A 57,671-nucleotide genomic window follows, 5' to 3' on the forward strand; every position below is an offset into this window, starting at 1 on the left:
ACGCTACCCGTCCCGCGCTACGATGACCACAACACCCACCCCAGCACCACAGACCCCCCGCTAAGTAAGCGGCATTGATCCGGGTGCCGGTGGCGCGCACCGAGGAGCAGGTGGCGGCCGTCGCGGCGATGGTCGAGCACGACACCCGGGTACGCGAACGGATGGCCGAGCGGCTGCGCGACCAGCGGACCCTGTCGGTCCGCGAGGCCAAGCGGATCCTCACCGTCTGGCAGTTCTACCTGCGGGTCCTCGTCCGGTTCGACGACCGGCGGGCCGTCGTCGAGCAGGCCTGCCACCTCGTCGTCCTGGCCGAGATCATCGCGCGGTGGCCGGCCGCCCAGCGCGGGCTGCTCGGCCGGGTGCCGGCCGGCCACGGGCTGGAGGTCCTGGCCGGCGCGGCCGAGGACGACTGGGGATGGGCGCGGGCCGTGCGGGAGCTCGGCCTGCACGCCGCCGAGCACCGGGGGTGCGTGGGCGGCGTGCGGGAGCTGTTGCGGCGCTACGACGGCGACGGCATCGCCGCGCTGGCCGCGCGGCTGACGTGACTACTGCAGGCCGGCGCGCACCGACGTGATCCGCTGGGTGTTGAACCCCAGCCAGTGCATGCGGCCGACGTAGCGGGCGTGTTCGACCTTGATGCAGCGGTCCATCACCACCGGCACTCCCCCGTCCTCGGCGGCACGGGCGGCGTCCAGGTTGATCACGCCGAACTGGGCCCACAGCGACCCGGCGCCGATCCGCACCGCCTCCTCGGCGATGCCGGGCAACGCGTCGGGGGCGCGGAAGACGTTGACGATGTCGACCTTCTCCGGCACGTCGAGCAGGCTCGGGTAACTGGTCTCGCCGAGGATCTCCTTCGCGCGTGGGTTCACCGGGATCACCCGGTACCCGTGCCGGCGCAGGTAGTAGCCGACGAAGTAGCTCGCCCGCAGCTCGTTGTTGGACAGGCCGACCACCGCGATGGTCCTCGCGGTGTTGAGCACCCGCTGGATCCGCAGCGGGTCCTGGTAGCGCGTCAGATCGGTCATGCCGGCGCGGACTCCTTCTCCAGGGTGGCGGCCACGTTCGCGAAACCCCGCTCCAGGTCCCACAGCAGGTCGTCGACCGACTCGGTACCCACCGACAGCCGCACCGTGCCGGGGCCGACACCGGCCGCCGCCAGCTCCTCGTCGCCGAGCTGGCGGTGGGTGGTGCTGGCCGGGTGGATGATCAGGCTCTTGGCGTCGCCCACGTTCGCCAGGTGCGACCAGAGGTTCACGCCCCGGATGAGGGCCTGCCCCCCGGCGCGGCCACCGGCGACGTCGAAGGAGAACACCGCGCCCGGGCCGCCGGGCAGGTACTTGTCGACCAGCGGCCGGTAGCGGCTCGACGGCAACCCCGGGTAGCTGACCTTCGACGCCAGCTCGTGGCCCTGGAGGAACTCGGCGACCCGGCGCGCGTTGGTGACGTGCCGCTCCATGCGCAGCGACAACGTCTCCATCCCCTGCAGGAACAGGAAGGCGTTGAACGGCGACAGCGCGCCGCCGAGATCGCGCAGGGTCTCGGCGCGCAGCTTCATCAGGTAGCCGTACATGCCGAACGTCTCGTGGAACTGAAGGCCGTGGTAGGCCGGCGACGGGTCGGCCACCACCGGGAACCGGCCGTTGGACCAGTCGAACGTGCCGGCCTCGGCGACCACACCGCCGATGCTCGTACCGTGCCCGCCGAGGAACTTCGTCGCCGAGTGGATGACGATGTCGGCGCCCCACTCGATCGGCCGGCACAGGTAGGGCGTGGCGAAGGTGTTGTCCACCAGCAGCGGAACGCCGTGCTCGTGCGCGATCGCGGCCACCGGTTCGATGTCCAGCACGTTGCCGGCCGGGTTGCCGATGGTCTCGGCGAAGAAGGCCTTCGTCTCCGGCCGCACCGCGCCGCGCCACGCGTCGAGGTCGTCCGGGTCGACCCAGGTCAGTTCGACGTTCATCTTGCGCAGCAGGTGTTTGAGCTGGTTGACCGTGCCGCCGTAGAGCGCCGAGGAGGACACCACGTGGTCACCGGGCTCCAGCAGGGTGAACAGCGCGGCCGCCTGCGCGGCGATGCCGCTGGCGAAGGCCACCGCGCCGGCCGCGCCCTCCAGGTTCGCCACCCGCTCCTCGAACACCGCGACCGTCGGGTTCATGATCCGGGAGTAGGTGTTGCCGTACTCCTGGAGGTTGAAGTACGCGGCGGCGGACTCGGGATCCTCGAACACGTAGCTGGTGGTCTGGAAGATCGGCACCGCGCGGGCGCCGGTGTTCGGGTCCGGTCGCTGCCCGGCGTGCAGCTGCCGGGTCTCGAAGCCGAACTCGTGCTCCGGTTCGGCCCGGGGGGAGTCGTTGGTCACCTGTTCCTCTTCCTCGGACACCTCAGCCGCCGGCCAGGAAGCGGCGGACGATCGGCGTCTGTCGTTCTTCTTCCAGCAGGAAGCAGTCGTGCCCGTAGGGCGCGTCGATCACGTGCAGCTCGGTCGGTTTCCCGAGGACGCGCAGCGCCGCGTCGATCTCCTCGGAGGCCACCGGCGGGTAGAGCCAGTCGGAGGTGAACGTGACCAGCAGGGTGCGCGCGGTGACCGGCTCCAGCGCGCGGGCCAGCGACCCGTCGCCGTACTGGCGCGCCAGGTCGAAGTAGGTCAGCGCGCGCGACATCGTCAGGTAGGTGTTGGCGTCGAACCGCCGCACGAACGAGTCCGCCTGGTGGCGCAGGTAGCTCTCCACCTCGAACTCGGGTTCGCTGATGGTGTAACGGATGTCGTCGGCGAACTGCAGCCGGCGGCCGAACTTGTCGTGCAGCGCCGGGCCGGACAGGTAGGTGACGTGCCCGACCATCCGCGCGACGCCCATGCCGGCGTCAGGAGTACGGCCGGTGCCGTAGTAGTCGCCGCCGGCCCAGGCCGGGTCGCGCAGGATCGACTCGCGCGCGATCGCGTTCCACGCCATGCCCTGCGGGTGCAGCGCGTGCGTGCTGGCGATCACCACGATCGAGTCGACCTGGTCGGGGTGGCTGACCGCCCATTCCAGGGCCTGCATGCCGCCCAGCGAGCCGCCGGCGACCGCCGCGAGCCGCTCGATGCCCAGCTCGTCGAGGAACGCGCGCTGGGTGCGGACCAGGTCGGCGACCGTGAGCACCGGGAAGTCCGAGCCGTAGGGCCGGCCGGTGGCGGGGTCGGTCGACGACGGGCCGGTGGTGCCCCGGCAGCCGCCGAGCAGGTTGGTGGACACGACGAAGAACCGGTCGGTGTCGAACGCCTTGCCGGGGCCGATCATCCCGTCCCACCAGCCAAGTCCGGCGCCGGCGGCACCGTCGCGGTCCTCGGCGCCGAACCCGTCGCGGGTGCTCGCCCCGGCCGCCTCGGCGGCGAACCCGGCGGCGTGCGCGTCGCCGCTGAGGGCGTGACAGACGAGGATCACGTTGTCACGCGCGGGTGACAACGTGCCGTAGGTCTCGTAGGCGACGCGGACCGGGGACAGGTCACGCCCGCAGTCCAGCGGCACCGGCGCCGGCAGGTCCAGGTACCGCGTCACCACCGTGCCGACCGAGCCGGGCGTGATCGTCGACGGGGTCACCATGGCCGCATCATAGCCGTCCCGGCGGGCCGTTTCGGAATATGAGACGCAGGTCAGAGGGGGTGTAGGGTCGCCTTACCCGCAGGTCAACCACCAGCTCAGCAGCCGCGAAAGGACCGTCCCATGACGACGATCGGCAGCGTCGACAACGGGGTGAACGTGCAGGCACTGCTCGACGCCCGCGAGGCCCTCAAAGGCTCCCCGGAGGCGGCGCAGTTCACCTGGCGCGCCACCACCCGGTGGGAGAACGGCGTGCACACCACGACGACGGTCAAGGACTTCTTCGGCCTGGGCGCTGAGCAGACCCACAAGGCGCGGTCGACGTTCACCGCCGACCACCCGGACGTGTTCGCCGCGGAGGACAACGGCATCACCCCGATCGAGTACCTGCTCGTCGGCCTGACCAGCTGCCTGACCGCCGGGGTGGCGTCGGTGGCGCAGAACCGGGGCATCCAGCTGCGGTCGGTCGAGGCGACGGTCGAGGGCGCGCACGACATCCGGGGCATCCTGGGGGCCGACAGCGACGTGCGCAACGGCTACAACGGGATCACCGTGTCGTTCAGCATCGACGCCGACGCGTCCACTGAGGACATCGAGGCGCTGGTGGCCCAGTCGCAGAAGCGTTCGGCGGTGTTCGACGCGCTGACCAACCCGACCGACGTCACCGTCAAGGTCGTCTGAGGGCGAGAGTTTCCGAGGGCAGAGCCATCGAGCGCACCACCACCGTCGTCGTCGGCGCCGGCCACGCCGGGCTGGCCGCCAGCCACTTCCTCGCCGCGCGGTCGATCGACCACGTCGTCCTGGAACGCGGCACCGTCGCGAACTCCTGGCGCACCGAGCGCTGGGACTCGCTGCGGCTGCTCACACCCAACTGGCAGAGCCGGCTGCCCGGCCAGCACTACGACGGCCCGGACCCCGACGGGTACATGACGGCCGGCGAGGTCGCCGAGTTCATCGACCGCTTCGCCGAGTCCTCGCGCGCCCCGGTGCGCCCCCACACCACGGTGACGTCCCTGCGCCGCACCGACGACGGCTACCAGGTGGACACCGACCAGGGCGGGCTCCGGTGCGACACCGTGGTCATCGCCAGCGGCGCGTGCAACCTGCCCGTCGTCCCGGCGTGGAGCGGGGCCGTGCCGGACTCCGTCACCCAGCTCACCCCGTTCGACTACCGGGGTCCCGCCCAGCTGGCCGACGGACCGGTGCTGGTGGTCGGCGCGTCGGCGACCGGGGTGCAGCTGGCGGCCGAGATCCAGCGTTCGGGGCGGCAGGTCACGCTCGCCACCGGCGAGCACGTGCGGATGCCGCGCACCTACCGGGGCCGGGACGTGCTGTGGTGGATGGACGCCAGCGGCGTGTGGGACCAGCGCCACGACGAGGTGCCCGACCTGACCCGCGCCCGCCGGCTGGGCTCACCGCAGCTGGTGGGGACCGACGAGCGGACGACCCTGGACCTCAACGCGCTCACCGACCTCGGTGTGGAGCTGGTCGGCCGGGCGTCGACCGTGCGCGACCACGAGCTGCTGTTCTCCGGCGGGCTGCGCAACGTCGTGGCGCTGGCCGACCTCAAGCAGGACCGGCTGCTCACCGGCTTCGACGAGTGGGCGACCAGGACCGGTGTGGACGGTGACGTCAAACCGGTGGAGCGGTTCGAGACCACGCGGGTGGCGGCCTCGCCCCGGCTGCGGCTGGACCTGCGCGGAATCCGGACGGTGTTGTGGGCGACCGGTTTCCGGGCCGACTACTCGTGGCTGGACACGCCGGTCGCGGGTCAGGTCGTGGACGGGAAGGGCCAGCTGCGCCACGACGGCGGCGTGGTCGACTCCCCCGGCCTGTACGCGCTCGGGCTGCCGGTGCTGCGCCGACGCCGCTCGACCTACATCCACGGAATCGAGGACGACGCCCGCGAGGTCGTCGGTCACCTCGCGGGCCACCTCGGAACGGGTCAGTAGTGCCACAGCAGGCGCCGTTCGGCGAGGCCGATGAGCGCGTCGGTGAGCTTGCCGAGCAGTGCCAGTAGGACGATCGCCAGCAGGATCCGGTCCACCCGGCCGTTCTGCTGGGAGTCGTTGAGCAGGAAGCCAAGGCCCATCGACGAGGCGATCAGCTCGGCGGCGACCAGGAACAGCCACGCCTGGGCCAGCGCCAGCCGCAGCCCGGCGACCACCGCCGGCAACGCCACCGGCAGTTGCACCGTGCCGAGCAGCCGCACGCCGCTGCGGCCGAAGGCCCGGCCGGCCTCCACCAGCTGCGGGTCGACGTGTCGCAGCGCGGCCGACACCGTGGTGTAGACGGGGAAGAACGCGCCGATGGCGATCAGCGTGACCTTGGAGTCCTCGCCGATCTTGAGCCACAGGATCAGCAGCGGCACCCAGGCCAGCGACGGCACGGCGCGGATCGCGCCCAGTGTCGGGGCCAGCAGCTGCTCGCTGAGCCGGGACAGGCCGACGGCCGCGCCGACGGCGAGCCCGACCGCCGCGCCCAGGACGAAGCCGACCAGCACGCGCTGGGTGGAGATCGCCAGGTGGACGCCGAGTTCGCCCCGGGTGAGCAGGTCGGTCGCCGCGCGCCACACCGCGTCCGGCGCCGGCAGCTGGTAGGCGGGTACCGCGCCGGAGGCGGTGACCGCGTACCAGACCGCCAGCAGCGCCACCGGGACCAGCAGGCCGAGCGCGACCCGCCGGACGGTTCCGGTCCTCTCAGCCATCGGTCGCCTTCGTCGCCAGACCCGGCTCGATCAGCTCGTCGAGCGCGAGGTCCACGTCGGACTGGGAGGCCACGTCGCCGGACTCGACGAAGATCGGGCCGACGACCGCGAGGACCTTGCGCTGCGCCTCGCCGGGGACCGGGTCGAGGTCAAGGACGGTACGTTCGTCCAGGACGGTCGCGGCGACCTCGGGGGAGATCCCGCCGACGTCGGCGAGCAGGGTGACCAGTTCCTCGGGGTGTTCCAGTGCCCACGCGCGGGCCCGCTCGTAGGCGTCGACGACGGCCTGGGCGAGGTCGGGGTGGTCGGTGAGGAACTCCTCGCGGGCGTTGAGGAACCCGTAGGTGTTGAAGTCGATGTTGCGGTAGATCAGCTTCGCGCCGGACTCGGCCTGGGCGGCGGCCATGATCGGGTCCAGGCCCGACCAGGCGTCGACCGAGCCGTTGTCCATGGCGGTGCGGCCGTCGGCGTGCTGGAGGTTCTGCACCTCGACCTCGTTGAGCGGCACACCGGCCTCGGCGAGGGTCTGCAACAGGAAGAAGTACGGGTCGGTGCCCTTGGTCGCGGCGATCGAGCGGCCCTTCAGGTCGGCGACCTCGTCGATGTCGGAGTCCCCTGGCACCACGATGGCCGACCATTCCGGCTGGCTGTAGATGTCGATGACCTTGATCGGTGTGCCGTTGGCCCTGGCCAGCAGGGCGGCCGAGCCGGCGGTGGAGCCGACGTCCAGCGCGGCCGAGCGCAGGCCCTCGTTGGCCTTGTTGGAGCCGGCGGACTGGGTCCAGGTGACCGTGACGCCGGTCAGCTCCTCCTCCAGCCAGCCCTGCTCCCTGATCACCAGGCTCAGCGGGTTGTAGGTGGCGAAGTCGATGTTGAGGGTGTCCCCGCTCCACTCGCCGGTGCCCGCGTCGTCGCCGCCCGCGTCCTCCCCGGCGACGCAGCTGGTCAGGGCGAGCGCCAGTAACGCCGTCGCGGCGGTGATGCGCAGGTGTCGCATGGGTGTCCTTCTCTCAGGCCGGCTGGGCCGGGGTGTGGTGGGCGGCAACACCGAGGCCCTCGAGCAGTTCGGCGCGCAGCTCGGTCAGCTCGTGGTCGGCGCGGTCGCGCGGCCGGTCACCGGGAACCTCGACGATCCTGGCGATGCTGGTGTCCTCGGGCGTGGAGTCACGCAGGTCACGCAGCAGCACGACCCGGTCGGCGAGGTAGAGCGCCTCCTCGACGTCGTGGGTGACCAACAGCACGGTCGTCGGGCGGGCGGCGTGCACGTTGAGCAGCAGGTCCTGCATCCGCAGGCGGGTCAGCGCGTCGAGCGCGCCGAACGGTTCGTCGAGCAGCAGGACGCCGGGGGCGCGGGCCAGCGCGCGGGCCAGCGAGGTTCGCTGCGCCATGCCGCCGGACACCTGGCGGGGGCGCAGGGTGGCGGAGTCCGCGAGGCCGACCAGCTCCAGCAGCTCGGCGACCCTGGCGGCGCCGAGCTGCTTGGGCGTGCCGCGCGGGAGTCCGAACGCGACGTTCGCGGTGAGCGTGCGCCAGGGCAGCAGCCGGGGCTCCTGGAAGGCGACCGCGGTCCGCAGGTCTCCCGGCCCGACCGGCACCCCGTCGACGACGACCGAGCCGGTCGTCGGGGCGTCCAGGGCGCTGATCTGGCGCAGCAGCGTGGACTTCCCGCACCCGGACGGCCCGACGAGCGCGATGACCTCGCCGGCGCGCACGTCCAGGTCGACCTCGCGCAGGACCTCGCGGGTGCCGCCGCCGGGTGTGGGGAACGTCCGGCCGACACCGGAGAGGGCAACGGACAGGGCCGGCTGTTGCCGCCCGCCGGTCGTCGAGCCGAGATCCACGTTCACGGGGCGTGAAGCTACAAAGCCGGACCATACTGTGGCAATCCCTTCCACAGTATGGGAACTTCCGGCGTCCACACGGGATCGTCGGTCAGCGCCGAAGGATCGTCCTGGCCAACCGGTTGCCGGCGAACTGGGCGACCTGGACGATCACCACGATGGCGATCACCGCCACCCAGGTGACGACCGGGTTGAACTGCCGGTAGCCGTAGACGATGGCGAAGTTGCCGAGCCCGCCGCCGCCGATCACACCGGCGATGGCCGACATGTCGACCAGCGCCACGAACACGAAGGTGTACCCGAGGACCAGGGGGCCGAGCGCCTCGGGGATGAGCACGGTCAGGATGATCCTCGGCCGGCCGGCGCCCATCGCCCTGGCCGCCTCGACGACCCCGGGATCGACGCCGACCAGGTTCTGCTCGACGATGCGGCTGATGCCGAACGCGGCCGCCAGCGACAGCGCGAAGATGATCGCCCTGTTGCCGATGCCGACACCGACCACCCACCGCGCCAGCGGCTGCACCGCACCGATGAAGATCACGAACGGGATGGGCCGGAAGAAGTTCACCACCAGGTTCAGCACGATCGACACCGGCGCGTTGGCCAGCAGCCCGTTCTTGCGGGTGACGTAGAGCGTCACCCCGATGACCAGGCCACCGACCCCACCGATCCCCAGCGTGACGGCGACGATGTAGAGGGTCTCGACCACCGACTCCCAGAACAGGCCCTCCAGTTCGAGCAGCCGGTCCATCACGCCACCTCGGTGACCGCCGCACGGTCGCGCAGGCGACCGATGGCGTGGTCGACGGCGGCGTCCGGACCGGACAGTGCCAGGGTCAGCGTGCCGAACGACCGGCCCCGCACGTCCGCCAGACCGCCGTGGACCAGCTCGAACCCGACCCCCGCCGAGATCAACTCGGCGAACACCTCCGACCCCGGTCGCGAGCCGTCGCGGTAGGACAGTGACACGATCCGCCCGGAATGGTTGGCCCGCAACGACTCCAGGGTCGCACCGGTCGGCACGTCATCCACCACCGTGCGCACGAACCGCTGGGTGGTCGGGTGGGCAGGTTGGGAGAACACGTCGAACGCTGGACCGTCCTCGACGACCCGGCCCCGCTCCATCACCACCACCCGGTCGGCGATGGACCGCACCACCGCCATCTCGTGGGTGATCACCACGATGGTGACCCCCAACTCCACGTTGACCTTCCTGAGCAGGGCCAACACGTCCCGGGTCGTCTCCGGGTCGAGCGCGCTGGTGGCCTCGTCGGCGAGCAGCACCTTCGGTGAGGTCGCCAGCGCCCGCGCGATGCCGACCCGCTGCTTCTGGCCGCCGGAGAGCTGGTCGGGGTAGCTGTGCGCCCGGTCGGCCAGGCCGACGAAGTGCAGCAGTTCGGAGATCCGCTCGCGGTGTCGCGCCGTCGGGACCTTCGCGACCCGCAGCGGGTAGGCGACGTTGCCCCACACCGTGCGCGAGGAGAACAGGTTGAACTGCTGGAAGATCATGCCGATGCCGAGCCGGACCGCACGCAGCCGCCGCTCCGGCAGGCCGGTGATCGTCGTGCCGTCGACGGTGACGGTCCCCGAACTCGGTTTCTCCAGCCCGTTCACCAGTCGGACCACGGTGGACTTCCCGGCGCCGGAGTGCCCGATGATGCCCGCGATCTGACCCGCCTCGACGCGCAGGGGCACGCCGTCCACGGCGGTCACCGGGCGCTCGCCCCGGCGGGTCGGCCCGAACACCTTGGACACGTCGCTGAGTTCGATGACGGCCATCGGATCACTTCCGCTCGGAGGTGATCTTCTCGACCTCGGCCAGCGACGCGCGCAGGTCGGCGACCGGGGTCCTGGCGAACACCGCCGTGCCGCCGGAGACCTCCTGCACGCCGTCGAGCACCGCCTGGGTGTTCTGGTAGATCTCGACCAGTCTGGTGTAGGTGGGGTTGTCCCGGTCCTGCTCGCGGGAGGCGAAGATGTTCACGTACGGCAGGGCCTTCTGGTCGCCGGGGTCGTCGGCGGCGATCGCCTCGTCGAAGGACAGCCCCGCCCGCTCGACGAAGTCGTTGTTGATGATCGCCGCCGCCAGGTCGTCCAGCGAGTCGGACATGGTCGCTGTCTCCTCCGCTGCCGAACGTGCGACGGCAACCGTAGGAGCACCGGCGGGACGGGCGCACCCCGTCCTGCGATCCGAGATTTCCCCACCGGAGAGGCGATCCGTGGTACCGGGGTCAGTCCGCGGGACTCTCCGCAGGCGGCGGGAACAGTGGCGGCAGCAGCGTCACCATCAGCGTGGACCAGACCAGGTGGGTGACCATCGACGCCCGCACCCCGCCGGTGACCTGACGTTGCAGTCCGAAAAGGACACCCATCACCACAGAGGCGGCGACCAGGGCCGGGTTGCGGGTGGCCGTGGTCGCGGCGGCGTAGACACCGGTCGAGGTGGCGAGCCGGTGCCGCCCGCCGAACACGACGTACACCGTGTCGCGGAAGAAGAGTTCCTCGGCGACGCCGTTGAGCAGGGTGGTGGCCAGCACGGCACGGGTACTCCCCCGGTGCGCGTAGGCCAGCACGGAGGTCAGCACCCGGCGCAGCGGCCGGATCCGCCGGCACACCAGCGCGGCCAGGTAGAACGGGACGAAGGCCGCGACACCGAGCGCCGCCGGCACGGCCAGTGTCGTGTGCCCCCACCGGATCCGGCCGGCGAGCGCGGCACCCCCGGCCCAGGTCGCGGCGGTGGCGGCCGTCAGCACGTAGAACCGGGCCGATCCCGGCCGCGCCGCCAGCGACGCGCCGAGCAGACCGGTCCCGGTGACCGCCGTCGCGGCGACCAGCCGGCGCCGGGTCGTCCGCCTCATCGGGAGCTGGTTTCCCTGGCGCGGTCGGCCAGTGCGGCGAGGACGGCGTCGTCGAAGGACAGCGGGGTGTGCGGCACGACGTCGTCGATGGCGTGGTCGGTGACGACCACCTCGGTGTCCATCGAGTCGATCAGGGCGCGGCTGGTGTGCGCGTCCACCCCGGCGAACAACGCGATCCACCGGGCCGACAGCCAGGTCACCGGCTCCACCATCGGCACCATCGCCGGCAGGATCGGCACCACCCGGCCCTCGATCACCGCCAGCCGGCGCATCATCTCCAGGTAGGAGAACACGTCCGGGCCGCCGATCTCGAACACCCGGCCGGCCGCGGCCGGCAGGTCCAGCACCGCCACCAGGTAGTGCACGACGTCGGCGATCGCGATCGGCTGGCAGCGGGTGTTCACCCACCGGGGCACCACCATCGCCGGCAGGCGTTCCACCAGCTTGCGGGTCATCTCCCAGGAGATGCCGCCGTGGCCGATGACGATCCCGGCGCGCAGCGTCGTGACCGGCACGCCACCGGTCCCCAGCAGCGACTCCACCTCCCGGCGGCTGCCCAGGTGCTCGGAGAGCTGGGCGTCGTCGGCGCCCAGGCCACTGAGGTACACGATCCGGTGTACGCCGGCCGCCGCGGCGGCCTCGCCGAACGCGGTCGCCGCGCTCGCGTCCCGTTCGGCGAAACGCCGGTCGTCCAGCGAGTGCACCAGGTAGTAGGCGACGTCGCGGCCGGCGAGCGCGCCGGTCAGCGTCGGTGGCTCGTGGACGTCGCCGTACACCGGGTCACCGGCGCCGTGGTACGCGCCGACCCGGCGGGTCATCGCCCGGACGTCGTGCCCCTCGTCCTCCAGGGCGGCGGCCAGCCGCCCGCCGACGAACCCGGACGCCCCGGTGACCAGTACCCGCATGGGCGTCAAGTCTCATCGATCAGGCCCGGGTTCGCCCGTTCAGCCACACCCCGGCCGCCGTCAGCAGCGCCTCCACCGCGCGGCGCAACGCCGGCTCGACGTCGTTGGGCACGAACTGGGACGAGTGGTTGCCCGGCGCCGCGCCGGCGGCCACCGCCAGCTGCGGCTGGGCGGGGTCGGCGTAGAGCTGGCCGTCGAAGGCGCCGAAGTTCCAGAACACCGACGGGACGCCGGCCGCCGAGCCGAACCCGCCGAAGTCCTCACTGGCCGGTTTGGTGCCCGACCGGTGGACCTGGTCCTGGCCGAACGCCGTGGTGAACGCCGCGATGATCCGCTCCGCCGCCACCTCGTCGTTGACCAGCAGCGGGAACTCGTTGAGCGGGGTGATCTCCGGTTCCCGGGGCGCGCCGGCCGCCGCGGCCTCCGCGCGCACGATCCGGTCCACCGCGGCCAGCACCCGCAGCCGCACGTCCGGGTCGAAGGTGCGGATGTTGAGCTTGAGCTCGGCCTCGGCGGGGATCACGTTCTCCTTCGACCCGGCGCGCAGCGAGCCGACGGTCACCACGGCGACGTCGGTGGCGGCGATCTCGCGGGACACGATGGTCTGCAACCGCAGCACGATCGCCGAGGCGATGACGATCGGGTCGACGGTCGTCTGCGGCGCCGAGCCGTGCCCGCCCCGGCCGAACACCGTGACCCGCAGGCTGTCGGCGGCGGCCATGAACACGCCGGGGCACACGTACAGGTGCCCGCCCGGCGCGGAGATGACGTGCTGGCCCAAGGCCACGTCGTAGCGCGGGAACCGGTCGAGGAACCCGTCGTCGAGCATGGCCCGCGCGCCGGCACCGATCTCCTCGGCCGGCTGGAACACCGCCAGCACCGTGCCCGACCAGTCCGCGCGGCGGGCGGCGAGCTGCTCGGCCGCGCCGATCAGCGCGGTGACGTGGGTGTCGTGCCCGCAGGCGTGCATCACCGGGACCACGTCGCCGTCGGGGCCGACGCCGGTGGCCCGGCTGCGGTAGGGCACCTGCTCGATCTCGCGCACCGGCAGGGCGTCCATGTCCGCCCGCAGCAGCACCGACGCGCCCTCGCCGTTGCGCAGCACACCGACGACACCCGTCCCGCCGACCCCGGTGGTCACCTCGAAGCCCGCCTCGGTCAGCCGCTTCGCCACGATCGTGGCGGTGCGCTTCTCCTGGAAGGACAGCTCGGGGTGTTCGTGCAGATCCTGGTACAGGGCGGCCAGGTCGGCGATCCGGTCGGCGACTCCGGTGGTCAGCGCGCTCATGTGCTCCTCTTCCTAGATCGGGGTGCCCGGGGGCAGGGTCGGCAGGTCGGCCGGGTGCTCGAACGCCGTCTTCTCCACCGCCGCCCAGCGGGCCCGCACCGACGGCCGCGACGAGTCCGCGAGCCGCCCGGCGACCGCCTCGACGGCCGCCATCCGCGTGTGCTGGTGCAGTACGTGGTCGGTCAGGGTGTGCTGGAAGCGGCGCAGCAGCGTCCACCCGACGGTCTCGGTGACCAGGTCCCGCGCGGTGGCGGTCAGCAGGTCCGAGGCGAGTCCGACCGTGCGCTCCAGCACCTCGTCCAGGCCGACGCCGGCGCCCTCGGCGAGGCGGTTGAGCCGGGCCGGGGCCAGCAGCGCACCGGCGACCAGGTCGGCGCCGGCGGCGACCGCGGCGGCGGTGTCGAACGCCCCACCGGTGCGGTGGTCGAACTGGCCCTGCCGGCGCGACCGCCCGCCGGCCGGCGGGACCAGCAGCGGCCGGACGTGCTCGGGGACGGCCAGGAACGCCGGGTCCAGCAGCGCGGCGAGCTGGTCGAGGGCCGCCCGCTGGCGGGTTGGCGGGACCGGCGTGGCCGCCCCGGTGAACGCGGTGCCGCCGGTGACCGCGTAGCGGCGGATGCTGCCGCCGACCAGCTTGGCCACGGCCAGCGCCTGGTGGCGGTGCAGCAGGTGCAGCAGCAGGAAGCGGCGCTCGATCTCGTTGGCGTCGCTGCCCGGCGGCACGACCGCCGGGCCGAACCGGCGCAGCGCGGCGGCCCGCACGGCCAGCAACCCGGCCAGCACCTCGATCGGGTCGCCGGGCGCGATCCAGGTGGCGCCGCACCCGTCGGCGGCGTCGTCGGCGCGCGCGTCGGCGTCGGTGACGTAGTCCAGGTCGGGGGCGGTCCCCGCCTGGCCGTAGAGCGCGGTGACCTGGTGGTGGTCCCACGGCCCGAGCCCGGTGGCGTAGGGCTCGGGGGCGGCCGGGCGGTCGCCGTCCAGGGCGAACACCGGGCCCGGGTAGTCCATCACCGACGGCACCGGGTGGTGGTGGGAGGCGAAGTTGTGCGCGAACCCGAGGCCGTGGCCGATCTCGTGGGCGGCGAGCTGACGCAGCCGCGCGGCCACCACCTCGGCCACCGCCGCCGGACCGGCCGCGTCGTCATAGGGTGCCAGGACGCTCTCGGTGATCGCGCGCAGCTGCTCGACCCGCTGGGAACCCAGGCGCACCACGGCACGCAGGATCTCGCCGGTGCGCGGATCGACCTGGGTCATGCCCATCGACCAGCCCCGGTCGGCCCGGTGCACCCACAGCACGACGTTGCGCCGCGGGTCGGTCAGGTCGGCGCCCTCGGGCAGCGGCTCGACCCGGTAGCCACCCGGCAGGCCGGCCGACGCGAACGCCTCCTGCCACCAGTTGCCCCCGGCGAGCACCGCGTCGCGCACGGCCGGCGGCATCGCCGGGTCGAGGTGGAACACGATCGGCTCGGTGGTGCGGAAGCGGGTGGCCAGCGGGGTCAGCGCGTCCCGGGTGTGGATCTCGTCGAACCGGTGCACGGCCAGGTTCGGCGTCGCCCCGGCGGTCGGGTCCAGGTCGACCGGCTCGTAGCCGGGCGGCGGCAGCGGGCGCAGCGCGACCTGCTGGCGCAGGCTGACGGTGTCGCCGGGCGCCGGGTAGCCGGCCGGCGGGGCCGAGAGCCTCGGCGGGTCGCCGGGCGCCACCGGGGTCCGGGGCACCGGTTGGGCCGCGCGGAAGGTGAGCACCGACTCGACGGCGAGCACGTCGCCGTACCAGGCGGCGCCGGTGACCCGGCTCAGCGCCGGGTCGAGCGCGTAGGGCGTCTGCGCCGCGTCGGTCAGGCTCCGCGCGGCGCCCACCAGGTCGACCAGGCCAAGCGGGGTCGGGTCGAACGAGCCGGGCGAGGTGACCGGGCAGCGGGCGATGGCCGACTCGGCGAAGGAGTGCTCGGCCGCGTCCCGCTCGGCGTCGGTGGCGCCGGAGTGGCCGAAGTGGGTGTTGCGGGCGGTGACGACCACGCCGTCGCCGTCCGGGTCGGCCCGGCACAGCAGCGACGGCCCGACCTCGCCCCGGTCCAGGCCGGTCGTCGACAGGCCGAGGCCGCCGGTGAGCATCGCGTGCAGCAGGAACTCGCGCTGCGCGAGGTGCGCCGGGGTCACCGCGCCGCCCCCTGGCCGGGGATGGCGGCCAGCAGGTCACGGGTGTAGTCGTCGGTCGGGCGGGAGAACACCTCGCCGACCGGGCCGGTCTCCACCACGTCGCCGTGGCGCAGCACCACGACCTCGTCGCTGACCTGGCTCACCACGGCCAGGTTGTGCGAGATGAACAGCATCGTCAGGGTCAGCTCGTGGCGCAGCCGGTCGAGCAGTGCCAGCACCTCGGCCTGTACCGACACGTCCAGCGCGGAGGTGATCTCGTCGGCGATCACCACCTCCGGGCGGGTGATCAGCGCGCGGGCGATGGCGACGCGCTGCCGCTGCCCGCCGGAGAACTCGTGCGGGTAGCGGTCGGCGGTGTCGGCCGGCAGCGCGACCTCGGCCAGCACCGCGTCGATGGCCTCGCGGTGCTGGCGGACCCGCGCGTGCACCGGGTCGAGCGCCTCGGCCAGGGTCTGGCCGACGGTGCGGCGCGGGTTGAGCGAGGAGTACGGGTCCTGCGGGATGAGCTGGACCCGGCGCAGGAACGCGCGCCGCTGCTGGCGGCCGAGGCCGCGCACGTCGGTCCCGTCCAGCAGCACCCGGCCGCCGGCGACCGGCACGATGCCCAGGATCGCCTTGGCCAGGGTCGACTTGCCGGAGCCGGACTCGCCGACCAGGCCGACGGTCCGCCCGGACGGCACGGCCACGCTCACCGCGTTCAGCGCGGTCACCGACCGGGCGCCCCGGCCGAACCGCACGGTCAGGTCCTCGACGGCGAGGGTGTTCACGAGGTCACCGCCAGCGTCGGCACGGCGTCCAGCAGCATCCTGGTGTACGGCTCGCTGACCTGTCCGGCGCGCAGCGCCTCACCGGTGAGCTCCTCCACGATCACTCCGTCCTTCATCACCAGCACGCGGTCGCACAGCTCGGTCACGACCCCGAGGTCGTGGGAGATGAACAGCATGGCGGTGTCGGTCTCGTCGCGGATCCTGGCCAGTTCGGTCAGGATCCCCGCTGCCACCGTGACATCAAGTGCGGTCGTCGGCTCGTCGGCGACCAGCAGCGCCGGCTCGGCGGCCAGCGCGGCGGCGATCATCGCCCGCTGCCGCATGCCGCCGGACAGCTCGTAGGGGTGCGAGCGCAGCAGCCGCGGCGGGTCGGTGATGTGCACGCCGGCGAGCAGCCCGGCGATGATCTCCCGGGCCTGCTTGGCGGACTTGCCCCGGTGGACCCGCAGCACCTCGGTGAGCTGGGTGCCCATCCGCAGCGCGGGGTTGAAGGTGGTGCCGGGGTCCTGGTAGATCATCGCGACCGCGTCCGCCAGCTCAGCCCTGGCGGGCCGGTCGAGCAGGTCGACGCTGCCGGCGCGCAGGGCGGTGGCCGACGCGGTGAGACCGTCGGGCAGCAGCCTGGCCAGCGACAGCGCGGTCAGCGACTTCCCGCTGCCGGACTCGCCGACCAGGCCGAGGATCTCGCCGCGGCCGATCTCGAAGGAGATCCCGTGCACCAGGTCGGTGCCGTCCGCGCGGGACACCACCAGGTCGCGGACCACGACCGGCGCCGCCGACCCGACGTCCTTGGACCGGGTCGGGACCGGGCGTGTGCTGGCCGGCCGGCGGGTGACCCGGGGGTCGGCCGCGGCGGCGAGGCCGTCGCCGACCAGCATGGCGCCGATCGACATGAGCAGGATCATCATCGTCGGGCCGACGACCTCGACCGGGCGGGAGTAGATCGCCGGCAGCGCGTCGGCCAGCAGCCGGCCGAGGTCGATGTCGGGGGTCTGCACGCCGAGGCCGACGAACGACAGCGCCGACATCGCCACCAGGCCGGTGGAGAAGCTCGCCGCGAGCTGGATGAGCAGCGGCTCGGCCATGTTGGGCATCAGGTGGCGGCTGATCAGGGCCCGGCGCGGCACGCCGACCAGCCGGGCGGTGGTCACGTAGTCCCGCTGGAAGATGGCGCCGCTGAGGTTGGCGGTGAGCCGGGCGGTCACCGGGATGTTGGCGACCGACACCGCCACCACGACCTGCCACGGCCCGGAACCCAGGATCGCCGCGAGCACCACCGCGACCAGCAGCTCCGGGTAGGACACGGAGATCTCCACGATCCGCAGGGCGAACTCGCGCAGCCGCCGGGGCGCGGTCCACACGGCGGCGCCGATCAGCACACCGAGGAACATCGAGATCCCGGTCGCGATCAGCGCCATGAACAGGCTGGCCCGCGCGCCGACCAGCGACCGCGCCAGCAGGTCCCGGCCGAGGTCGTCGGTGCCCAGCCAGTGCTCGCCCGACGGGCCCTGGCCGGCCTGCGCGCTCAGCGCGTGCGCGTCCTCGCCCAGCACGAACGACGCGACCAGCACGACCAGTGCCGTCGCCGACAGCAGGACGGTGCCGGCGACCAGCGCCGGGTTCCAGCGCAACCGCCGTGTCCTGGTCACGGTCCTAGCCACTGTTGTTCCCTCCGCGAACCCGGGGGTCGACGATGCCCAGCACGATGTCCACCGCCATGGTCATCAGCGCGGAGAGCACGGCGAGCACCAGCACGAGACCCTGCACGAGCGGGTAGTCCTTGGTGGTGACGGCGTTGACCACGCCCAGCCCCAGACCCGGCCAGCCGAACACCGTCTCGACGCTGATCGCGCCGCCGAGCATGCCGACCAGGATGATCCCGCTGAGGGTCAGTGTGCTGGTCAGCAGGTTGGGCAGGGCGTAGCGCAGGGCCGTGCGCATCGCGCCAAGGCGCCAGCCGCGCGCGGTGCGCAGGTAGTCCTGTTCGAGCACGACGGCCGTCTCGCGCCGCACCACCCGGGAGATCAGGCAGATCGACGGGATGCTCAGCGCCAGCGCGGGCAGCACGACCGACAGCCCCGGCGAGGACTTGGTGTACGCGGGCGGCAGCACGCCGAGGGTCACCGCGAACAGCAGCACCAGCAGGGTGGCCATCACGTACGGCGGGATGGCCGCGACGAACGCCGTGACGTAGCCGAAGGCCGAGTCGAGCCGGGGCCGCCGCCCACCCCGGGTGAGCGCGCCGACGGTCATCCCGAGCGGCACCGCCACCAGCAGCACCACCAGCAGCGCCAGGAACGACAGGCCGGCGGTGAACGGCAGCCAGCGGAACACCGCGTCGGCGACCGGGGCGTTGAGCGAGAACGAGTGTCCGAGGTCGCCCTGGAACAGGCCGCCGACGTAGTCGACGAACCGTTCGAGGATCGGCCGGTCGAGCCCGAGCTGGGCGCGGACCTGCTCGATCTGGGCGCGGGTGGCGTCCGGGCCGGCCGCGCTCACCGCCGGATCACCGGGGATGAGCGGGACGATGAAGAACGTCACCACGACCGCGGTCACCACCGTGCCGGCCAGGCCCCCGGCCCGGCGCAGCGCGAAGGACGTCCAGGACGACCCTCCCCGCTGGCGCCGGGGCCGGGCACCGACCGTCAGGTGAACATCGGTCACGAGGCACCGAACCGCAGCGTGGCCCAGTCCGCGTAGTCGTCGTAGACCGACATCGTCAGGTCCGCGCTGGTGACGTAGGTCAGCGGCCCGCCGACGAGCGGGACCACGTCGGTGCGCTCCAGCAGGCTCCGCTGGGCGCGTTCGAACGCCGCGCAGCGGGCGTCCTCGTCGGTCGCGGCCAGGCCCTCGGCGAACGCGGCCTCGCCCTCCGGGTTGACCGACGCGCTGTAGTTGCGGCCGCCGTCCTCGACGCTGGCGCCCATCACCCGGTCCAGCGACGCGCTGATCGAGCCGACGGAGTTCAGGTCGCCGAGGAAGACGATGTCCCAGTCCGAGCCGCCCTCGGCGATCGTGCTCCAGAACGTGGCGTTGTCCAGCTTCTGGATCTCCGCCTCGACACCGGCGTCGGTGAGCACCTGGTAGATGTAGTCGGCCCCGCCGCTGTACTGGCGGTTGGCGGTGTTGCCGAGGATCTTGACGCCGCCGGTGCCCTGTAGTGCCTTCTTCGCCGCCTCCGGGTCGTGGCCCGGCAGCAGCGAGCGGTCGTCGCTGACGCACGGGAAGCTGGCCGGCGCGATCGAGTTCAGCACCTCCGAGGTGCCCTTGCTGAAGACGGCGTTGAACGCCTCCTGGTCGATCGCCTGGGCCACGCCCTTGCGCAGTTCCGGTTTGTCGGCGAACGCCCTGCCTGGTCGTTGGTTGAACACAACGTAGGTACTGGCCTGGGTGATCGGGTACTGGTTCAGGTCGGGCTGGGCGTCGAAGCGCGCGACGACGTCCGGGTCGGCGAACTGGCCCAGCTCGACGTCACCCGCGAGGATCTGGTTGGCCACGGTCGACTGGTCGGTGGAGATGCTCAGCTCGATGGTGCTCGGCGGCTCTCCGGTCAGCGGGGTGGCGTAGTCGGGCCAGGAGTCGTAGCCCTCGCGGAAGGCGAAGGTGTAGCTCAGGCCCTGGCGGGCCTCCTTGACCACGTAGGGCCCGGAGTAGGCGCCGTCGACCGTGCCGGCGGCCAGGCCCTTGGGGTCCTTGACCCCGGCGGGGCAGACGATGCCGGCCTGGGCGATGGCCAGGCCTTGCGGCAGGGTGGTGAACGGCTCGGACAGCGTGACCCGCACGGTCGCGCCCTCGGCGGTCACCTCGACGTCGCCGGGGCCGAAGACCAGGTTGCGCCAGGTGGAGTTGGTGGCCGGGTCGGCGAGGCGGCGCAGCGAGTCACCGACGACCTCGGCGGTGATCGGGGTGTCGTCCGAGCAGGTCGCGTCGTCGCGGATGGTGAAGGTGTACTCGGTGGCCGACACGGCCTCCCAGTCGGTGGCCAGGCCGCCGACCAGCGAGGCGTTGGCGTCGCGGCGCAGGACGGTGTCGTAGAGCAGGTTCGCCACCTGGAAACTCTGCTGTCCCTGGGTGAGGGCGGGGTCGAAGCTGGAGGTGTCGCTGGGCAGCACGGTGCGCACCGTGCCGTCGGTCCGGGCGGGGCCTAGTTCCTCTGTGGAGCAGCCCGCGGTGGCCGTCAGGCAGACGACCGCGGTCAGGGTTGCGAGCTTCCGGTACCTCACCGGGAGTCCTCCTTCTGCGGGGTGGGGGCGTGTGGGGGCAGGGCGTGTGAGCCGGCGGTGGCACCGCCGTCGATCCGCAGCACCGAGCCGGTGACGAACGCGTTGTCGGCCGAGGCCAGCCAGACGACGGCGGCGGCGATCTCCTCGGGCGCGGCGGCGCGGCCGACGAGGTTCGCCGACACGGCGCGGGCGTACTCGGGGGTGACGGGGTTGACCGGGCTGGCGACCTCGACGTAGCCGGGGGCGACCGCGTTGACCCGGATTCCCTGCGTGGCCAACTCGACCGCGCAGGCCTTGGTGAGCATCTCCACGGCCGCCTTGGACGTGCAGTAGTGGGCGGCGCCCGGCCGGGCTCTGGTCGCCGCCGAGGAACTGATGTTGACCACCGCGCCGGGCCGGCCGGCCTCGGCGACCGCGCGGGTGAGCAGCATCGGGGCACGCACGTTCACGTTCTGCACGAGGTCCCAGGCGGCGGCGTCCATCGCGCTGAACGCGGTCGCCGGGTACAGGCCGGCCGCGTTGACCAGGACGTCCACCGGGCCGGAGGCGGCGACCGCGCGGCCGACGACCTCCGCGCACCCTGGCTCGGCGAGGTCGGCGACCAGTGCCCGGCCGCCGAGTGGGGTCATCGCGTCGGTCAGTTCGGCCTCGCGGGCGTCGACGCCGGTGACCTGGTCGCCGAGGGCGGCGAAGGCCCTGGCGGTGGCCAGGCCGATGCCGCCGGCCGCACCGGTGACCAGCACGTGCCTACTCACTGCTCACTCCTCACTGCGTTGGCGGCCCGCGCGACGGCCGCGTGGGTGGCGAACCAGACCCCTGGGTGTTCGCGGAGGTGGGTCAGCAGCTCGCGCAGCACCCCCAGGCGTGACCGGTGGCCGATCAGGTGCGGGTGCAGGGTGAGCTGGAACAGGCCGCCGTTGGCGGCCGCCGCGTCGAACTCGTCGCGCCAGATCTCCAGCAACGCGCGCGGCGGGGTGTAGGGCCGCTGCGCCGCGGCCCGGTTCATGGTCAGGTAGGGGGCGTCGTCGCGGATCCACTCGACGGGGATCTCCACGATCCCGGTCGGGCGGCCGTCGGCGAGCAGTTCGTACGGCTCGTCGTCGGCCATGAGCGACGAGTCGTACCGTAGTCCCAGTTGCGCAATAATGTCCACAGTGGACTGTGAGAAATCCCAACTGGGAGTACGGATCCCGACCGGGCGGGTGCCGGCGAGACGTTCGAGGGTGTCGCACGCGCGGCCGGTGAGGTCCAGTTCGGCCGCCGGCGTCAGTTCGGTGTTCAGCTCGTGGATCCAGCCGTGGACGGCGACCTCGTGCCCCCCGGCGACGTAGGCCTCGATCTCGGCCGGGTGCAGCAGCGCGGACACCGCCGGCACGAAGAAGCTCGCCGGAACGTCGAACTCGGCCAGCAGCGCGAGGATGCGCGGCACCGCGACCCGCGCGCCGTACTCGCCCTGGGCGAGCCGGCCGGGGCTGGTGTCGCCGTCGCGCAACGGGATGGTCTCGTGGTCGGCGTCGAAGGACAGCGCGACCGCGACCTGCCCGCCGCCCGGCCAGGCCGGCGGCACGAGCCGCCTGCCCGCCCGGACCCGGTCGACGTGCCCCCGCCAGGTCGGCTCGTCCCACTGCCAGGCCGGGATGCTCATGGCTCGCTCCGCCCGTCCCCGGCGATCCGGACCCAGGCGCGCTTGAGGGTGCGGGCCTGGAGGGTCATGTCGGCGGCGTGCACACCGGGCAGGCTGCCGACGACCTTGGTCAGGTAGTCGTAGAGCTCGCCGTAGCCGGGCAGCACGCCGTGCAGGCAGAGGTTGAACCGGCCGGTGGTGGCGCTGACGTAGCGGGTGGAGGGCTCCCTGGCCAGCATCGAGCCGACGTTCTCCAGCTCGGCCGGCGCGACCGACAGCCACTGCATGAAGTTGACGTCCAGCCCCAGGACCGGGGTCTCGAACAGCGTGCGGAACCGCAGGCAGCCCCGGCTGACCAGCGAGTCCACCCGCCGGGCCGCGGTGGACTCGCTGATACCGACGGTGGCGGCGATATGGGCGTAGGTGGCCCGGCCGTCGGTGGCCAGCACCCCGGCGATCGCGAACTCCTGCTCGCTGAGCTGTTCGGTGGCGTGCCAGGCGCGGTGGTCGGTGACCGGCGCCTCCGGGCGCAGCGCGGCGCTGGCGTCGGCGTCGAGCAGGCCGGTGTCCCACTCCTCGAAGGCCATGAACTTGCGCACGACCACCATCGACTCGGTCTCGACGATGTCGTCGGGCTGCGGGAGGTCCTCGACCAGCACCTGGGCGGCGTCCTGGTGGTGGCGTACGACGATCTCGGCGGCGACGTCGGCGCTGCCGGAGACCACGGTGACGAACCGGGCCGCCGGCAGCCGCGCCAACGCCTCGGCCACGGTGTTGGCCCGGCCGGGGCGGCAGCGCATCCGGGCGATCAGCGAGATGCCCAGGCCGCACCGGAGGTGGTCGAGCACCCCGGTCACGCCGACGACCCGGGACTCGATCAGCTGCTGGCCACGCCGCGCGACGGTCGACTCCCTGGCGTCGACCGCGGCGGCGACCTTCTTCCAGGAGGCACGGCCGTTGAGCTGGAGTGCCGCGACAATCCGCCGGTCCAGCTCATCAAGTCTGAGGACTTCACCCACCGGGACACCCTCTGGTGGGGAAATCCCTCAAGTCAAGAGCATGATCTGCGGGATACGGCGAATTAACCGCGTCGAGACCGTTCCGTTACCTCTCTCTCAGGTGAACGAGGGGTCGTCGATGACCCAGCGCCAGGTCCCGTCCGCCTGCCGCCGGGCGACCTCGGCGGTCGTCCCGGCCCCCTCCCCGCCGCCAGCCAGCCGCGCCCGCCAGGTCGCCGAAGTGATCGCGATGTCCCCGGCCACGATCACCTTGCGGGTCTCGCCGTCGATGTGCTCGATCGTCGCGAGCATGTCCTCGACCATCGCCCGCAGCTCCGCCTCGCCGCTGCGGCACGAACCGTCCAGGTGCACCGCCAGCCCCGACGGCTCGTAGAGGGCCACCAGGCCCTCGGCGTCGCGGCCGTTGATCGCCTCGGTGAACAGGGTGTGCAGCTGGGCGGGTTCCGTGGCTGTCATCGGCTCTCCTTCTCGTCGTTGGACGCCGACGATCCTCGCGGCGGCGCCCGGTGGCCCGCCATCCCGCGTTCGCGGGGGTTCCACCCGGGACCGCCGGCCGGCGATACTGGCCCGCGATGGGTACCCACGACACGGCCAGGACGGCGATCGAGCGCGCGTGCGGCACCGCCCGGTCACTGCCCGAGCTGTTCGCCGGGGTCGCCGAGGGCCTGGCCCGCGCGGTGCCCGCCGACGCCTTCTGCCTCAACAGCCTCGACCCGGCGACCCTGCGGGAGACCTTCGCCCACCACGATCTGCGACCGGACCCGGCGGTCATCTCCCGCTTCTTCGAGATCGAGGCCGGCGGCCAGGACGTCAACCCCGCGCGGGCGCTGGCCGCCGACCCGCTCGGCGCCGCCACCCTCTACCAGGCCACCGGCGGGAACCCCACCAGCAGCGCCCGGTACCGCGACGTGCTCCGGCCGCTCGGCCTCGACCACGAGCTACGGGTACTCGCCCGCGACCGGCGCGTCCCGTGGGGCATGCTGAACCTGTTCCGCGCCACCGGATCGCCGGACTTCTCGACCGGGGACATCGCCTTCGTCGCGTCGCTGGGCCGCACCGTCGCCGACGGCATCCGCCGCACCCTCGTCCTCGGCGCCGCCGACGCCCGCCCCGACGACGTCGGACCCGGGCTCCTGATCGCCGACGTGTCCGGGCGGATCCGTCACCGGTCTCCGACGGCCGGCCACTGGCTGGCCGACCTCGACGACGTCGACTGGCACGTGGCCCGGGTCGTGAGTCAGGCCGTCGAGGGCGCGGCGATGATCCATGTGTGTGGCCGGAACGGTCGCTGGGTCAGCCTGCACGCCGAACCGTACGGGGACTCGCTGGTGTCGGTGGTCGTCGAACCGGCCAGACCGGCGCGGGTCGCGGCGATGATCGTTGAGGCCTACGGGTTGTCGGTCAGGGAGCGGGAGGTCGTTCGGTTGCTGGCCGGTGGGTACACGAACACCGAGATGTCGCGGGTGCTGGGGTTGTCCCGTCACACGGTCGGCGACCACGTCAAGAGCGTGTTCGGCAAGCTCGCTGTTCACAGTCGTACGGAGTTGACGGCGCGGTTGTTCGCCACGGTCGATCGTTGAGCCTCGTCGGGGTCCTCCCGTGGAGCGGGGGGCGGGTCAGCAGTGTTCGGTCGGGGAGGGGCCGCCGGTGGACCAACCGGGTGGGATCGTTTCGGCCCGGCGGTCCGCGGTGATGTTCAGTACTGGCAGGGTGACGCCGATCGGGTTGCCGTGGTGGGCCGGGTCGGCGCTGAACTGGATGATGCCGCTCGCTCCCGGGAACACCGTTTGGCAGCGGGTCTGTTGCAGCGCACCGATCTGGGACATCGGGTTGCTGACGGCGCTCGGGCCGATCCGGCGGGCGGCGACCACCGCCAGGCCGGCGGCGTCGTGGGTCAGGATGGCCTGGCCGTTGTCCAGGTCCTCCAGTGGGTAGCTGAGCCGGGGGGTGCCGTCGGCGGCCGTGGTGTCGACGCCGCACGCCGGTTGGCCGGTGAACGCCGACTGGAACGCGTTGTAGTTCGCGCGCTCGCCATCCGTGTCCGGGTCTCCCCCACAACCGCCCCATTTGTCGGGGCTGGCGAGGCCGGTGTACTGGACTCGCACGAGGTTTCGGGGGTCGGACAGGGCCGCGGCGACGTCGTCGTCGCGGATCGCCTGGATGCCGTCGTCGCCGGTGAGGATGGTCACCGGGCCCGGGCCGCAGTCGGTGCCCGATTCGACGAGGGTTCGGGCGAACGTCCCCAGATCGGCGCCTCGGCCGGCGAAGTAGACCACTTCGGGTTCGGCGGCGCACAGGTTCACGGTGAGGTAGCCGAACTGACCGCGCAGCGAGTCCGCCCTTGCCTCGACGTCGTCGTCGATCTTCGGGGAGGTGAACGGGAAGCGGTGGGTGGTCGGGAGGCTCTCGTGCGCCGCGGCCACCAGGGTGGAGACGTAGTCGTCCGAGGTGACGGTGTCCTCAACGATCGCCACCCGGTCCATCGGCACGCCAAGGCCCTCGGTGATGTAGCGGGCCGCCGCGACCACCGAGTCGGAGTTCGTCGGGGCCACCCGGAAGAACCCGTCGAGCATCGAGCCGTCCTCGATGTCGAGGTTCATCGTGTCGGCGGTCACCGTCGCGCCGATCACCGGGATTCCGTGTTCGCGCACCAGTGTCCTCGCCGCCCGGCGGGTGTTGTCGGTGCTCTGCCCCAGACCGACGGCCATCGTGATGTGGTGGGCCGCCGCGTTGGCGTCGATCTGGTCGACCGCCTGTTCCCAGTCGGCGTTCTCACTGCCCATGTTGGCCAGGAACAGCTTGACCTTCGGCTCCCGCTCCTGACCGATGCTCCCGCTGAACGCCGTGGTGTGGTTCGCCCGCCACACCGCCGCGATCGCGCCCTCGACACTGCGGTACACACCGTCGTAGGCCGTCGTGTCGACGTTCTTCACCGGGGACAGGTTCAGCAACAACGCCAACGAGATGTAGTTGTCACCGGTGACCGCGGCGTTGTTCCGCTCGATGTCGGCCACCAACTCCGTCAGCCGGGCCGGCTGGTCGCGGCTGATCGGGCCGCCGGCCAGGTTCACCCCCACGCACGCCGTCTCCGCCGGGTTGACGGCCGTGCCCTCGCCGCACGCCAGCGCCGGGGCGCTCACCCACCGCACCACCGCCACCACGCCGACCACCAGGACGGCGACAACGCAGAAGGCCACCACCGACGCCCACGCCCGATGCCTTCTCGCCCACTTCGCCGGCTCGACGCCCACGTGTCCTCAGCTCCCCCCAGTGACAGTGATCAGGTCAGGGTCTCGAACTGGCTGGCGGCCTCCTCCAACGCGCTGACCTCCGAACGGGCCGAGACGTGCGCCAGCTTCTCGAAGCCGAGCCGAACCTGCTTGTGCCACGGCACCTTCGCCACGTCCCCGTGCAACGGGCCGGGCACCGACAACGGATCCCGGTACAGCCACAGCAACGCCGTGACGCTGGTGACCGCGGACTCGAGGGCCGTACGGCCCGGCACGTGGTCGGGCGCCAACCGCCGGTAGGACACCGCGAACGGCTCCGTGTGCGGCAGCCGGCACGGCGCGCTGGTCGCGTCGTCGAGCGCCCGTACCCAGGCGCGGTGGTCGACCGTGTCGAACAGGCCGGCCAGTTCCTTGACGACGTCACCGAACCGGCCCTGCGCCAGGTCGCGGAACAGCGTGCGGCTCGGATCCGGCTCGATCTCGTACACCCCGGCGAACAGGTCCACCCACGCGTCGGCGCCCTCGGCCGCCAGACCGGCGAGCAGGCTGCGGGACAGCCACGGATGCAGCGTGGCCGGGTGCTCCTCGTCGCCACGGCCGATCGGCCACAGCGGCGACGGTCGCGCCGCGAACGTGCTGACCCACAAGGCGCCCCGCAGTTCCCGCAGGGTCTGCACCGCGTCCGGGAAGCGGTGCGCCGGCAGGTCGTCGCCCGCGCGGCCCGGTTCGCTCAGCCGGGCGGCGACCACCACCGGGGGCGGCACGGTCGGCCACGGCCCGCCGTCGGGCAGCAGACCGGGAACGGCCCTGCGCCACAACGGGATCCCGGCGTCGTCCCGGGCGTCCAGCACGGTCGGGGCGGGCTGGTCGTCACCGGCGGCCGTGCGGGAGGCGTCGGTCTGGGTCAGGATGTCGCCGGCGGCGCCGGGGTGGCCCGAAGCCAGCCGGGACACCACGACACCGAGTTCGGTGCCGGCGTCGGAGCCGAGCAGCCGGTCGACCGGAACGGAGTCGAGCCACACCGGGTACCACGCCCGGGCCGGATTCGTCCGTGGCGCGACGGGCTGCCGCGCGTGCCGAAGCCACTGGGCGCGTTCGGCCGACGAGAACAGCGGGATCGGCTCCCGGTCGCCGGCCCCGGTGCGCCACGGCTCACGCCACCACTGTCCCCACGCCGGCCGCCACCGGCCGGCCGCCGCGACCACCAGCAGCGGGTCCGGCGCCGGGCCGTCCTCCTCGCCCGCCCGCCGCTGCCTGGCGGTGGCCAGCGCCTGGAGGACCTGGTCGCCCACCGCCGACTCGACGTGGTCGAGCATCAGCAGCCAGACGTGGTCGTGGTGGCCGGTGGCCGCGCCGGGCGGGATCAGGCAGTCGCAGCCAGAGCGCGCCGGCGGGTGGTTGCGGGTGAAGTCCTCGATGTCAGCCAGCAGTGCCCTGGTCACGTAGCTCAGCGCGTCGCCCCGGTGGACGGTGCTCAACGCGATCAGCGAGTCGACCGTGCTGGCGTCCTCGGCCTCGGGAAGCGCGTGGTGCCACCGCAACGCGCCGCGCAGCCGCCAGCGTTCGGCCCGCCGCACCAGCGCGGCGATCACCGGCTTGGCCCGGTCCCGCACGGCCGCGTTGGGCAGGGTGATGTTGGTGAAGGCGGAGGCGATCTCGGCGGCGGTGAACAGCGGCTCGACGACCCGGTCCCCCGCCCGGACCATCGGCTGACCGTCGACGTACTGGCCGATCAGGTCACGGATCTGGGCCTGGGCGGCGGCGCGGTCCCGTTCCAGTTGCTCGTTGAGCGCCAGCAGCGCCAGGCCGAGCCGGTGGAAGGTGGGCCGGCGGCGCAGATTGCGCCAGTCGCGCATCAGCAGAAAGGCGATGAACGCCACCGCGGAAACGGCGTCCAGTTCCTCGTGTTCGGCGAAGTCGAGACGGGCGTGGACGATGGTGCCGCCGCATTCGGTGGACAATGCGCGCAATGTGGTGCTTTTTCCCGATCCGGACGGCCCCAACAAGGCGACGACGGGTTCGGGATCGGTCGAGCCGGCCGGACGCCACTGCAGCCGGCGTAAGAACTGTCGCACAGGCACCATGAGCCAGGTTTCCCCCAGAGAATCGACTACCCACAGTGTAACCGCGATCACCACGTCACCAGGGTGGAATTTTCCTCCGGGTAGACTCCGCCCCGACGATGATCACCAACTTCCTGCTGGACAACTCCGCGCTGGTGCCGCTGGCGTTGGTGCTGGTCGCCGTCGTCTGTGTCACGGTCGGGTACCTGTTGGCACGCTCGCGATTCGGGCGGCGGGCGCTGGTGGCGATGATCGTGGCGTCGGCGGTCCCGGTAGTCGTGCTGACGCTCGTCCCGACGTCCACGCCCCGGTCGGAAATTCTCTGTGTCGTGCAGTTCGCCCTTCCCACGTTCGGCACCGTGGAACTGCTCGCCAACGTCGCGCTGCTGTTTCCGCTCACGTTCTTCGCCGCGCTCGCCACCCGCCGTCCGGTGGTGGTGTTCGCCGCCGGGGCCGGAATTTCCGCGGCGATCGAGGCGGTTCAGGCGCTCGTTCCCGGAATCGGCCGGGCCTGCGACACGAACGACTGGCTGATGAACACCATCGGCGCCGCCGCCGCCGTCGCGCTGGCCCGCGCGACCATCGCGCTCGTCGACCGGGTGCCGGCCCGCGCCCGCGACTGACCCACCGCTCCAACGGCGGTATGACCGGTGCCGCCGCGTTCCTAGTCTCAACGCTCGTGACCAGCACCGAACACAGCCGCCGCAAGTACGACCTGCTGGCCGACCGCTACGAGGACCTGTTCTTCTACGTCGCCGACCTCGGCCGGCGGCTGGTCGACCTGGCCGCGCCGGCCGCCGGCGACCGGGTGCTCGACGTGGGCGCCGGCCGGGGCGCGGTCGCCAGGGCGGCGCTGGCCGCCGGCTGCGCGGTGACCGCCGTCGACTCCTCCCCCGGCATGTGCCGGCGGCTGGCCGCCGACCACCCGACGCTGACCGTGCGCCAGTGCGACGCCGGCGCGCTGGACGTCCCCGACGGCTCGTTCGACCTGGTGACCGCCGGGTTCGTGGTGCAGGTCCTCGACGACCCGGCACGCGCGCTCGCCGAGTTCCACCGCGTGCTGGCACCCGGCGGCCGGGTCGCGGTGTCGCTGGAGCGCCAGACCGTCGGCCGTCTCGGCTGGCTTCACGAGCTGAACCGGCGCTACTTCGGCGGCGGGACCGGCGCCGAACCGATGACCGCCGACCAGCTCGACGGGCTGCTGACCGCCGCCGGGTTCACCGCCCCGGCCAGGACCGGGGCGCACGCGCCCAAGACGCTCGACGGACCGGACCGGCTGTGGACGTGGCTGGGTGACCAGGGCCTGGCCGACGCGGTCGCCGCGCTGCCGCCGGCCACCGCGCAACGGTTCCGCGCGGAGTTCCACGACGGCGCCCGGCGGATGCACGCCGAGGGCGGCATCGTGCTGGAGTTCGGCGCGACCCTGCACCTGGCGGCCACCCCCGGCTGACGGGTCAGCAGGCCTGGCACTCGGCGATGCGCCCGGCGAGGAACTCGCGCTCGGCCCGGTTGCCGGTGCGTCCGGCCGCCACGCGGTACGCCGCGACCGCCTCGGGGTAGCGGCCGAGGCGGCGCAGGAAGTCGGCCTTCACCGAGGGCAGGTAGTGCGAGCGGGCCAGGTTCGGGTCCCGCTCCAGCGCGGTCAGCGCGACCAGCGCGGCGGCAACGCCGTCGACCATGGCCACCACGACCGTGCGGTTGAGCGCCACCACCGGCGAGGGCCACACCACCAGCAGCTGGTCGTAGCGGTCGAGCAGCTGCTCCCAGTCGGTGTCGGCGTAGGTCGGCGCGGTGGCGTGCAGCGCGGCGATCGCGGCCTGCAACGCGAACCGCCCCGGCGGTCCGGCCCGCAGCGCGTGCACCACCAGCCGGTACCCCTGCGCGATCGTCGCCCGGTCCCAGCGCGACCGGTCCTGTTCGTCGAGCAGCAGCAGCCGCCCGTCGGCGTCGGTGCGGGTGGCCCGGCGGGCGTGGGTGAGCAGCAGCAGCGCCAGCAGGCCGCCGACCTCACGTTCGTCGGGCATCAGCGCATGCAGTGCGCGGGCCAGCCCGACCGCCTGGCCGGCGAGGTCCTCGCGGGTCAGGGTGTCCGACGATGGCGCGGTGTGCCCGGCGGTGAACAGCAGGTGGAGCACGGTGAGCACCGCGTCGACCCGGTCCGGCAGGGCGCTGGCCGGCGGCATCTCGAACGGGAGCCCGGTCGAGGCCTGCCGGGCCAGGGCGATCCGGGTGGCCATGGTGGTCTCCGGGACGAGGAACAGGGCCGCGATGTCGGCCGTGCGCATCCCGCAGACCATCCGTAACGTCAACGCGATCTGGCCGTCGCGGGGCAGCGCGGGGTGGCAGCACAGGAAGATCAGCCGGAGCCGGTCGTCGTCGACGACCGGGTCGGCCGGGAGGTACGCCTCGGACACGTCAGACCTCCGCGTTCAGGTGGCTTCACCTCTACGACGGACGAGAAACCCCGGAATCGACATCCCGTGCCGAAAATGTCCCGGCGACCGGTGTCAGGGCAGGGCCGCGCGCCCCTTTCGCACCGGCGTGCCCCGAACCTCGCACCTCGTGCCCGGTTCGGGGCATCCACCGGAAGCGGAAAGGGAACTCGCGACCCTGACGCCGATCGTGGAATGCCGGCCAGGCATTCTGATCAGGAATTCAGTGGACAGTCAGCGAACGGCGGCCGTGACGACGTCCGCCATTCCGGCCATTCCCCGGGCGTTCGGGTGCAGCGGCGCGGCGACGTTGCCGGGAATGAACGGCTCGGTCCAGCGCACCGACGACGACGCGCACACGTCCTTGCCGATGCCGGGGGTGCGGATGTCGACGTAGGTCGCGCCGTGGGCGGCGGCCGCGTCGGCCAGGACCTGGTTCAGCTGGTCGATCTTGGCCTGGATGTAGTTGGCGTCCCGCGCCCAGACCTGGACCTTCGGGTAGCAGCCGTCGGGCCGCAGGTAGGTGGTGTAGCCGACGACGAACACCCGCGCGGCCGGCGCCCGCTGGTGGATGCCGTCGAGCACGGCGGCGACCTTCGGGCCGACGGCGGCGACCCGCTCGCCGTAGACGTCCCCGCCGCCGGCGGTGTTGGTCTCCTCGCAGGAGGTGCCGATCGGGTCGGGCAGCAGGTTCAGGCACGACTCCGCCAGGCCGACCAGTCCGGCGTCGTTGCCACCGATGTGCAGGGTCACCAGGGTCGTGTCGGCGGACAGGGCGTCGAACTGCGGTGGCACGTCACCGAAGTCGGTGCCCTGGGAGTTGGTCATGTCGCGGGTGTCCGCGCCGGAGCAGGTCACGTCGGTGATCGGCGCGCCGATGTCCTCGGCCACCAGCTTCGGGTAGTTGATGTTCGACCGGTAGCAGCCGGGTTCGGACAGGTCGGGCGGCAGGATCAGCGGACCGGACGCCGCCGAGTCGCCGAGGGCGACGTAGGACGGGGCGGCGGCTGTGGCGGTGCCGGCCGGCAGTACGGCGGCGAGCAGGCCGACGAGCAGGGGTAGGACCAACCGGCGCACCGGTCGTGTGGTCTTCATCGACACACCTCCAGGAGCAGGGAACGTGAACGAGTGTCATATTCATCTGCCGGTGTGTCCATCACCCACAAGGAGGCTTCGCCGCGCTACATGGTGTTGACGATCAACCCGATGTGCGTGAAGTAGTTCATCGCGCCGAACAACAGGAACGCCAGACCCGCCAGGCCCCAGACGATCCGCAGCGCGCTCAGCACACCGCCGCCGGTGGGCCGCAGCGCGAACGGGAACAGCACGGCGCCGACGCCCACCAGCGCGTAGAGCCCGGAGATGAAGATCGCCTCGACCAGTGGGTAGTCGGCGAACGCCCCGGAGATCGGCTCCTGCGGCGGCGCGGCGAACAGCTCGTAGCCCACCCCGGCCGCCGCGATGCCGAACGACGCCAGCCCCAGACCGACCACGAACACCGACATCGGCGCCGCCAGCTGGGCCAGCGCCGCGCCGGGATCGGTCGACTCCAGCAGCTCGGCTCCGCGCTTCCACAGGTACAACGCCGCCGCGAGCATCAGCACGCCGAAGGCCAGGCTCGGCTCACCGAAGATGATGTTGTCGAACGGGAAGCCGCCGGCGGCCAGCGGCCAGGTCAGCGTCATGTGCAGGCCGGTGGTCGTGAGGATGAACCCCGGCACGGCGAACGCCAGCGCCCAGCCCTCCGGACGCCACGGCCGGCCGGCGATGATCAGGCCGGCGAGGCGCACGACCAGCAGCAGACCGGTACCGGCGGCCACCGACATGATCGTGTTGTAGGTGGGCATCGACGCCCAGTCGATCTTCAGATCCTGGGCGGCCAACAGGTTCGCACGCATGGTTCCGGAACGTAGCCACCGACATGCCGTGCGTCACCGTGAACACGACCGATCCGGCCCATGATGACCGGAACGGGTGGTTATGGCGCACCTGCGCCCTGGCTCAGGTGCGCCTCGCCGGTCCGACGAAAGTAGCTGGTCCGCCAGCCACGAACCCTGTCACCATCGCGTGGAGTAATCACGATACTCCGGAGCGTCGGAACCGATGGTCCGGAGCGTCGGGAGGAGGCACCATGTCCAGGACCAGACCCCTTGCCGCGGCGGCGATCGCCGTCGCGCTGGTCGTCCCGCCGCTCGTCCTCGCGCCGGTCAGCGTGGCCGAACCCAGACCGGCACCGGTGGCGCCGAGCGCCAAGCCGGCCACCGTCACGCCGGCCGGTGAACACGTCCTGCAAGTCGACTACCAGGTCCAGGAGACCGGCTACTGGTGCGGCCCGGCCGCCACCCGGATCGCGCTGTCCGCGCGCGGGGTCTACCGCAGCCAGGCGTCGCTGGCCGCCGAACTCGGCACGCACACCGGTGGCACCGACTGGATCGGCCAGGTCACCCGCGTCCTGGGTGGCTACGTCGGCTGGTACGAGACCAAGGAGATGCCCAACGACCCGCCGACGCAGGCGCAGAAGGACCTGCTGTGGCGCGACATCGTGCTGGACATCGACAACGGGTACCCGATCGTGGCCAACATCGTCGCGCCGCCGGGGAACCAGCCGCCCGGCTACCCGCCCGGCCAGACGATCTACCACTACTTCACCGTGATCGGCTACAACGACGTCAACCGCACCGTGCTGATCGCCGACCCGGCGTCGTTCAGCGGCAACCAGATCTACTGGTTGACCTTCGACCAGCTGGCTTCCCTGATCCCGCCCAAGGGCTACAGCGCCTGACCCGCCCGCAGGGACGCGAGGGTGTGCGTCCACCGGGCGGGGTCGATCGGGTCGGTGCTGGTGAGACCGACCCGATCGGCGATGTCGCCGTAGCGGGTGGTCAGCTGGTCGGCCACCTCGTCGGGCGTGCCGACCACGGCGAAGGTGTGCAGCACCTCGTCGTCGATCAGCGCGGTCATCTCGTCCCACCGGCCCAGCACCGACAGCTCGTAGAGGGTCTCGTGCAGGTCCGCCCAGCCGTGCAGGCGGAAGACCGGGCGGTAGGTCGCGGTCGACCCGAAGAACGCGACCCGCTGGCGGGCCGAGGTGATCGCGGCGTCGAGCTCGGCCGGGCTCGAGCCGACGGCCGACACCAGCGCGCAGCTGATCCCGAAGCCGGCCATCGTCGCGCCCGCCCTGGCGCGGCCGCGTTCCAGCGCCGGCATGGTGACCTCGCGCAGGTAGCGCTCGGTGGTGGCCGGGCTGGTCACCAGGCCCTCGGCGACCTCACCGGCGACCTCGGTCATCGTCGGGCCGACGGCGGCGAGGTAGATCTTCGGGTTGCCGTACGGGTTCGGGCCGGGGGCGAACATCGGCGTCATCAGGTTGTGCGTGTAGTGCTCGCCGGCGAAGTCGAGCCGCTCGCCGGTCTCCCAGGACCGCCAGATCGCCCGCACGGCCAGCACGAACTCCCGCAGCCGCGAGGCCGGGTCGGCCCACGGCATGCCGAACCGGCGGGTGATGTGCGCCTCGACCTGGGTGCCCAGGCCGAGCACGAACCGCCCGCCGCACAACTCGTGCAGGTCGTTGGCCTGCATGGCGACGGTCATCGGGTTGCGGGCGAAGGCGATGGCCACCGAGGTCATCAGCTCGACCCGGGAGGTCCGGCCGGCCGCGGCGGTCAGCAGCAGGAACGGGTCGAACCGGGTCTCGGCCACCAGCGCGCCGTCGAACCCCGCGCGTTCGGTCTCGACGATGGCCTCCACGGCCCGGTCGATGGTCTCGGCGTGCTCACCGAAGTCGATCCTCATGCCGCCACCTCGTTCCTTCCCTGGGCGGCGACCGTGATCGCCTCGCCCACCGGATCGTCCGCGATCGCCGTCACCAGCCCGTGCCGGACCGCCTCGGCCGCCCGGACCACGGGTTCGCCCGGCGCGCCGAACAGGGCGGTCGGGCCGGCGATCCGGTGGTCACAGGCGAGGGCGAGTTCCCGTCCCGCGCCCAGCGCCGGGCCGGTGACCGCGGCGACGGTCACCGCCCCGAGCCGGCGCAGCGCGGCGAGGGCCGGCGCCAGCAGCCCGGCCGGTTCACCGATGTCGGCGCCGACGCTGAAGCCCTGACCGGCGCCGGTCAGCACGACCGCCGACACGGTGTCGTCTGCGGCGAGCGCGGTGAGGGTCCCGGTCAGCTCGGCGGCCAGGGCGCGGTCGATCCCGTTGAGGGTGCCGGCGCGGTCCAGGGTCACCAGCGCGACCCCGGCGGCCGGGCGGTCGACCCGCACGAGCGGCGGCCGGCGCAACGCGGCGGCGATCTGTTCGCCGACCCGCCGCAGGTGCGGTTCGGTCATCATCGTGAAGTGGTCGCCGGGGACCTCGACGGTCCGGACCCGGCCGGTGGACAGTCGCGTCGCGGACGGCCGCAGCGCGCCGGCCAGGATCTCCGGCAGCGGCCCGGCGGCGTTGACCACGGCGACGTCGACCGGCACCGGACGTGGTTGGTACCCGGAACCGGCCGCCAGGGCGGCGGAGAACACACCGAACAGCCGGCGCACCAGGTTCAGCGACGCGCCGGCCGGCAGCACACCGGCCGCGACCGCCTGGTCCAGGACGAACCGCAGTCGACCCTCCTCGGTGTCCACATCGGACGGAATGGCGACCGGTGTGGCGTCCCACCGGTGCAGCAGCTCCCGGAGGAACCAGGTGTGCGCCAGGTCGGCCGTGGACTCCGAGGCCCGCACGTGCAGCGGGTCGACGAACACCAGCCGCTCGACCCGCTGGCCGGCGGCCACCAGCAGGTGGGTCATCTCGGCGGCGATCGTCGCACCGAGCGACCAGCCGCCGAGGTGGTAGGGCCCGTCGGGCTGGACCCGCCGGATCGCGTCGACGTAGTCGCGCGCCATGTCGGCGAACGACGTGCGCGGGCGGGTGCCGGGGTCGATCCCGGCGGCCTGCAACCCGTACAGCGGCCGGTCCGGCAGGTACCGGGCGAGCCCGACGTAGGGCAGCACGCTGCCGCCGATCGGGTGCACCAGGAACAACGGCGGCCCGGTGCCCTCGGTGCGCAGCGGCACCAGCGGGTCGGGTGCCGCGCGGACCTCGCCGAGCTGGGCGGCCAGGCCGGCGACGGTCGGCGCGGCGGTCAGCCCGGCGATCGACAGCTCGACACCGAACCGCTTCTCCACGGTCACCACCAGCCGCATGGCGCTCAGCGACGTTCCACCGACGGCGAAGAAGTCGTCGTGCACGCCGACCCGGTCGACGCCCAGGACCTCCGAGACGATGTCGGCGATCGCCCGCTCGGCCGGGTCGCGCGGCGCGACGTAGGGCGGCCGTCCGGTGTCGGCCGGCCGGCGGGCGGCCAGAACGGCGTCGGCCCGCTTGCCGCTGGGGGTCAGCGGCAGGGCGTCGAGCCACTCCAGGTACTTGGGGTTGAGGTGCTCGGGCAGCCGGGCACGCAGCGCGTCGCGCAACGCGGCCAGGTCGACGGCGTCGCGGTCGCCGACCAGGTACGCGGTCAGGTAGCCGTCGCCGTCGGCCGCGGTGGCGCCGCCGGCCGCCCGCACGACGACCGCCGCCTCACGGACCGCCGGGGCCAGATCGAGGATCGCCAGTTCCACCTCGGCCGGCTCCACCCGGAACCCGCGCACCTTGACCTGCCGGTCGATCCGGCCGTCACACACGACCGCGCCGCCGGGCAGGCGCCGACCGAGGTCACCGGTGCGGACCAGGCGGGCGCCGGGCGGGCCGTACGGGTCGCGGACGAACCGTTCGGCGGTGAGGTCGGGGCGACCCTCGTAGCCATCGGCCAGGCTGTTGCCGCCGAGGAAGATCTCGCCGGGGACGCCGTCGGGCACCGGCCGCAGCCGCTCGTCGAGCACCCGCACGACCGCGCCGTCGACCGGGTGGCCGATCGGTGGCAGCTCCGGGTAGCCGTCCGGGTCACCATCCATCGTGTACGCGGTGACCAGGTGGGTCTCGGTCAGGCCGTACTGGTTCTCCAGGATCGGGTCGGTCATTCCCTTGCACAGCGCGCGGATCTCGTCGGTCACCCGCAGCTGCTCACCGGCCGGGGCGATGATCCGCAGCGCGCGCGGGCGCAGCGACAGGCGTTGCGCGGTGACCGCGAGCTGTTGCAGTGCCACGTAGGGCAGGAACATCCGCTCCACCCCGGCCCGGTCGAGCATCCCGAGCAGCCGCACCGGGTCCCGACGGTCCTGTTCGGACACCAGGTGCAGCGTGCCGCCGCCGCAGAGGGTGGCGTAGACCTCCTGGAAGAACACGTCGAACGACGGCGGGGCGTACTGCACGGTGTGCGGCGCGCGGCCCTCGATCCGGCCGCTGGAGGCCGCCAGCTGCCAGGTCACCATGTTCGCCAGCGCGCGGTGGGGCAGCGCGACGCCCTTGGGCCGGCCGGTGGACCCGGAGGTGAACAGGACGTAGGCGGTGTCGGCCAGCGCGGGTGGTTCGGTGTCGGACGGCGCCGGGCCGGTCAGGGCGTCGGTGACCGGGAGGACGGTCGCCGGGTCGGTCACCAGGTGCGCGTGCCGCGGGGCGACGACCACGCGGAAGGGCCGGGCCTGGTCCTGCAGGTCGGCCAGCCGGCTCGCCGGGTAGGTGAGGTCCAGCGGGACGCAGGCCGCGCCGGCCAGCGCGATCCCGATGACCGTGGCGACCGCCTCCGGTGACCGTTCGAGCGCGACGCCGATCCGGCAACCCCGTGGGGCGCCCAGGGATCGCAGGGTGTGCGCGACCCGGCCGGCGGCCTCGTGCAGCGTGCGGTAGTCCCACCGGCGGTCGCCGTCGACCACGGCGACCGCGTCCGGGGTGCGGCCGGCCTGCCGGGCGAACAGGGTGACCACGTGCGGCGGGTCGGCCAGCGGTTCGGCGGCCGGCGGGGTCGCCAGTACGCCGAGGTCGACCTGGTCGTCCGGCTTGCGCACCACCAGCCCCAGGATGTCCACATAGGACTCGGCGATGAGGTCGGCCTGGCCGGGGGTGATCACCGCCGGGTCGCCGTCCACGCGCAGCGCCAACCCACCGGTACGCGGGTCGACGGCGGCGGTGACGGCCAGCAGGAAGTTGGTCTCCTCGTGGGCCTCGACACCCAGCAGCTCGATCCCGGCGGCCCGCAGCTGGTGGAAGTCGACGTAGTTGAACGAGGTCTCCAGCACCGGATCGCCGCCCAGATCGTCCTGGATCGCGCTCAACGGGTACTGGTGGTGCCGGGCCGAGGCGCGTTCCTGGGCGGCGACCCGCTCGGCGAGCCCGCCCCAGGTCACCGACTCCGTGCCGACCCGCAGCGGCATCGTGTTCAGGTACAGGCCCACCGCGCGGTCCGCACCCGCCCGGGCGGGGCGGGCGTGGCTCACCAGGCCGGTGGTCAGGTCGGTCTCGCCGGAGAACAGGCGCAGCGTGAGACAGTGCGCGGCCAGCAGCACCGACTTCACCGGCAGGCCGCGCCCGGCGGCGAACGCCGTCAGGTCGGCGTGCAGGGCGGGCGGCAGGTCCCGCCACACCGAGGTGCGGCCGGCGGCCGCGCGGGGCTCGTGGCGGCGGAACCCGGGCAGGGTGGTCGCCCGCGAACCGGCCAGCAGCTCCCGCCAGTACTCCCGGCTGGGTTCCGAGGCCAGCGCGGCCCGTTCGGCGGCGACGAACTCGGCGTAGCCGGGCGGCTCGACGGCCGGTTCGGCGGGGACGTCGTGGCCGAGGCGGCGGCGGTAGTCGGTGAGCAGGTCCGCGAGCAGCGTCGCCAGGCTCCAGCCGTCGAACAGGGCGTGGTGGAAGGCGATCACCAGGTCGACGGTGTCCCCGTGCGGCCGGACCCGCACGTGGAACAGCGGGGCGCGGTCGAGCCGGTAGTCCCGGCGCCGCCAGCGTTCGACGTGCGCGTCGACGGTGTCCGCGCCGTCGATCTCCAGCGGCGGCGCGACGTCGTGGTGCACGAGCTGCAACGGTTCGGTCAGGTCACCGAGCCGGAACGAGGTCCGCAGCGCGGGATGCCGGGCGACGAGCGCGGCGAACGCGGCGCGGAAGGTGTCCTCGTGCCAGTCCAGCCGCAGCCGGTAGCGGAACACGTCGCGGTAGCGGGTCGAGCCGTCGTGCTCGCGGCTGTGGAACAACATGCCCAGCTGGAGGCGGGTCACCGGGTAGGCGTCGGCCGCGTGCGCGACCTTGGGCCGGTCGACCCCGGCGACCAGCGCGAACGGGGCCAGGCCGGGCGCCGGGGACACCGGGGCGGACCGGCCGGCGAGGACCTCGGCGAGACCGTCGACCGTGGGGTGCTCGGCGACGTCGTGCGGTCGCAGGTCCAGCCCGTGGCGCTCGGCCAGCGCGCACACCCGCAGCACCAGGATCGAGTCGCCGCCCAGGGCGTAGTAGTTGTCGTGGAGCCCGACCTGGTCGACCTCCAGGACCTCGGCGAGGATCCCGGCCAGCGTCGCCCGCGTGCCGGTGGCCGGCGCCGGGGTCCGCCCCGGAGCCGCCGGCAGCGCCGCCCGGTCGACCTTTCCGTTGGGGGACAGCGGGATACGGTCGATCCGGTGGAACCGCGCGGGGATCATGTAGCCGGGCAACCGCTGCGCCAGGTGCGCCCGCAGGTCCTCGACCGGCAGGTCGTGGCCGGCGACGTAGTGCGCGACCAGGTGGGTGCCCCGCTCCGGTGAGCTGACGTCGACGACCACCACGTCGCGCAGGTCCGGCAGCGCCGCCAGGGCGTGCTCGACCTCGCCCAGCTCGACCCGGTTCCCTCGGATCTTGACCTGCCGGTCGAGACGCCCGAGGTACTCCAGCTCACCCGAGGCCAGCCAGCGCGCCAGGTCCCCGGTGCGGTACATCCGACCGGGGTGGAACGGATCGTCGACGAACCTCCGCGCCGTCAGCTCCGGCCGGTCGAGGTAGCCCCGCGCCACGCCCACGCCCGCCACGCACAGCTCCCCCGCGACGCCGACGGGCTGCGGCAGACCACCGGGATCCAGGACGTAGACCCGGGTGTTGTCGATCGGGCGGCCGATCGGCACGCGTTCACCGCCGGGCGCGCACTCGTGGTAGGTGACGTCGACGGTCGTCTCGGTCGGCCCGTACAGGTTCACCAGTCTCGGGCGGTGGCCCGCGGTGACCCGGTCGAACCGCTCGACCAGCCGCGCCGGCAACGCCTCGCCACTGCAGAACACCGCGCGCAGGGTGCGGATCCGGGCGAGGAGGTCGGGCCGGCGCTCCAGCAGGTCGAGCACCGGCTCCAGCATGGCCGGCACGAAGTGCACGACCGTCACGCCGTGCGCGGCGATCCGGTCCAGGATCGCCAGCGGGTCGTTCTCCGCGCCGGGCGGCAGCAACGCGACACCCGCACCCTCGACCGCCCACCAGAACAGCTCCCACACCGACACGTCGAACGAACTGGGGGTCTTGTGCAGGACCACGTCGTCCGGGCCCAGCGGGGTGAACCGCTGCATCCACGCCAGCCGGTTGACCACCGAGCGGTGCTCGACCAGCACGCCCTTGGGCCGGCCGGTGGAGCCGGAGGTGTAGATGACGTAGGCCAGGTCGCGCGCGGTCGCCGTCGGCTCCGGCGCGGTCGCCGGCTCGTCCCGGGGCGCGTCGACGTCGATCACGGTGGTGCCCGGCGGGACGGCGGCCGGCGGGTCGCCCCGGACCAGCAGCACGCCGGCCCGGCTGTCGGCCAGCAGGAACTCGATCCGCTCGGCCGGGTGACCGGGGTCGACGGGCACGTAGGCACCGCCGGCCGTCAGCGTCGCGAGCAGGGCCACCAGCAGCTCCGGACCGCGTTCGATCGCCACCGCGACCCGCTCCCCCGGCCGGATCCCGGTGGCGCGCAGGGCGTGCGCCAGCTGGTTGGCCCGCCGGCCCAGCTCGGCGTAGGTCAGGGCCCCGCCCTGCCAGGCCACGGCCACGCGCTCGGGATGGGCGGCGACCCGCTGGGCGAACAGGCCGTGCACGGTCTCGGTGTCCCGGTAGGCGACGGTGGTCCGGTTGCGCTCCACGACCAGGTCGTGGTGTTCGGCGGGGGTCAGCATCGGCAGCCGGGACAGCGGCTCGTCCGGGCGGTCGAGCCCGGCGAGCAGCAGCGCCATCAGGTGCCGGCCGACGGACTCGATCGGCAGGTCGTCGTCGAACACGGCCGGGTCGTGGTCCAGCTCGACGACGACGTCGTCGGCGCGGCCGTACTCCCGCACGGCGATCGCCAGCGGGTAGGGGGTGTGGCCGTGCGGCCAGCCCTGCCACTGGTCGACGGCGTCGAGCAGGCCGTCGAGCAGGCCGTCGAGCAGGCCGTCGGGCATCCGGGTGAACGTGACGGTGACGTCGAACAGCTGGCGGGTGCGCAGTGCACGCAGCAGGTCGCCCAGCGCGACCCGCTCGTGTTCCTTGGCGGCCAGGACCTGGTGCTGGGCCTGCCCCACGAGCTCGGCCATCGACGCGGCGGCCGAGGGCGCCAGCCGGACCGGCACGGTGTTGGCGAGGTTCCCGACGACCCGCGCGTCCCGGGGATCGGCGCGGTTGTCGAACGGAATGCCGACGACGACCTCCCCGGCGGAGTGCACCCGGCCGAGGTAGGTCGCGACCGCCGCGACCAGGTGGGCGTAGAACGTGTGCTCCCCGGCGGCGAACCGGTCCAACGTCGCCCGGTCGATGGTGAACGTGTGCCGCCCGGGCGGTTCTCCGTTCGCCCGCCGGGTGAACAGCGCCGGCACCACACCGTCCATCGCGGACTTCAGGGCCTCGGCCGAGCCGGCCCACTCCGGCGAGTTCCGCGACTCCCGCTCCCGCCCGACGTGATCGAGGAAGGACCCGTCCGGATCGGCCCCCGACAACAGCTCCGCGAGGGCGACGAACAGGGCCGTGCCGTCAACCTGAAGGTGGTGGGCCCGGAGGAACAGGTAGGTCACCGCCGCGTCCCGCACGACGACGGCCGCGCGGCAGATCTGCCCGGCGGTCAGGTCGACCGGCTCGAGGGCGCGCTCGTCCATCCAGGCGGTGCAGGCGGCCTCCGGGTCGGCCGCCCCCGACAGGTCCACCACCTCGACCGGCCCGGGCTCGGTGTCCACCCACTGGTAGGGGACGCCGTCGTCGACCCCGAACCGCAGGCGCAGCGCGTCGTGGCGGGCGAGCATCCGCCGGGCCGCGCCGGCCAGCGCGTCGGCGTCGACCGCCCCGGTGAAACGCAACCGGCCGGCGACGTTGTAGCTGGGCCGGCCGGGGAAGGCGGCGCAGGCGGTCCAGAGGTCGCGCTGGTAGGCGGTCAGCGGGGTGCGGGTCACCGGGCGCCTCCGTTGCCGGCCTGCTCGTGGAGACCGGAGGCGAGTTCGGTGACCGAGCGGCCACTGAGCATCCGGGTGATCGGTACCAGCAGGCCGGTCGCCTCCCGGACCCTGGAGCGAACCTGGCCGGCCATCAACGAGTCGAAGCCCATGGTGTTGAGCGGGGCGGTCACATCGAGGTCGTGGGTCGACATGCCCATGACCGAGGCCACCGCGTCAGCCAGCACGACGGACAGGTCCCGCGCCGGTGCGGTGGCAGGCGTCGCCTCCTCCGCGCGGACCGGTCGAGGCGACGCCGGTGGTGCCGCCACGGGCCGGGCCGGCGGCGCCGGCTTCGGGATCGTCCGAGGCGAACCCGCCGACCGCCTCGGCGGTGCGGGCGGTGGCACCGGCCTCGTGGTGGCGACCGCCGTGGGCAGGCTCTCCGAAGCCGCGGGCGACGGGGCCGTCCACGTCGGCGGGGCCGCGCGACGCACCGGCGTCGGAGCGGTGAGCAGGTCGCGGAGCAGCGGGTTGCGGGCGAGGTCGGGTTCGGCGGCGCAGCGGGGCCAGTCGGCGGCGACGACCGTGGCCTGGACGGCGCCGCGGGTCAGCAGGGTGTGCAGGGCGGGCATGGCCTCCTCGGGGCCGAAGGCTGACATGCCGGTGGGCACGACCGACTCGCCGCGCGCGGCCTCCAGGCGCACGACCATGCCGGCGCCCGACCAGTAGCCCCAGTTCACGCTGGTCGCGGGGAGGCCGGCGAGGCGCCGGTGGTGGGCCAGCCCGTCGAGATAGGCGTTGGCCGCCGCGTACGCGCTGGTGTGCGCCGACCCGAACACCGACGTGCCGGACGAGTACAGCACGAAGAAGTCCAGCGGCTGCCCGAGCGTCGCCCGGTGCACGGCCCAGCCGCCGGCGACCTTCGGTGCCAGCATGGCGTCGAGGTGCCCGGGCGTGTACTCGTCGAACGCGGCGAAGTCGAGCACGCCCGCCGCGTGGATCACACCGCGGACCGGGGGCAGCCCGGACTCGGCCAGCAGCGACCGCAGCGCGTCCTCGTCGGTGACGTCGGCCCGCGCGTAGGTGATCCGCGGGTCGGGCGCGGTGGCCGCCGACCGCCCGACGGCGAGCACGTGCCCGGCGCCGTTGTCCAGCAACCACCGGCACGCGTACCCGCCGAGACCGCCGAGTCCGCCGGTGACCAGATAGGTCCCGTCGGGACGGATCGCGAACCGGGCGGCCGGGTCGCCGCCCCGGGTTTGGCCGGGGATCGCCCCGAGCAGTCCCGCGTCGAGCAGGGCCAGCACCCGCCGCAGGGCCGTGGCGGTCTCGTCCGGCCGGGCGTGGGCGAACGCCGCCAACTCCGGCGCGGTGACCCCGGTTCCGCCGGGGGCGAGCACCGCCGGAACCGGCTCCCCCGGCCGCGTGACGAGCACGACGTCGACCCCGCGCCCCCGGGTCTGCGCCAGGACATCGCCGGTGACCGTCGACTCGCCGCCGACCTGACGCAACCCCGCCATCCCCAGCAGGGCCCGCCGGTCCGGGTCGTCGTCCGTCGCGTACACCTCGGCATCGAGGTGCCGGGCGTACTGGACCGCCGCCAGCCCGACCGGCCCGGACGCCGGGTGGATCAGCACCCGCCCGCCGGCCCGCAACTCCCGCAGACCCAGGTACGCGACAAGGTGCGCCCCCAACGACACCACGGCCTCCGCCAGCCCCAGCCGCCCCGGTGCGGCGAACACCAGCCGGGCGTCGGCGACCGGGCCCTGCGCCACCGCCACCACGGTGTCCCCGACCGTCACCCCGGCCACTCCCGCTCCCAGCGCGACCACGGTGCCGCCACACACACCGGACGCGACGTGCGCGACGTCGACCGCCACCTGTCCCGGCCCCGGATCGCCCTGCCCGGTGTGCCGGGCAGCCGTCACGCCACGCACCAACCTGGCAACATGCCGCCCCGTGGCGCGCAGGGCGATCTGGTTCTCCCCGTCGTCGCGGGCGCCGACCTCCCTGGCCAACTGGGCGGCGGTCCGAGTCCCCGCGGCCAGATCGACCAGCACCGTACGGACATCGGCCCGCTCGGCGGCCAGCGACCGCCCCAGTCCCCAGAGCATCGTCTGCGCCGGCACCACGAGTGGGTCACCGTCGAGGCACTGCGCGCCCCGGGTGACCAGCCACAGATCAACCGGCTCCTCGAACGCCGCGACCAACGGCGGAACCGTCCGAACCGCCGAGGCATCGACCGGCCCGGCCGTGTCCAAACCCCACAGGTGCACCACCCCGCACCGCCGGTCGTCCCGCACCCCCAGCACCGCCCGATAATCGGCCGCCGACGCCGGATCGATCTCGTAGTGCCCGCCGCCGAGATCCCGAAACCCGTCCCCCCCGGCAACGGTCACCACGTCGCCCCCCAACCGGGCGGCGAGATCCCACCCGATCCCCCCGTCATCCAGAAACACCACCCACCGGGTGAGACGGGTATCAGGCGAGAGTTGCGGCGCCGACCGCCACCGAACCTCGTGCAACAGCTCGTCCACCGAACCGTCCCTCCCCAACTCCCCCGCGACCCGGCTCGACTCGACAGTCCAGTCCGACCCCTGACCCGATCCCCCGAGCCCGTTCGATTCCACCCACTGCCCCGCTTCCTCGGGCCGGCCCAGGTCATCGGCGCGGTTCGCTCCCGCGAACCCACCCGAATCCCCGGCCTGACCCAGCGGCTCCCCGGGTCGCGCGGTCGGCGTGTCGGTGAGGTCGCGGGACCACAGGCCGCTGATCTCGGCCACCACCACGCCCTCCCGGTCCGTCACCGTGAGGTCCCCGGCGACCGAACCCGGCCGCCCGCCGGGAACCCGCACCGCGCGGCAGCGCAGGCCGGTCGCCGGCACCTCCCGGTACACCCGCAACGAGTCGAAGCCGCCCAGCAGCAGCGAATCGGCGGTGTCGGCGGGCTCGATCACGCCGACCAGTACCTGGAAGCAGGCGTCGAGCAGGGCCGGGTGGAACGTGTGGCTGGGCAACGACTCCACGATCGCCGGTGGTGCGGCCAGGTGGGCGGTCGCCTCGTCGGTCCCACGCCACAGACGGACGATGCCCTGGAACGCGCCCCGCCACTCGTTGCCACCACCGGCGAAACGGCCGTAGAAGTCCGGGCCGGACCAGTGGTCGCGCACGACACCGCGTAGGTAGGCGGCGGCCGTCGCCGGAGCGGCCGGGGTGTGGCGCACGACGGTGCCGGTCGCGTTGGTCACCCAGGGCCGGGTGTCGTCGGGGCGGGAGCTGACGGTCGCCTGGTCGCCGGTGATCTCCACCAGCACGGTCGGGGCGGGGTCCAGGTAGATGGCGTTGTGGAGGACGACGTCGCGGAGTTCCACCGTTCCCCGGTCCCCGCCGAGGGCGGCGTGGAGGAGCTCGGCGTAGGCAGAACCCGGGAGGACAGCGGTTTCCTGGACCCGGTGGTCGCGCAGGTAGGCGTTCGCGGTGAGGTCGAGGCGGCCGGTCCAGCCGCCGGTCCGCGAGCGGGTGAGGCCGGTCAGCAGGGGGTGCGCCGTTGGCGTGTCGGCGAACCAGTGGCGGCTGCGCTGCCACGGGTAGGCGGGAAGGTCCGTGTGGCGACCGGGGTTGATCAGCGCCCAGTCCAGCCGGACACCGGCGAGGTGGGCCTGGCCGACGGCGTGCAGCAGGGTCTCCAGTTCTGGCTCGTCGCGGCGGAGGGAGCCGACGACCGTGCCCTGGCCGGCGTCCTCGACGGTCTCCTCCAGCGCCGGCACCAACACCGGGTGCGGGCTCATCTCCACGAACACCGTCGGCGCCCGGCCGGCCAGCTCCCGGGTCACCGCGCCGAACATGACCGGTTCGCGCAGGTTGCGCACCCAGTACCCGGCGGTCAGCGCGTCGCCGGACACCTCCCGCTGGTCCACAGTGGACATCAAGGGGACGGTGCCGGCGCGGGGGCGCACGCTCTCCAGAGCGGCGAGCAGGTCGGCGCGCAGCTCGTCCATCCTCGGGCTGTGGCTGGCGACGTCGACCTTCACCCGGCGGGCGAACACCTCCCGCCCGGCCAACCCGGCGATGATCTCGTCCAGCGCCCCAGGGTCGCCGGACAGCACGGTCGACCCGGCGCTGTTGCTGACGGCCACCGACACCCGGTCGGCATACGCGCCGATCTCGGCCTCCGCCTGCTCGACGGTCAGCTCCACCGACGCCATCGCGCCCCGGCCGGACACCCTGGTGAGCAGCGCGCTGCGCCGGCAGATCACCGCCGCCCCGTCGGCCAGCGACAACGCGCCGGCCACGCACGCGGCGGCCACCTCGCCCATGCTGTGGCCCACCACGGCATCCGGGCGGACACCCCAGGCCGACCACTGCGCGGCCAACGCCACCTCGACCGCCCACAGCACCGGCTGCACGACGTCCACAGAGGACAACTCGGCGTCCGAGGCCAGCCGTTCGATCGGTGACCAACCCGCCTCGGCGCGCACGGCCGCGTCACACTCGGCCAACGTCGCGGCGAACGCCGGGGCGGTGCGGATCAACTCGCGAGCCATGCCCACCCACTGGGAACCCTGGCCGGGGAAGACGAACACCACCCTCGGCGGGCTGCCCGGCGCGGTCGCGGCGGCCAGACCGCGCGCCGGGGAGCCGGCGAGATACGCGCGCAGCCGCTCGGCGAGTTCGTCGGCGGTGGCGCCGACGGCGGTCAACCGGTGCTCGTGGTGGTCCCGACGGGCGCCGGCGGTGTGACAGATGTCCGGCGCCGCACCGGAGTCCAGCAGACTCGCCGTGGACTCGGCCAGGTCCCGCAGTGCCCGGCGGTCGCGCGCGGAGAGGGTGAGCAGCCGGGCCTGGTCGGGGGCCGTGGCACGCGGCCGCGGCGGCGGCGCCTCGGCGACGACGACGTGCACGTTGGTGCCGGACAGGCCGGTGGAGCTGACGCCCGCGACGGCGCGCCCGTCGGTCGGCCACGGCCGGGCGGTGCGGGCCACCTCGACCGGCAGCGCGTCCCAGTCGAAGGCCGGGTTGAGGTCCTCGGCGTGCAGGCTGACCGGGATGTGCCGGTGCCGCACGCACAGGATGGCCTTGATCAGCCCGGCCATGCCGGCGGCGGCCTCCGCGTGACCGATGTTGGTCTTGACCGACCCCACGGCCAGCGGCCGGTCGCGGCCGGCGCCGATCACCTCGGCGATCGCCGCCAGCTCCACCGGATCCCCGACGGGGGTCCCGGTGCCGTGCGCCTCGACATAGCCGACCTCGGCGGGGTCGATACCGGCGTCGGCGTAGGCCGCGCGCAGCGCCGCCGCCTGACCGGCCTGCGACGGGGTCATCATCGACGCGCCGGTACCGTCGTTGAGCGCTGACGTGCCGAGGATCAGTGCGTGCACCCGGTCGCCGTCGGCCGCCGCGCGGGACAGCGGCTTGAGCACGACGGCGGCGATCCCGTCGCTGCGGACGAACCCGTTGGCCGACGCCGACCCGAACTTGCAGCGCCCGTCGGGGGCCAGCATGTTCGCCTGGGAGTAGGCGATCGAGTCGGCCGGGCCGAGGATCAGGCTGACCCCACCCGCGATGGCCACGTCGCACTCCCCCGCGCGCAGGCTGCGGCAGGCCGTGTGCACCGCCACCAGCGACGACGAGCACGCGGTGTCGACCGAGACGCTCGGGCCGCGCAGGTCGAAGGCGTGGGTGAGCCGACCGGACGCGCCGGAGCCCATGGTGCCCAGACTGGAGTAGACGTCGAGAATGCCCCGGGTGCTCAACAGTTCCCAGTAGGTCCGGGAGATCTGGCCGACGAACGCCCCCGTGCGGCCGAGCGCCTCGCGGGTCAGACCGGCGTCGCGCAGGGCGTCGGCGGTGGTCTCCAGCAGCAGCCGGTGCTGGGGGTCCAGCTGCGCGGCCTCACGCGGCGAGACACGGAAGTAGGCGGCGTCGAACTGGTCGATACCGTCCAGAAATCCCCCACACCGGGTGACGATCTTGCCGGGAGTTTGCGGAGTGGCGTCGTGGAACAGGTTGATGTCAAATCTTTCCGGCGGAACCTCACGAATTCGCTCACCGCCGTCGAGGAGCAGGTTCCATAATTCTCCGGCGTCGCGCGCCCCTGGGAAACGGCAGCCGATCCCGATCACCGCGATCGGCTCGTTGCTCACGGATTCCCTGGCAGCGCCCATGTTCGTCTCCTTCGCCGCGTGCCGGACCGGATGGAGTCAAGCAGCAGAAGGTTCGTCGACGTAAGCCTGACCGTCAACGCAATTAATGGGTTGGCAGAATTGTTGGGCCTCGCCCCGAAGAATTCCCCGGTCACCGCGCCCGACTGGCAGACACCGCAGATTCTGTCAACGACCGCCACGAGCCTGCCTCGACCGGCGCCCGAGCGTGTACAGGCACCGAAGGTCGCCCGCCGGCCCCCTGCCGGGCAGAACTACCATCTGCGCGTGATCGTCCCCCGGCCGACCGGCGGCACCGATGCCTGAGCAGGTCCGCCGCGCGCTGCTGCTCGCCGGCCTGGCCGCCACCGTCTGGTCGACCGTCCGCGTCGCGCTCCTGCTCACCGGCAACGAGAGCCTGGTCCTGGCCGACGACACCCACGGCTACCAGGCGGTCCTGTCCCTGCTGCTGATCCCGTTCCTGCTGGTCGCCGCGATCGCCCTGACCACCGAGTGGCGCGACCCGGCCGGACCGTGGCGCGTCACCCCCGGGGTGGCACTACTGCTGTCCGCCCCGCTCAGCGGCCAGATCGCCCTCGCCACCGCCGCCCTGGGCGTGACCATCGCCACCACGCCCCTGCTCCGCCGCCGCTGACTCACCACCCGAACGCCGCGGCCACCACCGCCACGACGATCGCCAACCCCACCAACCCGATCGAGATCCACGCCCGCTCCACCGCCCGCGACCCCGCCCCGGCCACCAACGCACCGACCGCGAACCCGCCGGCCGCGACCAACGGCACCCCCACCCCGACCCCGACCACCGTCGACCCCCGCGTGATCACGAACGCCGCCATCAGCGGCCCGAACACCACGGTGAACACGGCCACCCGACGACGCAACGGTCCCCACACATCCGTCGCCACGACACCTCCATTTGGGTGACTACCGGCATACGTCCCACGATCACACAGACAAGGACGATGTGACCGTGCGAAGCTACCATCGCTACGTCAACAGATGGGGGATCTGTGAGCTTCTCCGTTCACCCTGAAGCACTCGAGTTATACGCGAAACTCGTCGAGCGAAACGGCATCAATCTCTCCCTAACCAATGTCCATCTCGTGGATCAGTCACGACTTGATAATATCGATGGATTATGGATACAACATCTGATCGATGCGCACACACAGACCGTCGATCGCATGCGGGACAGCCTGGCTCGAGGCTTTCGCCAACTGGGAGAAAGCGCAGATGAATTGCTTCGCACGGCCGCACATTACCGTTCGTCCGACGAGTCCGCAGAAGCGGACATTGACGCAAGTTACCCTGGGGCCCCGCGTCCACCAATCGACGCCCCGTGGCCGGCCATCACACATCGACCGGGCGAGCAGGGTCCAGTTGAAGTGACGGCGGGCGAGGACATACACTATCCACTGACTCATCTTACCGAGCCGGGCGACCCACCCGACTTCAGTGACCCCATGGCCTTGTTCAACACCATGGGTGACTACCTTAGTCCGACCTGGTGGATCAATCAGGTACTGAACGACACCATCGGCCTGAACCCGATGGAATACGTCAACCAGCTCGTGGTCGGCGACTGGAAAGGATTCGCCCGATGCGGAACAATGTGGGCCCAACTCGCAGAATCCTCTGAAAACATCGGCGACAACATCAAGAATGGTCTCCGATGGCTTGCCGCCGAATGGCAGGGCAACGCCGGCGACGCCGCGACACACTATTTCGATTATGCCGAAAAGGCTTTACAGAGTCACGCGGATGTGTTTCGGGTACTACACGACCAGTATGTCGAGATGGCCCGAGATGTGTGGCTGTGCTCGAAAACCCTGGCCGATATCATCAAGGCCATAATGGATGCCGCCATAGTGGCCGGACTGGCAGTCCTCGCCGCAGCGACGTTCTCGTGGACCGGCATCGGCGCCGGAATATCGTGGAGCGTAGCCGCATGGGAATGCTCACAGATCGTGAAATTGTGGGCAGAGGCCAGCGCCGCGATCTCCACAACCCAGACCGCGATCACGGGATTCGTCGGAATTTTCACATCGCCAGACGAGGTCTCATTACGGGAGATCACACCGACGCCGATGCCGGCCGTAAGCTACGATCACCCGGGAGTGTCGCAAGGACCTCGCCAACCCCGAAAGCGTGGCGAGTTATGAAACATCGAGACTATGACCCCCTTGCCGACCTCACACTTTCCCCTGCGCACAGATTGGCGGCACAGAAACAGTTGACCATGCTCGCCAAGCAGACGAACATTCCCGAACTTCGCGATCTTGCTCGCGAGGTGTTGTCCGGTCGCGTAAACCTTCGCGGCGCATTGAACGATCCCCGCGCCACCACCGTTCTGCAGGAACAGTCCGAACGATTCTCAACCTGGTATCGCGAGCTTTCCGTTGATGAACGCACCGAACATGAAAACGAAGCAGAGCAGTTCGCGAAGGACGCCAGCTCCTTCGCGCCTGGGCCTGAACCCACTGGAATCCGCCGTCGGCCCCACACGGAGGAAGATGACGATGAAGAACCGTCCACCATCTTCCGGTAGAACGCAGAGGTGGCTCGTCGTTCTGGGACTTGTCGCGGTGGCGGCCCTGACGAGCTGCTCGGACGGGACACCCGCGGATCCGAAGGCGCCTCGGGCGGAAACAGTGAACGTTTCCGCACCCGAAGCTACGGAATGGATGGCGGACTTCTGCACCACCGCCAGCGAGCTACGCACCGGACTATGGTCCAGCGGGGCGGGGGATGGACCGTTGCGGGAACGGTTTCAGAATCAGTTGGACACCGCGGCGCAGAAGGTCGCCACGACTCTTGATCGCCTTCCCAGCCTGTCCGATTCACCCGTCGGGGGAGGTGATGCCGCGGTGGCGCAGTTCGGTGATGCACTGGGCGAACTTCACGAATCGCTGGTGCGTGGCCGTGCTGCCCTCGACGCACTGCCGGAGAACGCCACGGAAGACCAGAACGCGACGGTGGTCGCCCAGGTGTGGCCGCGTGTGGCCGCTCGGGCCGCGGATCCGTTCACCGGGGTAACCGTGTCCGCCGCGATGCGTACCGCGGCGGACACATCCGCATGTGCCCCCTTCTCTTTTTAGGAGCGTTTCGATCAGGCGCCGGGCCCACGAGAAAGATCGCCTAGTGGCCGTGCGCGTCGTTGTCGGCGAGGAGCCGGCTGCGGTGGTCTCAGCAGTCGAAGCGGGTGAGGGGCAGGTCGGTCACGGTTGGCTGGCCGGGGCGGAGGCGGACGTCGGCCGTGGCGGGGATGTGGCCGTCCGCGGCGGCGATCAGGGAGTACTGGCCGGACGGGAGCCAGCGGGCGTAGCCGCCGGTGGCGGTGGTGGTCAGGGCGGCCGCGTCGGATCGGCCGGTGACGGTGACGGTCGCGCCGGGCAGGGGGTTGGTCGCGCCGGCGCACGACAGGGCCGTGACGGTGCCGGTCAGCAGGCCCCAGTTCGCGGGCGGGGCGACCGTCATCGTGGCGGGGATCTCGACGGTGGGGTACGGGGTGTCGGTGCGCAGCAGCAGGTCCGCGGGGAAGGTGCCGGGCTGGTCGGCGGTGCGGGCGTCGAACCGCACGGTCAGCGCCACTCGTTCGCCGGGGCGAAGGGTCACCGCTCTCGGGGTGGCCGACAGCCAGTCGGCGTCCCGGTCGCTGGTGCAGGAACTGTTGCCGGGCAGCAGTTCCACGAACGGGGTGCCGCCGAGACCCGACGCGCCACCGCCGACCTTGTAGAAGCCGCAGGCACCGGCGCCCCGAAAAATACTGTTCACCGAGTTCGGCAGCGGGGACCAGGTGTCGGTGGCCGGGGAGTACGCGTGGCCCTGGTTGGTGATCGTGCTGGTGCCGTTGGTGACCCCGCCGGACAGCAGCAGCCGCCCGTTCGCGACGGTCGTGGCCGCCGCCCACGAGTCGGCCGGCAGGTCGGCGTGCCGGGTCCAGCGGTCCAGGCCGGGGTCGTAGGAGTAGGTCGAGCGGCTCGGGCGACGATCCACGGTGCCACCCGTGCAGTACAGGCGCGCCTCGATCGCGCCGCAGGACACCCACGCCAGCGCCTCGGGGTAGTCGGCGACGGTGTCCCAGGTGTTGGTCGCCGGGCGGTAGCGCTGCACGGTCGACGTGCCGCACTGCGACTCTCCGAGGCAGCCGCCGACCACGTACAGCGTGTCGTCGAGAACCGCCGAGCCGGCGGCGGCGACCGGCTTGGGCATGTCGGCCCCCGCCGACCACGCGCCGGTCGCCGGGTCGTAGACGTCCAGCTGTTCCACCATGTCCAGCGGGAACCCGGTCCCCCAGCCACCGGCGACGTACAGCCGGCCACCGGCGACACCGGCCACCGGCCGCTCCCGGCCGTGCGGCAGGTTCGCGATCCGCGACCACACCCCGGTGCGGGTGTCGAGGGCGTAGGCGTCCTGGATCGCGTCCCGCGATCCGGACCGGCCGGCGACCGTGTAGATCACGCCGTCGTGGGCGGCGGCGGCGTTGTCCGCGACCTGGTAGGGCATGTCGCCCTGGGCCTGCCACGCGCCACCACCGTCGGCCGTGGCCGACGGGGCCGGGGAGGCGTCGCCGGCCAGGCGGTAGGGGGAGAACTCGCCGTGCACCAGGGTCGGCGCCACCCGCCGGGCGGCGGAGAGCGGCTCGAACGCGCCCGGCCGTTCGGCGACCGTGACCGTCGCCGGGGCGGTGCCGGTGTTGCGCACCACCAGGCGGGCGTTGTCCCGCTCACCCAGCGCCGGGTCGCCGCGTACCGCGTCGACGGCGGCCTCGATCCGGCCGGCGGCCAGGTCGAAGTCCAGCCGGGTGGCCTGGTTCGGCGCCACCTGGGCCGGTGTCGTCGTGGTCGTGTACCGCAGGTCCCCGGCGGTGAACGACCGGTTCCCCGTCCTGGCCGAGAACAGCCAGTACAGGCCGTCCTCGGCGCTGGTCGCCGTGCCGCCCTCGCCACGCACGCTCGCGCCCGCCAGGGGGTCGCCGGTGTTGCGGTCCCGGACGGTGCCCACGACCAGACCGCCGGGCAGGGCGTCGCAGGAGCGGTTGCCGATGTACACGTCGTCCACGCCCCACCACTTGCCGGGCGTGATCGGGCCGTTGAGGTAGCGGAACCGCACCCGCACACCGGACTTGCCGGCGGCCTGCGGGATCGGCACGGTCACCCGCACCGGTCCCGGCGCGTGGGCGGTGTTGCGCCAGACGTTCTCCCAGCTGGCGCCGGAGTCCACCGACAGGTCCAGCTCGCCGATCCCGGCCCGGCCGAAGCCGAAGCCGGTGAAGTCGCTGGCGAACCCGATCTCCGGGGCGGCGACCGCGCGCAGGTCGGCCGGCGCGGACACCAGCGTGGTGTCGATCCGGTCCGGGTCGAGGTAGTAGGCGGCGTCGGCGACGGCGAACGAGCCGTGCCCGCCGGTCTTGTTGGTGCGCTCGGCCGGGTCGTCGAACCGCCACACGTGGCCGTCGCCGACCGCGTCACCGATCGACCAGCCGGCCGGTGTCCCGGTGCTGTCGAAGGATTCCACCAGCCCGTCGGAGCGGTGCCGGTAGCCGGGGGCGACGCACGTGTCGGTGTCGACCGGCACCGCGACGTCGGCGACCCGCGTGCCGGCCGGTACCTGTTCGGCGGTCTCCCGGTAGCCGGCGTAGCCGGAGGTCACCCGCACGGTGTGTGCCTGCCCGGCGGGCACGGTCACCCGGTAGCGCCCGGTCCACGGGTCGGTGGACGTGGTGGTGACCGCCGCGCCCGCAGGATCGGTCACCACCACGTCGGCCAGCAGCGGCCAGCCCTGACCGGAGCCGTCGGTGACGACACCGGTGAGCGACACCTCGACGTCGACGCCGGCCACCGCCGGGGTGGGTGCGGCGACCAGGCCGAACGCGGTCAGCGCGGCGAGCGCCGCCGCCGTGCTTCTGGCGGACAGGGTCATGACACCCTCCTCGGGGAGCAGCCGGCGCGGGTGAGCGCGAAGTCGGCGACGGTGGTCTGGCCGGCGCGCACGCGGACCGTCGCCGCCGTCGCCAGGTGGCCGTCCTTGGCGACCACCAGCTGCACGCCGTTGGCCCGTTCGAGCCACCGGTGGTAGCGGCCGTGCGCGTCGGTGCGCAGGGTCTCGCCGGTGCCGCCGGCGGTGATCCGCACGACCGCGCCGGGCAGCGGCGCGGACGTCGCGTCGCAGGCGGTGCCGGTGACCGTGCCGGTCAGCGTGCCCCAGCTCGACGGTGGGTCGACGGTCATCGACACCGGCACGGTGTCGGTGTCGTACGGGGTGTCGTTGCGGACCAGCAGCGCGGCGACGTACCGGCCGGGCTGGGTGACCGCCGCGCTCAGCGACGCGGTCACCGTGACGCTCTCGCCCGGCTGGAGGGTGGCGGCGCCGGGGCGGGCCGACAGCCAGGACACCGGGTCCCGGTCGTCGCACTGGGTGAAACCGGGCAGTACCTCGGCCAGGGCGGACGCCGCGCCACCGAGGTTCAGGCCGCCGACCCGGTGGAAGCCGCAGCCGCTGCCGCCCCGGTAGAGCGCGGTGGTGGCGTTGGGCAGCGCCGACCACGAGTCGGTCAGCGGGTCGTAGGCGAAGCCCTCGTTGGTGACCACCCGCCCCCGTTCGGTCACGCCGCCGGAGACCAGCAGGCGCCCGTCGGCGACCGCGTAGCTCATGCCCCACAGGTCCAGCGGCAGGTCGGCGACCCTGGTCCACCGGTCCCCCGCCACGTCGTAGCGGTAGGTGGCGCGGCTCGGGTCCTGCTCCTCGGCGGTGCCGCCGGCGCAGTACAGCGCCGTGCCGATGCCGCCGCAGGCCAGCCAGGAGGTGTCCTCGGGGTAGTCGGCGAGCCGGGTCCAGGTGCCGGCGGCCGGGTCGAACCGGTGGACCTCGTCGGTGCCGCAGGAACTGCCGCAGCCGCCGACGACGTAGAGCGCGCCGCCGAACACGGCGGTGCCCGACGCCGAGCGGGCGACCGGGACCGGCGGCCCCGGCGACCAGGTGTCGGTGTGCGGGTCGTAGACGTCCATGTCGGAGCGCAGCGCGCCGTCGACCCAGCCGCCGGCGACGTAGAACCGGTCGCCGATGAACCCGGCCGCCGGCCGCTGCCGGGGGCGGGGGGCGTCGGCGAGCCTGGTCCAGTCGCCGTCCTCGGGGTCGTAGACGAACGTGTCGCGCACGACGCCGGTCCAGCTCCGGCCGCCGGAGGAGTACACCTCGCCGTCGTGGTAGCCCAGCGCGTTGTCCATGATCGCGATCGGGTAGTCGGCGATCGAGGTCCACGGGGTGGAGGGCGAGGTGCCGGCGGCGACGGTCGCGGCGGCGACCGGGACGTCGTCCGGGGAGAACCGGCCGGGCACCCGTTGGACCGGGGCGCCGGCCGTCGTGGCGGTCAGCGCGGCGGAGGTGCGGTTCCCGTCGGCGGTGGCGACCTGCACGTCGCCGTGCCGTTCGGTCAGGTCCAGGCGCACCGGCGCGGTGCCGTCGTTGCGCAGGGTGACGGTGCCGGTGGTGCGTCCACCCAGCGCGGTCCGCGTGTCGACCGCGCCGCCGAGCACGGTGACCCGGCCGGCGGCCGGGGACAGCTCGACCGGGGTGACCGCGTCGGCGGCGACCTCGACCCGCCGGGTCTGGCGCTGGTAGCGCTCCCTGGTCGCGGTCAGCTCCCGCTCGCCCGCCCGGTCGAACAGCCAGTAGAAGCCGTCGTCGAGGTCGGGGTCGTCGGGGGTCGGCGCGGTGGTGACGGTGCCGCCGGCGTAGGTGACGGTGGCGCCGTTGAGCGGCGCGCCGGTGTTGCGGTCGCGCACGTGGCCGACGACCAGACCGCCGTCCTCGACCGCGCAGCCCCGGTCGCCGATCCGCACGTCGTCGACCTGCCACCACACGTCGAAGGACGCGGTGTAGTGGAACCGGATCCGCACGTTCGACTCGCCGGCGACCTGCGGAATCGGGACCATCACGGTCTGCTTGCGCGCGTCGGCGCCGTTGCGCCACGCGGTGGTCCAGGTGGCGCCGCCGTCGGCGGAGACGTCGACCGAGGCTGTCGAGCGGCCGGAGGTGTTGTGGTCGGTGGCGAACCAGACGGCCGGCGTCGTCGTGCCGGACAGGTCGACCACGGGCGAGACCAGCGCGGTGTCCTGCGAGGCGCCCTGGCCGAAGCCCGAGCTGTAGACCCACGCGTAGAGGCCGTCACCGCCGGTGCGGTTGCCGAAGTTGCGGTGGTCGTCGAACCTCCAGGTCTGGCCCTCGCCGAGGTTGTCGACGACTGTCCAGCCGGCCGGGGCGGCCGGCTCGTCGAAGGTCTGGGTGTGGACGATGTCCGGGTCGGTGGCGCGGTAGCCGGGCGCGGTGCACGCGTAGGGGTCGGCCGGCAGGGCGACGTCCCTGGTCAGGTCCCGTTCGCCGACGGTGACCCGCTCGGTCCGCGCGGTGTAGCCGGGGTGGACGCCCGCGACGGTCACCGTGTACTCGGCGCCGACCGGCAGCCGGAGGGTGTAGCGGCCGGTCGCCGGGTCGGTGTGGGTCAGGCCGCCCGGGACGTCCTGGGCCTGGATCGTCGCGTACAGCGGCCAGCCGTGGTCGGACCCCTCGCGGACGGTGCCGCTGACCGCGACGGTCGGCAACGCGGTCAACGCCAGGTCGGCGGCCACGGTGCCCTCGGCGGTGACGGTGACCTCGGCGTTCCCGGTGCGGTAGCCGAAACGCTGGGCCGCCACGGTGTAGGCGCCGGTGGGCAGCACCATCGAGTACGCGCCGTCGGCGCCGGTGTCGATGGTCCGCTCGACCGGCCCGGTGACCGTGACCCGCGCGCCGTCGACCGGGTCGCCGGTGGCGGCGTCGGTGACCGTGCCGGTGAGCCGGCCGGCGGCCACGTCCCTCGGCGCGGACTCGACCGCGCGGTACGCGTCGAGCCGGCCCTCGCCGTAGACGTTGTTCCGTTGCGCGGTACCGCCGCAGGTGGTGTCGTCGACGTCGACGGCGGTGGTGTCCAGCAGCCGCCGGGTCTCGGTGATGTCGCCGATGACCGACGGCGCGGCCGACCAGAGCAGCGCCACCGCGCCGGACACGTGCGGCGCGGCCATGGAGGTGCCGCTCATCGCCGCGTAGCGGTCGCCGGGGTAGGTGGAGCGGATGTTCACGCCCGGCGCGGAGATGTTCGGCTTGACCTCGCCGTTCGCACCGGGGCCCCGGCTGGAGCCGTCGTCGATGACCCCGTTCACGTCGTACATGCCGGCGGCGTAGGTGGCGACCGCGTCGCCGGGGGTGCCGGCGGTGTCGCAACTGGGCCCGGAGTTGCCGTTGGAGAAGGACGGGAACATGCCGGCGGCGAGCCAGGCGTCGATCACGTCGTCGTACCACGGGTCGGCGATCGAGCCGTTGCTCGCGCCCCACGAGTTGTTGACGATGTGCGGGCGCAGTCCCGGCCGGGGGTTGCGCCCGTCGGCGTCGGTCGGCGCCAGCACCCACTCCCCCGAGGCGAGCAGCGCGAACGACGAGCACGAGTCGCCCTCGCAGCCCTTGGCGGCGATCCAGGTCGCGCCGGGGGCGACGCCGATGCCGCCGGCCGGGCCGCCGCCGGTCATGGTGCCCATGGTGTGCGTGCC

Annotated in this window: 44 protein-coding genes (1 of these 44 running past the window's edge); 12 read left to right on the forward strand and 32 right to left on the reverse strand. The window is 72.8% G+C overall.

Translation table 11 applies throughout. The annotated features are described in order from the left end of the window. Window positions 1-89 precede the first annotated feature (89 nt). Window positions 90-545, forward strand: a complete 456-nt coding sequence (locus BLA60_RS07910; protein WP_154814207.1) for a hypothetical protein — start codon at window positions 90-92, stop codon at window positions 543-545. On the opposite strand, the gene BLA60_RS07915 is transcribed toward BLA60_RS07910, so the two are convergent. From BLA60_RS07915 to metX, 3 genes are read right to left on the reverse strand one after another with little or no spacing between them, the layout of a single operon-like run. Continuing rightward, complete coding sequence (locus tag BLA60_RS07915) at window positions 546-1,028, reverse strand: CoA-binding protein (protein WP_075132139.1); 483 nt, start codon at window positions 1,026-1,028, stop codon at window positions 546-548. After that, window positions 1,025-2,362, reverse strand: a complete 1,338-nt coding sequence (locus BLA60_RS07920; RefSeq protein WP_075132563.1) for an O-acetylhomoserine aminocarboxypropyltransferase/cysteine synthase family protein — start codon at window positions 2,360-2,362, stop codon at window positions 1,025-1,027. Before BLA60_RS07920 ends, BLA60_RS07915 begins: the two co-directional genes overlap by 4 nt. Window positions 2,363-2,384: 22 nt before the next feature. Continuing rightward, complete coding sequence (gene metX / locus BLA60_RS07925) at window positions 2,385-3,584, reverse strand: homoserine O-acetyltransferase MetX (protein WP_075132140.1); 1,200 nt, start codon at window positions 3,582-3,584, stop codon at window positions 2,385-2,387. Between the two features lie 120 nt (window positions 3,585-3,704). Here metX and BLA60_RS07930 point away from each other — a divergent pair, with 120 nt between their 5' ends. Further along, a complete protein-coding gene (locus tag BLA60_RS07930; RefSeq protein ID WP_075132141.1) occupies window positions 3,705-4,262 on the forward strand; it encodes an OsmC family protein in 558 nt (185 codons plus the stop codon). 71 nt (window positions 4,263-4,333) lie between these two features. Further along, a complete protein-coding gene (locus BLA60_RS07935; RefSeq protein WP_245811914.1) occupies window positions 4,334-5,533 on the forward strand; it encodes an NAD(P)-binding domain-containing protein in 1,200 nt (399 codons plus the stop codon). Here the strand turns inward: BLA60_RS07935 and BLA60_RS07940 are convergent. The 18 genes from BLA60_RS07940 to BLA60_RS08025 all read right to left on the reverse strand — a co-directional run bounded on the left by BLA60_RS07940 (window position 5,527) and on the right by BLA60_RS08025 (window position 23,426). Then, window positions 5,527-6,288 carry an ABC transporter permease gene (locus BLA60_RS07940; protein ID WP_075132143.1) on the reverse strand — a complete coding sequence of 254 codons (762 nt, stop codon included), beginning with the start codon at window positions 6,286-6,288 and terminating at the stop codon, window positions 5,527-5,529. The two genes, BLA60_RS07935 and BLA60_RS07940, sit on opposite strands and share 7 nt — an antisense overlap. Continuing rightward, the gene (locus BLA60_RS07945; protein WP_075132144.1) at window positions 6,281-7,285 is read right to left on the reverse strand and encodes an aliphatic sulfonate ABC transporter substrate-binding protein; all 1,005 of its coding nucleotides are present in this window, start codon (window positions 7,283-7,285) and stop codon (window positions 6,281-6,283) included. Before BLA60_RS07945 ends, BLA60_RS07940 begins: the two co-directional genes overlap by 8 nt. Window positions 7,286-7,298: 13 nt before the next feature. Further along, complete coding sequence (locus BLA60_RS07950; RefSeq protein ID WP_075132145.1) at window positions 7,299-8,135, reverse strand: ABC transporter ATP-binding protein; 837 nt, start codon at window positions 8,133-8,135, stop codon at window positions 7,299-7,301. A gap of 85 nt (window positions 8,136-8,220) precedes the next feature. Then, window positions 8,221-8,880: a methionine ABC transporter permease gene (locus BLA60_RS07955; protein WP_075132146.1), complete on the reverse strand. Its 660-nt coding sequence runs from the start codon at window positions 8,878-8,880 to the stop codon at window positions 8,221-8,223. Then, window positions 8,880-9,908, reverse strand: a complete 1,029-nt coding sequence (locus BLA60_RS07960; protein ID WP_075132147.1) for a methionine ABC transporter ATP-binding protein — start codon at window positions 9,906-9,908, stop codon at window positions 8,880-8,882. The genes BLA60_RS07955 and BLA60_RS07960 overlap by 1 nt, the downstream gene beginning before the upstream one ends. A 4-nt stretch (window positions 9,909-9,912) precedes the next feature. Further along, window positions 9,913-10,239: a MetQ/NlpA family ABC transporter substrate-binding protein gene (locus BLA60_RS07965; RefSeq protein ID WP_075132148.1), complete on the reverse strand. Its 327-nt coding sequence runs from the start codon at window positions 10,237-10,239 to the stop codon at window positions 9,913-9,915. 121 nt (window positions 10,240-10,360) lie between these two features. Next, entirely contained in the window at window positions 10,361-10,987 is a 627-nt protein-coding gene (locus BLA60_RS07970) for a CPBP family intramembrane glutamic endopeptidase (protein WP_075132149.1), read from the reverse strand. Beyond that, window positions 10,984-11,892, reverse strand: a complete 909-nt coding sequence (locus tag BLA60_RS07975) for an NAD(P)H-binding protein (protein WP_075132150.1) — start codon at window positions 11,890-11,892, stop codon at window positions 10,984-10,986. The genes BLA60_RS07970 and BLA60_RS07975 overlap by 4 nt, the downstream gene beginning before the upstream one ends. 19 nt (window positions 11,893-11,911) lie before the next feature. Next, the gene (locus BLA60_RS07980; protein WP_075132151.1) at window positions 11,912-13,180 is read right to left on the reverse strand and encodes an amidohydrolase; all 1,269 of its coding nucleotides are present in this window, start codon (window positions 13,178-13,180) and stop codon (window positions 11,912-11,914) included. Between the two features lie 12 nt (window positions 13,181-13,192). Then, a complete protein-coding gene (locus tag BLA60_RS07985; RefSeq protein WP_075132152.1) occupies window positions 13,193-15,337 on the reverse strand; it encodes a zinc-dependent metalloprotease in 2,145 nt (714 codons plus the stop codon). Continuing rightward, the gene (locus tag BLA60_RS07990) at window positions 15,334-16,104 is read right to left on the reverse strand and encodes an ABC transporter ATP-binding protein (RefSeq protein WP_075132153.1); all 771 of its coding nucleotides are present in this window, start codon (window positions 16,102-16,104) and stop codon (window positions 15,334-15,336) included. The genes BLA60_RS07985 and BLA60_RS07990 overlap by 4 nt, the downstream gene beginning before the upstream one ends. Then, on the reverse strand, window positions 16,101-17,765 hold the full coding sequence (locus BLA60_RS07995; protein ID WP_211288643.1) for an ATP-binding cassette domain-containing protein: 1,665 nt from the start codon (window positions 17,763-17,765) through the stop codon (window positions 16,101-16,103). The genes BLA60_RS07990 and BLA60_RS07995 overlap by 4 nt, the downstream gene beginning before the upstream one ends. After that, complete coding sequence (locus BLA60_RS08000) at window positions 17,758-18,768, reverse strand: ABC transporter permease (RefSeq protein ID WP_075132155.1); 1,011 nt, start codon at window positions 18,766-18,768, stop codon at window positions 17,758-17,760. The genes BLA60_RS07995 and BLA60_RS08000 overlap by 8 nt, the downstream gene beginning before the upstream one ends. After that, window positions 18,765-20,327, reverse strand: a complete 1,563-nt coding sequence (locus tag BLA60_RS08005; RefSeq protein WP_075132156.1) for an ABC transporter substrate-binding protein — start codon at window positions 20,325-20,327, stop codon at window positions 18,765-18,767. The genes BLA60_RS08000 and BLA60_RS08005 overlap by 4 nt, the downstream gene beginning before the upstream one ends. Then, complete coding sequence (locus BLA60_RS44185; protein WP_075132157.1) at window positions 20,324-21,082, reverse strand: SDR family NAD(P)-dependent oxidoreductase; 759 nt, start codon at window positions 21,080-21,082, stop codon at window positions 20,324-20,326. Before BLA60_RS44185 ends, BLA60_RS08005 begins: the two co-directional genes overlap by 4 nt. Next, complete coding sequence (locus tag BLA60_RS08015; protein ID WP_075132158.1) at window positions 21,079-21,972, reverse strand: polysaccharide deacetylase family protein; 894 nt, start codon at window positions 21,970-21,972, stop codon at window positions 21,079-21,081. The genes BLA60_RS44185 and BLA60_RS08015 overlap by 4 nt, the downstream gene beginning before the upstream one ends. Beyond that, a complete protein-coding gene (locus BLA60_RS08020) occupies window positions 21,969-22,970 on the reverse strand; it encodes an Lrp/AsnC family transcriptional regulator (protein ID WP_075132159.1) in 1,002 nt (333 codons plus the stop codon). The genes BLA60_RS08015 and BLA60_RS08020 overlap by 4 nt, the downstream gene beginning before the upstream one ends. A gap of 96 nt (window positions 22,971-23,066) precedes the next feature. Then, the gene (locus tag BLA60_RS08025) at window positions 23,067-23,426 is read right to left on the reverse strand and encodes a YybH family protein (protein WP_075132160.1); all 360 of its coding nucleotides are present in this window, start codon (window positions 23,424-23,426) and stop codon (window positions 23,067-23,069) included. Window positions 23,427-23,542: 116 nt separating this feature from the next. Here BLA60_RS08025 and BLA60_RS08030 point away from each other — a divergent pair, with 116 nt between their 5' ends. Continuing rightward, on the forward strand, window positions 23,543-24,550 hold the full coding sequence (locus tag BLA60_RS08030; RefSeq protein ID WP_075132161.1) for a helix-turn-helix transcriptional regulator: 1,008 nt from the start codon (window positions 23,543-23,545) through the stop codon (window positions 24,548-24,550). 36 nt (window positions 24,551-24,586) lie between these two features. Here BLA60_RS08030 and BLA60_RS08035 read toward each other — a convergent pair whose 3' ends face one another. Together BLA60_RS08035 and BLA60_RS08040 are read right to left on the reverse strand one after the other, a co-directional pair. Then, the gene (locus BLA60_RS08035; protein WP_075132162.1) at window positions 24,587-26,221 is read right to left on the reverse strand and encodes an ABC transporter substrate-binding protein; all 1,635 of its coding nucleotides are present in this window, start codon (window positions 26,219-26,221) and stop codon (window positions 24,587-24,589) included. Window positions 26,222-26,250: 29 nt separating this feature from the next. Next, window positions 26,251-28,161: a hypothetical protein gene (locus BLA60_RS08040; RefSeq protein ID WP_075132163.1), complete on the reverse strand. Its 1,911-nt coding sequence runs from the start codon at window positions 28,159-28,161 to the stop codon at window positions 26,251-26,253. Between the two features lie 221 nt (window positions 28,162-28,382). Here BLA60_RS08040 and BLA60_RS08045 point away from each other — a divergent pair, with 221 nt between their 5' ends. Then, a complete protein-coding gene (locus tag BLA60_RS08045) occupies window positions 28,383-28,886 on the forward strand; it encodes a VanZ family protein (RefSeq protein WP_075132164.1) in 504 nt (167 codons plus the stop codon). A 56-nt stretch (window positions 28,887-28,942) separates the two neighbouring features. Then, a complete protein-coding gene (locus tag BLA60_RS08050; protein ID WP_075132165.1) occupies window positions 28,943-29,713 on the forward strand; it encodes a class I SAM-dependent methyltransferase in 771 nt (256 codons plus the stop codon). Between the two features lie 4 nt (window positions 29,714-29,717). On the opposite strand, the gene BLA60_RS08055 is transcribed toward BLA60_RS08050, so the two are convergent. From BLA60_RS08055 to BLA60_RS08065, 3 genes are all read right to left on the reverse strand, one after another. Further along, a complete protein-coding gene (locus BLA60_RS08055) occupies window positions 29,718-30,677 on the reverse strand; it encodes an RNA polymerase sigma factor (RefSeq protein WP_075132166.1) in 960 nt (319 codons plus the stop codon). Window positions 30,678-30,929: 252 nt separating this feature from the next. After that, window positions 30,930-31,790, reverse strand: coding sequence for an SGNH/GDSL hydrolase family protein (locus BLA60_RS08060; RefSeq protein ID WP_075132167.1), 861 nt, complete (start codon window positions 31,788-31,790; stop codon window positions 30,930-30,932). Window positions 31,791-31,876: 86 nt separating this feature from the next. Then, complete coding sequence (locus BLA60_RS08065; protein WP_075132168.1) at window positions 31,877-32,593, reverse strand: DUF981 family protein; 717 nt, start codon at window positions 32,591-32,593, stop codon at window positions 31,877-31,879. A gap of 233 nt (window positions 32,594-32,826) precedes the next feature. Between BLA60_RS08065 and BLA60_RS08070 the strand changes: the two genes are divergently transcribed. Beyond that, window positions 32,827-33,477, forward strand: coding sequence for a C39 family peptidase (locus tag BLA60_RS08070; protein WP_075132169.1), 651 nt, complete (start codon window positions 32,827-32,829; stop codon window positions 33,475-33,477). Here the strand turns inward: BLA60_RS08070 and BLA60_RS08075 are convergent. The 3 genes from BLA60_RS08075 to BLA60_RS08085 are packed head-to-tail and all read right to left on the reverse strand — an operon-like array spanning window position 33,465 to window position 48,093. After that, the gene (locus tag BLA60_RS08075) at window positions 33,465-34,487 is read right to left on the reverse strand and encodes a TIGR03617 family F420-dependent LLM class oxidoreductase (protein WP_075132170.1); all 1,023 of its coding nucleotides are present in this window, start codon (window positions 34,485-34,487) and stop codon (window positions 33,465-33,467) included. The genes BLA60_RS08070 and BLA60_RS08075 overlap by 13 nt on opposite strands. Continuing rightward, complete coding sequence (locus BLA60_RS08080; protein ID WP_075132171.1) at window positions 34,484-41,947, reverse strand: non-ribosomal peptide synthetase; 7,464 nt, start codon at window positions 41,945-41,947, stop codon at window positions 34,484-34,486. Before BLA60_RS08080 ends, BLA60_RS08075 begins: the two co-directional genes overlap by 4 nt. Continuing rightward, the gene (locus BLA60_RS08085; protein WP_084734748.1) at window positions 41,944-48,093 is read right to left on the reverse strand and encodes a type I polyketide synthase; all 6,150 of its coding nucleotides are present in this window, start codon (window positions 48,091-48,093) and stop codon (window positions 41,944-41,946) included. The genes BLA60_RS08080 and BLA60_RS08085 overlap by 4 nt, the downstream gene beginning before the upstream one ends. A gap of 18 nt (window positions 48,094-48,111) precedes the next feature. Here BLA60_RS08085 and BLA60_RS43060 point away from each other — a divergent pair, with 18 nt between their 5' ends. Continuing rightward, a complete protein-coding gene (locus tag BLA60_RS43060; RefSeq protein ID WP_154814209.1) occupies window positions 48,112-48,396 on the forward strand; it encodes a hypothetical protein in 285 nt (94 codons plus the stop codon). Beyond that, window positions 48,389-48,724, forward strand: a complete 336-nt coding sequence (locus BLA60_RS08090; RefSeq protein WP_075132173.1) for a hypothetical protein — start codon at window positions 48,389-48,391, stop codon at window positions 48,722-48,724. The genes BLA60_RS43060 and BLA60_RS08090 overlap by 8 nt, the downstream gene beginning before the upstream one ends. A 1-nt stretch (window position 48,725) precedes the next feature. On the opposite strand, the gene BLA60_RS08095 is transcribed toward BLA60_RS08090, so the two are convergent. Beyond that, window positions 48,726-48,995: a hypothetical protein gene (locus BLA60_RS08095; RefSeq protein ID WP_154814210.1), complete on the reverse strand. Its 270-nt coding sequence runs from the start codon at window positions 48,993-48,995 to the stop codon at window positions 48,726-48,728. Between the two features lie 105 nt (window positions 48,996-49,100). Between BLA60_RS08095 and BLA60_RS08100 the strand changes: the two genes are divergently transcribed. The 3 genes from BLA60_RS08100 to BLA60_RS08105 all read left to right on the forward strand — a co-directional run bounded on the left by BLA60_RS08100 (window position 49,101) and on the right by BLA60_RS08105 (window position 51,188). Next, a complete protein-coding gene (locus tag BLA60_RS08100) occupies window positions 49,101-50,252 on the forward strand; it encodes a hypothetical protein (RefSeq protein ID WP_154814211.1) in 1,152 nt (383 codons plus the stop codon). A gap of 77 nt (window positions 50,253-50,329) precedes the next feature. Beyond that, complete coding sequence (locus BLA60_RS43065) at window positions 50,330-50,638, forward strand: hypothetical protein (protein ID WP_154814212.1); 309 nt, start codon at window positions 50,330-50,332, stop codon at window positions 50,636-50,638. Between the two features lie 208 nt (window positions 50,639-50,846). Further along, complete coding sequence (locus BLA60_RS08105; protein WP_154814213.1) at window positions 50,847-51,188, forward strand: hypothetical protein; 342 nt, start codon at window positions 50,847-50,849, stop codon at window positions 51,186-51,188. An 88-nt stretch (window positions 51,189-51,276) separates the two neighbouring features. Here the strand turns inward: BLA60_RS08105 and BLA60_RS08110 are convergent, their stop codons facing one another. Then, entirely contained in the window at window positions 51,277-54,012 is a 2,736-nt protein-coding gene (locus tag BLA60_RS08110; protein WP_075132177.1) for a Kelch repeat-containing protein, read from the reverse strand. Next, window positions 54,009-57,671, reverse strand: the 3' portion of a protein-coding gene (locus BLA60_RS08115) for a S8 family serine peptidase (RefSeq protein ID WP_075132178.1). The gene runs 753 nt beyond the window's last position; the window shows 3,663 of its 4,416 coding nt (coding positions 754-4,416); its start codon lies off the right edge, out of view; its stop codon occupies window positions 54,009-54,011. The genes BLA60_RS08110 and BLA60_RS08115 overlap by 4 nt, the downstream gene beginning before the upstream one ends.

This window comes from Actinophytocola xinjiangensis (genome assembly GCF_001921215.1).
GTDB lineage: Bacteria > Actinomycetota > Actinomycetes > Mycobacteriales > Pseudonocardiaceae > Actinophytocola > Actinophytocola xinjiangensis.

Bases quoted from the DNA above. Each gene is read 5' to 3' on its own strand.
- BLA60_RS07915 (WP_075132139.1), bottom strand. From the start codon at position 1,028: ATGACCGATCTGACGCGCTACCAGGACCCGCTGCGGATCCAGCGGGTG.
- metX (WP_075132140.1), bottom strand. From the start codon at position 3,584: ATGGTGACCCCGTCGACGATCACGCCCGGCTCGGTCGGCACGGTGGTG.
- BLA60_RS07930 (WP_075132141.1), top strand. From the start codon at position 3,705: ATGACGACGATCGGCAGCGTCGACAACGGGGTGAACGTGCAGGCACTG.
- BLA60_RS07940 (WP_075132143.1), bottom strand. From the start codon at position 6,288: ATGGCTGAGAGGACCGGAACCGTCCGGCGGGTCGCGCTCGGCCTGCTG.
- BLA60_RS07945 (WP_075132144.1), bottom strand. From the start codon at position 7,285: ATGCGACACCTGCGCATCACCGCCGCGACGGCGTTACTGGCGCTCGCC.
- BLA60_RS07955 (WP_075132146.1), bottom strand. From the start codon at position 8,880: ATGGACCGGCTGCTCGAACTGGAGGGCCTGTTCTGGGAGTCGGTGGTC.
- BLA60_RS07960 (WP_075132147.1), bottom strand. From the start codon at position 9,908: ATGGCCGTCATCGAACTCAGCGACGTGTCCAAGGTGTTCGGGCCGACC.
- BLA60_RS07965 (WP_075132148.1), bottom strand. From the start codon at position 10,239: ATGTCCGACTCGCTGGACGACCTGGCGGCGGCGATCATCAACAACGAC.
- BLA60_RS07970 (WP_075132149.1), bottom strand. From the start codon at position 10,987: ATGAGGCGGACGACCCGGCGCCGGCTGGTCGCCGCGACGGCGGTCACC.
- BLA60_RS07975 (WP_075132150.1), bottom strand. From the start codon at position 11,892: ATGCGGGTACTGGTCACCGGGGCGTCCGGGTTCGTCGGCGGGCGGCTG.
- BLA60_RS07980 (WP_075132151.1), bottom strand. From the start codon at position 13,180: ATGAGCGCGCTGACCACCGGAGTCGCCGACCGGATCGCCGACCTGGCC.
- BLA60_RS08015 (WP_075132158.1), bottom strand. From the start codon at position 21,972: ATGAGCATCCCGGCCTGGCAGTGGGACGAGCCGACCTGGCGGGGGCAC.
- BLA60_RS08025 (WP_075132160.1), bottom strand. From the start codon at position 23,426: ATGACAGCCACGGAACCCGCCCAGCTGCACACCCTGTTCACCGAGGCG.
- BLA60_RS08030 (WP_075132161.1), top strand. From the start codon at position 23,543: ATGGGTACCCACGACACGGCCAGGACGGCGATCGAGCGCGCGTGCGGC.
- BLA60_RS08045 (WP_075132164.1), top strand. From the start codon at position 28,383: ATGATCACCAACTTCCTGCTGGACAACTCCGCGCTGGTGCCGCTGGCG.
- BLA60_RS08060 (WP_075132167.1), bottom strand. From the start codon at position 31,790: ATGAAGACCACACGACCGGTGCGCCGGTTGGTCCTACCCCTGCTCGTC.
- BLA60_RS08065 (WP_075132168.1), bottom strand. From the start codon at position 32,593: ATGCGTGCGAACCTGTTGGCCGCCCAGGATCTGAAGATCGACTGGGCG.
- BLA60_RS08070 (WP_075132169.1), top strand. From the start codon at position 32,827: ATGTCCAGGACCAGACCCCTTGCCGCGGCGGCGATCGCCGTCGCGCTG.
- BLA60_RS08075 (WP_075132170.1), bottom strand. From the start codon at position 34,487: ATGAGGATCGACTTCGGTGAGCACGCCGAGACCATCGACCGGGCCGTG.
- BLA60_RS08085 (WP_084734748.1), bottom strand. From the start codon at position 48,093: ATGGGCGCTGCCAGGGAATCCGTGAGCAACGAGCCGATCGCGGTGATC.
- BLA60_RS08090 (WP_075132173.1), top strand. From the start codon at position 48,389: ATGCCTGAGCAGGTCCGCCGCGCGCTGCTGCTCGCCGGCCTGGCCGCC.
- BLA60_RS43065 (WP_154814212.1), top strand. From the start codon at position 50,330: ATGCTCGCCAAGCAGACGAACATTCCCGAACTTCGCGATCTTGCTCGC.
- BLA60_RS08110 (WP_075132177.1), bottom strand. From the start codon at position 54,012: ATGACCCTGTCCGCCAGAAGCACGGCGGCGGCGCTCGCCGCGCTGACC.